The organism is Streptomyces sp. NPDC050625, assembly GCF_040654755.1.
GTDB lineage: Bacteria > Actinomycetota > Actinomycetes > Streptomycetales > Streptomycetaceae > Streptomyces.
This window is the reverse complement of the sequence record NZ_JBFAIQ010000041.1, coordinates 1-53,411: the sequence shown is the minus strand read 5'-3', so window position 1 is coordinate 53,411 and position 53,411 is coordinate 1. Positions and strand designations below refer to the sequence as shown.

The window sequence follows — 53,411 nt, the reverse complement described above, 5'->3', positions numbered from 1 at the left end:
GGTCTGCAGATCGCCGTCTACTACGGTCTCGCGGGTCTCGCGGTGGTCGTCGCCTACCGCAAGATGCTGCTGAAGTCCGTGGGCAACTTCTTCCTAGGCGGGCTGTGGCCGCTGTTCGGCGCCCTGTTCATGTTCTGGATCTTCGTCGAGTCCCTGGGTGAGCTGAGCGGCGCGGCGATCGCGATCGGTCTCGGCGGTCTGGCGGTGGGGCTGATCCCGATGCTCTGGTACTGGAAGCGGGGCAGCGACTACTACCGGCCCGCCAAGCTCGACGCGTCCCGCGCCATCATGACCGACTACGTGGCCGATGGCGGGTCGGCCCCGGTTACGGAGCGGTCCTACGCGTACGAAGGCCTCCCCACCGACTTCTGAGAGAGGCCGCCCCTCATGGCCGTGCGCCACCGCTTCACCCCCGAGTTCGACCCGGACTGCGGGGACACGCTTCTCACCTCCGCTCGCCAGGACATCGTCATCGGTCGCTGGCAAGGTGTCCGGGACCTCCTGCGCGCCACCGGCACCGCCTGGATCCCACGCGGCCACCGGATGCGGCAGCTCGCGCAGTCCTGCGCGAGCACCTCCACGGCAGAGTCCTGGCTGGCCGCCGAGCCCCGCAACGCCGACGCCCTGGTGCTGAGGGCGGCGACCGAGACGGCGAGAGCCTTCCACCTCGCCATCGCGGCGGGCCGGGGCGCCCCGATCGACAGGAACAGGATCGACGCCGCCGTGGCGGCCTGCTACCAAGCCGCCAACGCCTACCTCGAGGACCCCACGCCCTGGATCTCACTGATCTCCGTCGCCCGGCTCTATCCCTCGGGTGTGCGCCGGAAGGAAATGGGTCAGTGGTGGGACGAGCTGTACCAGCGCGACCCGTACAGTCTCGAAGGCCACCTCCAGGTGCTGCACTACTACTCCGCACGCTGGCACGGCACCCACGGATTCATGTACGACTTCGCCCGCGACGCGGCCGGAGTGGCCCCTCCAGGTTCCCCTTTGCCGGTCCTGATGCAGTACGCCCGCGTCGAGGAGTACCGCTGCCTCCTGGATGAAGCCAGGGGACAGCAGTCCGCCCTCGTCGCCATCTCCCGGCACTGGAACCACGAAGGTGCCGTCAGCGACGTACGCCGCACCTGGGAACGCTGGATCACTTCACGCGTGGACGGCACTGTCGTTCCCGGGGAAGTGCAGGCCGTCAACTGCCTGACCCACGCCGCCTGTCACGCGGGACTCCCCGACATGGCCTCCGGACTGTTCTCGCTGCTCGGCAACCGCGCGACAAGAATGCCCTGGTCGAGCACGGGGGATCCGGGGGATGAGTTCATCAGGTGGCGTAAGAAGTCGTTGCGGGGTGAGTGAGGTGCCGTCGGCGTCGGCGCGTACTACTCGCGGGAGCGGTCCTCCCGGGGTGGGCGCGTCATGTCGAGAATGCCTTCCCCCGGTGCGCATGTGCGCACGTAAGGCTCAGTCCGCCGTTGGAATCCGCGCCCGGTTCCCGGCACATGCCGTGACCAGGTGAGCGTCGAGCACGGCCTGCAGGGCTCGGGGCTCCTCGATCGCGAGGTGCCCAGCAGCGATGATCTCCAGGGCGGCGCGAGGAATGCCCTCCGCCAGCTCCCGGGCGTGCTCCTCCACCGGCGTGGCCGCGTCGTGGGAACCCCCGACGACGACGGTGGGGGCGGAGATCCGGCTCAGGTCCGCGCGCAGGTCGTACGCGGCCAGGGCATCGCAGCACGCCGCGTACCCGGCCGGGTCGGCGTCGGCGAGGTTGCCGAGCAGCCTGCGGCCGAAGGGCGTGTCCGCCGTGGCGGCGGTGGCGAACCAGCGGCCCGCACTGGTCGCGAGCAGTGGCCCGGTTCCCTCGGAGCGCACCAGCGCGGCGCGCTCGTACCAGGGCTCCGCGGCACCGAAGTGCGCGGAGGAACAGACCAGGGCCAGCGAGGCGACGCGGGTGGGGCTGTGGACCGCGAGGTGCGCGCCGATGGCTCCGCCCAGGGAGATGCCCGCGTAGTGGAAGCGGTCCCAGCCGTGGTGCTCGACGACGGAGAGCACCAGCGAGGCAAGGTCCTCGACCGTTGTACGGCCGGGTCCGGAGTCGCACAGGAGTTCGGTCGCGGAGCCGCCGTGTCCGGGCAGGTCGAAGCGCAGTACCCGGAAACGGCGGGTCAGGGAAGGCAGCTGGGGTTCCCAGACCGCCTTGGAGGTGCCCAGGGAAGGGCCCAGGATCAGTGGCGGCGCGTCGTCCGGGCCGATCACGTGGTGGTGCAGCAAGGGTGATGACGTCATCGCGGCTCCTCCGGGCTCAGCGTTCGAGGACGAGGGCGAGGCCCTGGCCCACGCCGATGCACAGGGTGGCCACACCGGTGCCGGCGCCCTTGCGGGCGAGCTGATGGGCGACGGTGCCGGCGAGGCGGGCGCCGGATGCGCCCAGGGGATGGCCCAGGGCGAGGGCGCCGCCGAGGGGGTTGAGGATCGCGGGGTCCAACTCGGGCCACTCGGCCACACAGCCCAGGACCTGGGCGGCGAAGGCCTCGTTGAGTTCCAGGACGTCCAGGTCGCCGAAGGTCCTGCCCGCCTTGGCGAGGGCGCGGCCCACCGCTTCGACGGGGCCGAGTCCGAAGTAGTGCGGGTCGATCGCGGAGACGCCCGACGCGCCGATACGGGCGAGGGGTTCGCGGCCGAGGGCCTTCAGGCCCTGGTCGTCGACCAGCAGCAGGGCTGCCGCGCCGTCGTTCAGCGGCGAGGCGTTGCCTGCCGTCACCGTGCCGGTTCCAGCGGGGCGGAAGGAGGGCTTGAGCCCGGCCATCGCCTCCAGCGACGCGTCCGCCCGTACGCACTCGTCTGCGGTGAAGACGACCGGGTCGCCCTTGCGTCGCGGGGCGGTCACGGGTGCGAGCTCGGCGTCGAACAGTCCGTCCGCCTGCGCCCGAGCGGCCTTGCGGTGGCTGTGGAGCGCGTACTCGTCCTGCTGCTCCCGGCCGATCTTGTGCTTCTCGGCGATGAGCTCGGCCGACTCGCCGAGCGGTACGGTCCACTCGGGGTTCATCCTCGGGTTGATCATGCGCCAGCCCAGGGTGGTCGAGTACAGCTCGGCATGTCCGGCCGGGAACGGCCGGTCCGACTTGGGCACCACGTACGGGGCGCGGGTCATCGACTCGACTCCACCCGCTACGGCAATGGAGGCATCGCCGACGGCGATCGCGCGGGCGGCCTGGATGACCGCCTCAAGCCCGGAGGCGCACAGTCGGTTGACGGTCACGCCCGGGACGGACGTCGGCAGACCGGCCAGCAGAGCGGCCATGCGGGCGACGTTGCGGTTCTCCTCGCCGGCGCCGTTGGCGTTGCCGAAGTAGACGTCCTCGACGCGTGCCGGGTCCAGGTCGGGGGTGCGGGCGAGGAGTTCACGGATGGCGTGGGCGGCGAGGTCGTCCGGGCGGACGGCAGCCAGCGAGCCGTTGTACCTGCCGATCGGCGTACGGACGGCATCGACGATGTAGACGCCCTTGGGGCTCATGACGGAATCTCCTCGGCGATACGGATCCTGGTGGCCGTCTTCTCGGTGATTTCCTCGGTCGTGACGCCCGGTGCGGTCTCGACGAGTACCAGGCCGTCGTCCGTCACGTCCAGGACGCCAAGGTCGGTGATGATCCGGTCGACGCACGCCTTGCCGGTCAGCGGCAGCGTGCACTCGGTGAGGATCTTCGGTGAGCCGTCCTTGGCGGTGTGGGTCATCACGACGATGACGGTGCGGGCGCCGTGCACGAGGTCCATCGCACCGCCGATGCCGGTGATCAGCTTCCCCGGCACCGCCCAGTTGGCCAGGTCGCCCTTCTCGGAGACCTGCATGGCGCCGAGCACGGCGACGTCGATGTGTCCGCCGCGGATCATCGAGAACGACAGCGCCGAGTCGAAGAAGGAGGCTCCCGGCAGCACCGTCACGGTCTCCTTGCCGCCGTTGATCAGATCCGGGTCGACGGCGTCCTCCGTCGAATACGGGCCGGTGCCCAGGATCCCGTTCTCGGATTCCAGGACTACCTCGACGCTCGGCGGAAGATGGTTGGGAATCAGCGTGGGCAGGCCGATGCCGAGATTGACGTACTGGCCGTCCTTCAGCTCGCGCGCGGCGCGGGCGGCCATCTCCTCGCGTGTCCAGGGCATCAGGTGCTCACCGCCCGTTGTTCGATCTTCTTGTCCGCCGCCTGCTCGGGGGCCAGCGCTACGACCCGCTGCACGAAGATGCCGGGCAGATGCACCGCGTCCGGGTCGATCCCGCCGGGCTCGACCAGCTCCTCCACCTCGGCGATCGTGACCCGCCCCGCCATGGCCGCGAGGGGGTTGAAGTTCCGGGCCGACTTGTTGAAGACGAGGTTGCCGTGCCGGTCACCCTTCGCGGCCCGGACAAGCGCGTAGTCGGTGCGGATGCCGTGTTCCAGCACGTACTCGGTGTCGTCGAACTTCCGCACCTCCTTCGGCGGTGAGGCCAGCGCGACCCCGCCCGAGCCGTCGTAGCGCCAGGGCAGGCCGCCCTCGGCGACCTGCGTACCGACGCCCGCGGGGGTGTAGAAGGCCGGGGTGCCTGCCCCGCCGGCCCGTAGCCTTTCGGCCAGAGTGCCCTGCGGGATCAGTTCCACCTCGAGCTCCCCGGCCAGGTACTGGCGGGCGAACTCCTTGTTCGCTCCGATGTAGGAGCCGGTCACCCGGGCGATGCGGCCTGCGGTCAGCAGCACCGCCAGGCCCGAGTCCATCGCCCCGCAGTTGTTCGACACCACCGATAGGCCTGACACCCCCAGCTCGTACAGGGCCTGGATGAGCACGTTCGGCACGCCGCTCAGCCCGAACCCGCCCACCGAGAGGGACGCACAGTCGGCCACGTCGGCCACCGCCTCGGCGGCGGTGGCGACCACCTTGTCCATCACGCCACGCCCTCTCCCGTCGCGAGGTCGGACGGGTGCTGAGCCAGTGGTGTGACCTCGATCGTCATGTACGGGAAGAGCGGAAGGTCCCACAGGATGCGGTGCAGCGCCTCGTTGTCGGGGACGTCGAAGACGCTGATGTTGGCGTACTGCCCGACGCACCGCCAGATATGGACCCATTCCCCGGACCTCTGCAATTCCTCGCAGTACGCCTTCTCACGGGCCACCAGGTCCGCGCGGACCTCGGGGTCGAGGTCGCGCGGCATCGCAACGTTCATCCGTACCGCGAACAGCACCGCTCATCACGCCTTGTCGAGCACGAAGTCGTACGTGACCTCGTTCCCGGTGCCGTCCGCGGCCGGAGCCGGGTCCAGGACGAGTTCGGGCTTGACGGCCGAGGCGATGTCGTCCTCGACGTGCTCACCGCCCCGGAAGTACAGCTGGGTGGTGATGAGCTGGTGGCCGGGCGCGGAAACCTTCAGGTGCAGGTGTGCCGGGCGCCAGGCGTGCCAGCCGGCCGCGGCGATGAGCCTGCCGCAGGAGCCGTCGGTCGGGATCTGGTAGGGGGCGGGCTCCACCGTGCGGATCCTGAAGTTGCCCTGGCCGTCGGCGATGACGGTGCCGCGCAGGTTCCACTCGGGCAGGTTCGGAGCGAACCGGGAGTACAGGCCGTCGGCGTCGGCATGCCATATCTCGACCTTGGCACCGGCCAGCGGGGTGCCGTCCACCGACGTGACCTGGCCCTGGAACAGCAGCGGCGTGCCCTCTTCGGCGTCGCGCATGGGCAAGGTGGCCTCGGGGGACAGGAGCGGAGAGTCAGGGACGTAGTACGGCCCTTCGATGGTGCCCTTGCTGCCCTCGCGGTTCTCGTTCGAGACCTCCTCGACCACGTGCTCGATCCACACGTCGAGGAAGAGCGGCCACTCACCGTCCTGACCGACCTGGATCAGCCACGACTTGAGAGCGTCGTACTCGGCGTACGTCACCTTGCGTCGGCGGATGATGTCGTGTGCGGCGGCGAGGAGTTCGGACACCAGAGTGTCGACGCGCTTGGTGTCGGCCTCGGCGGTGCCGGTGCGCTGCTTGGTGCGGAACTGCTCGGTGGCGGCGGCTCCGGAGGCGGCCGCGGTGGCCTGCTCGGTGATGATGTCGGTCATGGTTGTGCCTTCCCTTGAATGTGTTCCGTGAAGGTGTGTCAGCGGTCCTGGCGGTAGCGCGCCAGCTTGTCGGGGTCGATGTCGATGCCGAGTCCGGTACCTTCGCGGATGCGCAGGGTGCCGGACTCGATGGTCAGCGGCTCGGTGAGGAGGTCGTCGGTCATGTCGAGGAAATTGGACAGCTCGCCGGCGTGGCGGGAGGCGGAGCGGTGGGCGGCGCCGAAGGCAACGGTGCACAACGTGCCGATCTGACCGTCGATCTGATTGCCCATCACCACCTCCACCCCCAGTCCCTCGCACTGGTGCAGCACGCGCTGGGACTGCGTGAAGCCGGTGCGGGCGGTCTTGATGCTGATGGCAGTCGCGGACCCGCCGAGGAGCTCGCGGGTCACTTCGCCCGGTCTGGTTGCGCTCTCGTCGGCGATGAAGGGCACCGGGCTCTGGGCGACCAGCCAGCGTCTGCCCAACACGTCGTCCGCGGGGCAGAGTTCCTCGGCGAAGGTCAGTCCGAGGTCGGCCATGTCGCGCAGGGCGCGCGCCGACTCGGATGCCGTCCAGCCTCGGTTGCCGTCGATGTACAGGTCGGTGTCCGGGCCGAGGGCCTCGCGCAGCGCCCGGCAGGCGGCGACGTCGTCGCTGTACGGCTGTCGGCCGACCTTCACCTTGAAGGTGGTGATGCCGTACATGTCGCGGATCCGCTCGGCCTCGGCGACCATCGCGTCGGCGGGTGCAAAGCCGACCATGTGGCTGACCCGCATGCGGTCCGTGTAGCCGCCGAGCAGGCCGGAGACCGGCATGCCGGCGGCCTGGCCGAGGATGTCCCACAGGGCCATGTCCACGGCGGCCTTGGCGGTCGGGTTGCCGACGGTCCGTTCGAGCGTCGCGTGGACGGCTTCGCGCTCCAGCGGTGTCAGGCCCAGGATCTGGGGCGCGAAGATCTTTTCGATCACCGCGACGATGGATTCCTGTGTCTCGCCATAGGTGTACGGGCGGGGCGGGGCCTCCGCGGTCCCCGTCAGACCCTCGTCGGTGTGCACGCGTACGAGGACGTGGTCCGCGGTGTGGACTTCCCCGCTCGCGAATTTCAGCGGCTTTCGGTACGGGATCGCGAAGGGAATCGCATCCACTCCGGTGATTTTCACTGCGCCCCCCTTGTGGGTTCTTGAATTTCTGGTCCGGCACCAGCCAGGAACATTGCGTTCTTTTCGAGAACCTCCAGCAGATGTTTCAGCAGGGGCGAGTCGTCGTCCGCACGCCAGGCCAGGACCAGGGGCACGGACAGGGCACCCTCGAGCTGTTTGCACAGCACGCCCTCGCGGGGCGCGGAGCGGATGGAGTCCGGTAGGACAGCGATGCCGAGTCCGGCGGCGACCAGGGCGAGCGCCGCGGAGGTCTCGGTGACCTCGTAGGCGCAGTGGGGGTAGAAGCCGGAGGCGAGGCAGCTGCGGACGACGGCGTCGTTGACGACGGAGCCGAGCGTGGCGCCGTACATGATGAAGTCCTCGTGCCGCAGTTGCTCGACTCGGACCGAATCGGGCTCGGCGAGCCAGTGCTCCTCGGGTACGGCGACGACGAGCGGTTCGTCCGCGAGGGCGCGGTGAGCGATGCCCTCCTGGCGGATCGGCGGGCGCAGGACACCGACGTCGAGACGGCGCTCGATCAGCCCCGACTCCTGGGCGGGTGTGAGCATCTCGGTGTGCACCTCCATCATCACGTGCGGCAGTTCCCGTTTGAGTAGGCGGGCCAGGGCCGGCAGTTGGCGGTACGAGGCGGAGCCCGTCAGGCCGACTCGCAGCACCCCCTCCACGCCGGACGCGAAACGCCCCACCCGGGCCACGGCCTCGTCGACCGCCTGGAGGATGCGCTCCACGTCGGTGCGGAACACCTCGCCTGCTCCGGTCAGGGCCACCTGCCGGGTGGTGCGGGTGAACAGCTCCACGCCCAGTTCCGTCTCGAGTCGGCGGATCGCCTGGGAGAGGGGCGGCTGGGCCATGTGCAGGCTTTCCGCGGCCTTTCCGAAATGGTGTGTTTCGGCGACGGCCGCGAAATACCGAAGGTGCCTGATTTCCATCGGCCTGGCCCTTTCGTTTTCGGGGGCCCTCGAATGCGCCCCAGCGTAGGGAGCCGATCCCATACGACGCAAATACCTGGTTCGATGTTATTGAGACGCCCGTGATATCAATACCCCCCTGGGTCAACCCTGGGGAAATGTCCGGGGCCGACTCGTCACCTCGCTGTCATGGTGCTGAAAAGCAATGGCAACGGGCCGGTCGACCAGACCGGCCGATCGAGGCGAAAGGGACGGGATCATGGCCGAGGACTTCAGCCGTGCGCGGACCATCCTCGAAGACGCCCTCGTGGAGGACCCGGACAGCGGTGTCTACCGGGTCCGGCGGAGCGTCTTCACCGACGAGGAGCTCTTCGAGCTGGAGATGAAACACATCTTCGAGGGGAACTGGGTCTACCTCGCACACGAGAGCCAGATCCCCGAGGTCGGGGACTACTTCACGACGTACATCGGCCGCCAGCCCGTCGTCATCTCCCGCGACAAGCAGGGTGAGCTGCACTGCCTGGTCAACGCGTGCAGCCACCGCGGCGCGATGCTGTGCCGCCGCAAGACCGACAACCGCACCACCTTCACCTGCCCGTTCCACGGCTGGACGTTCAGCAACAGCGGTCGGCTGCTGAAGGTGAAGGACCCCCGCGAGGCCGGCTACCCGGAGCAGTTCAACACCGACGGCTCGCACGACCTGAAGAAGGTCGCCCGCTTCGAGAGCTACCGCGGGTTCCTCTTCGGCAGCCTCGACCCGGACGTCAAGCCGCTGAAGGAGCACCTGGGCGACGCCGCGGTCGTCATCGACATGATCGTCGACCAGTCCCCGGAGGGCTTGGAAGTGCTGCGCGGCTCGTCGACGTACCACTACGACGGCAACTGGAAGCTCCAGGCGGAGAACGGCGCCGACGGCTACCACGTTTCCGCCACCCACTGGAACTACGCCGCCACCCAGGCCCGCCGCACCTCGGGGGAGTCGAAGAACGACACCAAGACGATGGACGCGGGCGGCTGGTCCAAGCAGAGGGGCGGCTTCTACTCCTTCGAGCACGGCCACCTGCTGCTGTGGACCAAGTGGCTGGATCCCGCCAACCGTCCGCTGTACGGGAGGCGTGACGAACTGGCGGCCGAGTTCGGCGCGGAGAAGGCCGACTGGATGATCGGTGTGTCCCGCAATTTGTGCCTGTACCCGAACGTGTACCTGATGGACCAGTTCAGCTCTCAGATCCGGCACTTCCGGCCCATCTCCGTCGACAGGACCGAGGTCACCATCTACTGCATCGCCCCCAAGGGCGAGCCCGCCGAGGACCGTGCCCGCCGTATCCGGCAGTACGAGGACTTCTTCAATGCCACCGGCATGGCCACCCCCGACGACCTGGAGGAGTTCCGCTCCTGCCAGAAGACATACCTGGCCGAGTCGATGCCCTGGAACGACCTGAGCCGCGGCGCCGTGCACCAGATCGACGGACCGGACGAGGACGCCAAGAAGATCGGCATCAACCCGATCGTCAGCGGCGTGCGCACCGAGGACGAGGGACTGTACCCGATCCAGCACGGCTACTGGCTGCAGACCATGCGCAAGGCCCTGGAGGCCTCCGAGCCCCTGGAGGCGGCCAAGTGACCACGTCGACCGCGACCACGACCAGCGTCGCCCCGGCAACCCTGGAAGCCGTCCGGCAGTTCCTCTACCGCGAGGCCCGCCACCTCGACGACCGCGCGTTCGAGAAGTGGCTGGAGTGCTACCACCCGGACGCCGAGTTCTGGATGCCGGCCTGGGCCGACGACGACGAACTGACGACCGACCCGCAGCGCGAGATCTCCCTGATCTACTACCCGAGCCGGGCGGGCTTGGAGGACCGCGTCTTCCGCATCCGCACCGACCGCTCCAGCGCCACGAGCCTGCCCGAGCCGCGCACCGGCCACAACATCACCAACGTCGAAATCACCGGCAGCGACGGCGACGTGCTGGACGTGCGCTTCAACTGGTTCACGCTCTACTACCGCTACCAGGCCGTCGACACGTACTTCGGTACGTCTTTCTACCGCATCGATGTCTCTGGACCCGACCCGCTGATCACGAGCAAGAAGGTCGTCCTGAAGAACGACTACGTGCATCACGTGGTCGACATCTACCACGTCTGAAATGAGCACCCGCATGTCCTTCCAGGTCGCCCTGAACTTCGAGGACGGCATCACCCGGTTCATCGAGTGCCGTCCGGACGAGACCGTCGCCGAGGCTTCGTACAAGGCCCGCATCAACATCCCGCTCGATTGCCGTGATGGCGCCTGCGGAACCTGCAAGTCACTGTGTGAGTCAGGAAGTTACGACGGCGGCGACTACATCGACGAGGCCCTCAGCGACGACGAGGCCGCGCTCGGCTACTGCCTGCCCTGCCAGATGACCCCGCAGAGCGACCTCGTGCTGCGCATCCCCTCCTCCGCAGCCGCCGCGAAAACCGCCGCGGCCACCCACACCGCAACCGTCACCGCCATCAAGCGGCACTCCGCGAGCACCGTCGAGTTCGCCCTCGACGTCGACGAGCGGCAGCAACTCGACTTCCTGCCGGGCCAGTACGTCAACGTCACCGTCCCCGGCACCGACCAGACCCGCTCGTACTCGTTCAGCTCCGGCCCCACCCAGCGGCAGGTCTCCTTCCTGGTCCGCATCGTGGAGGGCGGCGCGATGTCCGGCTACCTCACCACACGCGCCCGGGTCGGCGACAGTCTCGAGTTCTCCGGCCCGATGGGCAGCTTCTACCTGCGCGAACTCACCAGGCCCGCCCTGCTGTTGGCGGGTGGAACCGGCCTCGCGCCTCTGCTGTCGATGCTGGAAACCATGACCCAGCAGCCGACCGCTCACCCGGTCCACCTGCTCTACGGCGTGACGGGCGACCAAGACCTCGTCCACCTGGACACCCTGGAGGACTACGCCGAGACCATCCCCGGATTTACCTTCGACCACTGCGTGGCCGATCCGTCCAGCAGCGCCAGCAACAAGGGCTTCGTTACGAACCTGATCGACACCTCGACCCTGCACGACGGCGACGTGGATATCTATCTCTGTGGCCCGCCCCCCATGGTCGAGGCAGTCCGCACCCACATCACCGCCCTCGGCATCACCCCGGCGAGCTTCCACTACGAGAAGTTCACCCCGGCCGCGGTACGAGAGACCGCGGAGGCGGCGTGAGCGTCCACCCAGGCCGGTTCGCCGGGAAGACGACCGTGGTCACCGGCGCGGCGCAGGGCATCGGCCTCGCGGTCGCCCGGCGTCTCGCGGCCGAGTCCGCCAAGGTGGTCCTGGTCGACCGTGCCGAGACCGTCCGTGAAGCAGCCGACGAGCTCAAGGCACACGCCGTCATCGCGGACCTGGAGACCTACGAGGGAGCCGAGGCCGCGGTCGCCCAGGCCCACGAACACCACGGCCGGATCGACGTCCTCGTCAACAACGTGGGCGGCACCATCTGGGCCAAGCCCTACGAGCACTACACCCCCGACGAGATCAGGGCCGAGATCCAGCGCTCCCTCTTTCCCACCCTGTGGACCTGCCGTGCCGCGCTGCCCCACCTCATCGAGCAGCGCTCCGGCACCATCGTCAACGTCTCCTCCGTCGCCACCCGTGGCATCAACCGCATCCCCTACGCCGCGGCCAAGGGCGGCATCAACGCCATCACCGCCTCACTCGCCCTGGAAATGGCGCAGTACGGCATCCGGGTGGTGGCCACGGCCCCGGGCGGCACCGACTCCCCTCCCAGACGTGTCTCCCGGGGACCCGTGGCCAGCACCACGCAGGAGAAGACCTGGTACCAGCAGATCGTCGACCAGACCACCGATTCCTCCTTGATGAAGCGCTATGGCTCCCTGGACGAGCAGGCTGCCGCGATCTGCTTCCTCGCCTCCGACGAGGCGTCCTACATCACCGGCACGGTGCTGCCCGTCGCCGGCGGCGACCTCGGCTGAATCCGCGGCCTCGCCATCATCCCCACCCGACACTCATCCCCCCCCGGTTCCGCACGCCGCTGCCCGGTTTCCCCTGCCGGGGCAGCGGAGGCAGACCCATCCGCTCACATGAAACATGGGGCCACCACGATGAAAACCGAGCAACACAGAACCACCGACCCACGGCACCGCTCCACCCTGCGCTGGGTCGTCGCCATTGCCACCGCCGCCCTCCTCTTCGACGGCTACGATCTGGTCGTCTACGGCGCCGTCGTGCCCGTCCTCCTGCGCGACCCGAGCCAGATCGGCGCGCTCACCGCAGGGCAAGCCGGAGCCCTCGGTTCGTACGCACTCATGGGCGTCATGGTGGGCGCCCTGATCGCCGGCGCCGTCGGAGACCACATAGGACGGCGGCGCGTCACGGTGGCGGGCATCGTCTGGTTCTCCCTCGCCATGGGGCTGAGCGCGTTCGCCACCGACATCACGGTCTTCGGTATCCTGCGCTTCCTCACCGGCATCGGGGTGGGCGCCCTGGTGGTCACCGCCGGCGCCCTGATCGCCGAGTTCGCGCCGCCCCACCGTCGCAACGTCTACAACGCGATGGTCTTCAGCGGTATCCCCGCCGGGGGTGTCCTCGCCGCCCTCCTGGCGCTGCTCACATCCGGCAACGACGGCTGGCGCGCGCTGTTCCTCTTCGGCACCGCACCCCTCGTAGTCCTTCTGCCGGTCGCCCTGCTGCGCCTGCCCGAGTCACCGAAGTGGCTGCTCGCCCGCGGGAAGGCCGCACGGGCCCGCCGGCTCTCCGAGCGCACCGGGGTTCCCCTGCCCGACGCGGCGGCGGACAAGGCAGAAGAGAACGCCAAGGTCGGCTTCGCGGCGCTTGCCACCCGGCGCTACGCGCCCGCCACTCTGCTGCTCGGTCTGATGAGCTGCTCGGGCCTGCTGCTCACCTACGCACTGAACACCTGGTTGCCCGAGATCATGGGGCAGAGTGGCTTCGGGAAGTCGTACGCCCTCCTCTTCCTGCTCACCCTGAACGGCGGTGCCATCGTCGGCGCACAGATCGCCTCACGGTCCGCCGACCGGCTCGGCCCGCAGTGGGTGATCATCACGACGTTCGTCCTGGCCGCCGTCTCCCTGATCCTGCTCACTGTCGGCCTGCCGCTCGCCGTCCTGCTGGCCCTGGTCGCGATCGCGGGCATCGGCACCATCGGCACCCAGGTCCTCATCTACGGCTTCGTCTCCAACTACTACGACACCGTGGCCCGGGCAGCCGGCGTCGCCTGGTGCGCCGGATTCGGGCGGCTCGGCGGCATAGGCGGCCCCATCATCGGCGGAGCGCTCGTGAGCGCCGGATTCTCCCCGCGCCACGCCTTCTACATCTTCGCCGGGGTCGCCGTCTTCGGCGCGCTCGTCACCTGCTTCGTCCCGCGCCGGGCCGCCGCGGTGACTCCCGCCCCGGCCCTCTCGGTGCCCGGGCCCGTCACCGGGGACGGTGCTAGCGTCATGGCACATGAATGACCGCGGTGAGCTGCAGCGCGAGCTGATCGGGCGGGTCGGCGAGGTCTCTGCGCTGACCCGCCCCCTCGACGACGCCTGTGCCGGCCGCCCGTCGATGGTGCTGGTCGAGGGTCCGGCGGGCATCGGCAAGACGGCCCTCGTCGAGGATGTTCTTCAAAAGCACCGGGCACGTGCCGGCCAGACCCCACCCCGTGTCCTGCGCGTCGCCGGGGTGTCCTGGGAGTCGGGACTGCCGCTGGGCATCGCGGGACAGCTCGTACGAGCCTGCGGAGACGAAGCGGACCTGCCCGACCCGGCGTCGCCGCAGGCGGTGCTGGACACCGCCCGCCTCCTCCGCCTCCAGTGGGCGGCCCGACAGGAGCCGGAGCCCCTCGTGGTGATCGTCGACGACGCCCACTGGGCCGATGCGGAGAGCCTGCGCGCCATCCGGTCCGCGATCCGCAGGATGGCGAACGAGAAAGTGCTCGTCGTCCTGATCGCACGCGACGAACCCTACGAGCTGTACGAGGTACGAGGAGCGGACGAGGATCTGCCCCCCTCGGTCCTGCGCACCCTGGAGGTTCTGGACGGCTGCCGCGACGACGCCGTACGGCTCGCACCGCTGACCCCCGAGGACGTCAGGACACTGGCCCGAGAAGGCCACGGCATCACCCTCGAACTGCCCGCGGCCCGGCATCTGTGCCACCACACCCTGGGCAACCCCCGCCATCTCACCCAGTTGCTGCGCGAGCTGCCCCGCGAGACCTGGCAGGACTGGCGACCCGAACTGCCTGCCCCTGCCCGCTATGCCTCGGCTGTACGGCATCGGCTCGCCCAGTGTGGCCCGGCCGCGCGGAAACTGGCGGAGGCGTGCTCCGTCCTGGGCGACGACGCCTTCCTCACCGAGGCCGCCGCCCTCGCGGGTGTCGACGATCCGCTGCCGGCGGTGGACGAGGCACGCACGGCGGGCCTGCTGACCGCCACCATCGACCCCGGGCGGGCGCTGCTGTCCTTCACACACCCGCTGGTCCGGGCCGCCGTCCTCACAGGCATCGAACTCACGAACCGCGCCGAGCTGCACCGCGCCGCGGCGGCGATCACCGTGGACCGCGGCAGGCGGTTGATCCACCGGGTGGCCGCCACCACCACGGCGAACGGAGAGCTCGCCGACGAGCTGGACCGGTACGCGGGCGAGCACGCGACCGCGGGGGAGTGGTCCGCGGTCGCCGACACCCTGGTCAGAGCCAGCCGGCTGAGCACCTCGCGCTCCGCCCGCGAGGACCGGCTGCTGCGCGCCGTCGACGCGATGATCGGCGCCGGGGACGTCCCGCAGGCCGCGGCGTTCGCCGCGGAGCTGGAGAGTTTCCCGCCCGGTACCCTGCGCGACGTGGTCCTCGGTTACCTGGCCATCATGCGCGGCCGACGTGCCGAGGCGGACGCCTTCCTCACCCAGGCCTGGGAGCGCTGCGACCCGAAACGCCAGCGCGACCTGATGGCGCGGATCTGCCAGCGCCGGGTACTGCATGCGTTGGGCAGCTGGGACGCGCGGGACCTGGTCGCCTGGGCCCGCCGGGCCGTCGACCTGGCGGACTCCGGCGATCCATCGGCCATCGAGTCGGAGGCCGTGCTCGGGCTCGGACTGGCCGCGATGGGCCGAGCCGAGGAAGCCATCAGCACGTACGAGGCAGCCGTCGCACACCTGCCCGGCGGCGCTCAGCCCCAGCGCTTCCAGCTCGGCCGCGGCTGGGTCGACCTCGCCCTGGACGCCCCGGAAGCCGCCCGCCGCAGACTCGAAGCCGCCGTCCCCACCGGCTACCGCATGGGCTCCACCCGCATCTCCCTGTGGGCCCAGGGCTTGCTGGCCCGCACCCAGTTCGCGCTCGGAGCCTGGCCGGAAGCAGTCGAAACCGTGCACCGCGCCGCTACCCGGCTCGCCGAGGTCCGCATCGAACTGGTCCGCCCGCTGGTTCACTGGACCGGCGCCCAGATCCACGCCCTGCGCGGCGAATGGGAAACAGCCGAACGGCACCTGGGCGAGGCCGCCGCTTCCGCCCATCACTACGAAATCATGCTGGTCCCGTCCTGCCTGGCCCGCGCCCAGGTCGCCGAGGCCCGCGGCGACTACACACGCGCCCTCGAAGCCCTGTCCCCCGTCCTGCGGCTGCCCTGCCGGGAGTCGGTCGACGAGCCGGGTTTCTGGCCGTGGCAGGACATCTATGCCAACGCCCTGGTGATGACCGGCCGCCTCGACGAGGCCGAAGCCTTCCTCACCCCGCACGAGGATCTCGCCGCACGCCGCGGCCACCGCTCCACCATGGCCCGCCTCGGCCTGGCCCGCGGACGCCTCACCGGCGCGCGCGGCGACATCGACACCGCGCGCACGGAGTTCGACCAGGCCCTGGCCCACCTCGAGCCCCTACCGCTCCCTTACGACCGTGCCCGGATCAACTTCGCCTACGGCCAGACCCTGCGCCGCGCCGGCAAGCGCCGCGAGGCGGACACCGTCCTGACCAACGCGCGCGACGCCTACCTCGCTCTCGGCGCCCAGACGTACGTGACGCGATGCGACCGAGAGCTGCAGGCCGGAGGTCTGCAGACCAGCCGCACAACCCCCGGCCTGTCCCGGCTCACGCCCCAGGAACAGGCCGTGGCCCGCCTGGTCGCCTCCGGGGCGACCAACAAACAGACGGCACTGGAGCTGTACATCTCCGTCAAGACGGTGCAATACCACCTTACGCACATCTACTCCAAGCTGGGCATCCGCTCCCGTAGCGAACTAGCCGCAGTTTTCCGGGAGTTGCCACAGGACGGTGAGCCAGAACGCGGGTGAACGACGCCTGGAAGGCACCGTCAACCGCATGGCTGGCGCCTCCCAGAGCGGTCACCGACCGCAGGGCGGCTCTTGTCACGCCACGGCAACTACACCGCGGTGCGACGGGCAGCCGATGGGTTCACGCCGTACTTGGCGCGGAAGGCGCGAGTGAAGTGCGCCTGGCTGGCGAAACACCAGTGGGCGGCGATCGCCGCGATGCTGCGATCGGCGAGGAGAGGGTCGGCCAGATCACGCATCGCCGCTTCCAGGCGGCGAGATCGGATGTAGTCGGTGACCGTACATGACTCGCGCTCGAACAGTCGGTGCAGTGTGCGCGGACTCATGTGGTGCACGGCGGCGATTCGCCCTTGTGTCAGATCGGGTTCGGCGAGGTGCGCTCTGATGTAGTGCAGGATCCGCAGCCGCAATGCGTCCGCTGCGCCATCGCTTCCCGAGGGGGCGGCGTCGCTCAATGCGGCTGCCACCAGATGCAGTCCAGCTTCGCCGAGCCGGTTGGCGGATGTACCGGAAATCGGTTCTCGCCGCAACACCGCGGATGAGACGAAGCCGGCCAGCACCGCGCCTGGTCCGTCCGCGAGTGGATGGGCACGGTTCATCGACGCGACGACCATACGCTCGGGCAGGCTCAACGCGTTACGGGGAAATGCCATGACCGCGCACGACCACTGCTGCTCCAGACACAGATGGTACGGCCTGGCGGTGTCGTAGATCGCCATCTGCCCGGGCGCGATCGGGATCTCGCGATCGTCCTGACACACCGTGGCGTGCCCGCTCAACTGTACGCAGACCTTGAGCAGGTCGATCGGTGTCTGCCGTACGGCCCTGGGAGTGCGCCGTACGACCTGGGGCGTGCCGCTCACCCGGTACGCCGCGATCGCCCCGAGCTGACTGACGGCCATCTGCCCATGGGCGGGCGGCTCTCCGACGGCCTCTGGGGCGAGCCGGCCGAAAGCACTGCCTAGCTCTTCTCGCCAGACTTCGGCCGGGCTCGACTGTTGCGTCCATGAGGTTGACATCGCTGTGTGTGCCCTTCCACCAGACTTGTCCTCGCGCGACAAAGGCAGAGGCGAGATTAGTCAAGAGCTCTGCAACCTGGCTGACAAGAATCGGTAGCAGGTCCTGACCGCACCACCCTCGGGAGTTGCCCGAATGGGCACCGGGCCGGAGGCCGTCGTGAGCCCCGACCTGCGGGTCGCACGGCTTGCGTGCGGCGCACGCTTCCGTCAGGCCGAGGAGCTCCACGTCAACACCGATGCCGCCATCAGCATGACCGGGAAGGCCGCGGACCTCATCCGCCGGCCCTTCGCCTGACGACCGTGCATGCGAAAGTTAAGGAGATCTCCGCGATGATCGAACTTCTCGACGACGTCGCCTGGCAGGGCAAAATCTACAGCAACGGCTGGACTACCGCACACGGCGGTGTGCTGGACAGCATCGAGCCGGCGACGGGTGCCGTCCTGACCCAGGTCGGATTGGCCGATGCCGACGACGTGGCGGTCGCGGCGACCCGAGCCGCCCAGGCCGCTCCGGACTGGGCCGCGGCGACCGGCGCATCCCGTGCCGCCGTGATCCGTAGGGCAGCTGCCGTCCTCGCCGACAACCGTGGGGTGTTCGAGCGCTGGCTCGTCCGCGAGGGCGGCTCGGTGCCGGGCAAGGCGGCGTTCGAGGTCGACCTGGTGCTGGGGGAGTTGTGGGAGGCGGCGGCACTGCCCACCCAGCCCTTCGGGCACCTGCTGCCGACCAGCGAGCCCGGCCGGGAGAGCGTGGCACGCCGGGTGCCTCTCGGCGTAGTCGGCGTAATCAGTCCGTGGAACTTCCCACTGATCCTTTCCGTCCGGGCCATCGCGCCGGCGCTGGCGCTGGGCAACGCGGTCGTCCTGAAACCGGACGTGCAGACGGCGGTGTCAGGAGGCGTGATGGTCGCGCGACTGTTCGAGGCGGCGGGCCTGCCCGAAGGGTTGCTGCACGTGCTGCCGGGGGACGCCGGGCCCGGAGCGGCACTGGTCGAGGACCCGAATGTCGCCATGATCGCCTTCACCGGGTCGACGGCGGTCGGCCGTGAAGTCGGCGCCACCGCCGGACGAATGCTGAAGCGGGTCTCTCTCGAACTCGGCGGCAACAATGCACTCATCGTGCTGGACGACGCCGACCTGGAGATCGCCAGCTCGGCGGGCGCCTGGGGCACGTTTCTGCACCAGGGCCAGGTATGCATGACGGCGGGCCGGCACATCGTGCTCGAATCCGTCGCCGACGAGTACCTCGACCGGCTGGCCAAGCGGGCGCAGGCACTTTCGGTGGGCGATCCGTTCACCGGTCCGGTGGCCCTCGGGCCGCTGATCAACCAGCGGCAACGGGACAATGTGCACCGGATCGTAGAAGAGACCGTCAGGGCGGGGGCCGAGGTCCGGACCGGCGGCACGTACGACAAGCTCTTCTACCAGCCCACTGTGCTGGCCGATGTCACCCCGTCAATGCCCGCATTCCGCGAGGAGATCTTCGGACCCGTCGCACCGGTCGTCGTCGTACGCGACGAGGACGAGGCGGTCGCGGTCGCGAACGACAGCGAGTACGGGCTCGTCGCCGCGCTGCAGACGGGATCCCCGGAGCGTGGCCGCGATCTGGCGCGACGGCTGCGGACCGGCATCGTGCACATCAACGACCAGACCCTGAACAACGACGCGTACGCGCCCTTCGGCGGTACAGGCGCCTCCGGCAACGGAAGCCGGTTCGGTTCCCAGAGCAGCTGGGACGCATTCACGCAATGGCAGTGGGTCACCTTCCGCGAGCAGGCGCACGCCTTCCCCTTCTAGCCATCCGGGGAACAGCCGCGCGGGCCGCCACGGGCAGCGGCCTCGGTTGCTCGGTATGCAGCCGACCTTGTTGACATCCACGACACCGCAGCTCTGTGGTTGCAGAGGCCCCTATGGCCTGGCCTTTCGTTTAAAGACGACTGGACAGTTATGGTTCCGGAGCTGTCTGCGTCGCCGAACTTGCAGTTCAGGAGCCCACCCAGCCTGACCTCCATGCGGAACCCTGCGCCCCCGCGCCGCCGGGCAGCGGCTTATGTCTCGACCTGGCGCGCACGGCTCTCGTCGGCACCGACCGCACCCTTGTCCAGGAGCCTGAACCATGCTCAGCGAACTCGGTTACGGGTCCTGGACGGCATCCGATTCGAATAGCTGGTGTTCTGGGATGTTCCTGTGATTTTCGGAGTCGGTGGTCGTTGCCGCGGCTGCGGGGCCGTGAACGCTGCGGCTCAGGAACGGTAGTGAGCGATGGTTGGAGAACGTAGTCCCAGCCATAGGCCGGGGCGACCACTCGATGTGCAGTCCTCGGTCGACCTGCTGGCCGATGTTGTCGCGTCGTTGAATGTCAGGGCGGGGTCGCCGTCGAGCCTTGAGGGGTGGGGGAGTTGGGCGCTGCGTTTCGATGTCCATGAGCACATCAAGATCGGGGCTGTGCTGGAGGGGTCCTGCTGGCTTGACGCCGACGGTGCCGAGCCGGTGCCCCTCGAGGCCGGTGACTGCTTCCTGCTGGCGGCGCGTGAATCGTACACGGTCCGCGGGGAGTTGGATGCGGTCTGCCGCAGTGGGGAAGAGGTCCACCGAGCCTCTTCCTGCCACATTGTGCGGGCCGACGGGACAGACCGCACACCCGGTCAGGAGCGCACGCATGTCGTCGGTGGCAGCGTGGACTTCCTGGACGCCACCGCGGCCTTGCTGCTCAATGGTCTGCCTCCCGTGCTGGCAATCCGTGCCGAGACTCCGCAGGCGAAGGCGATCCAGCCGCTGCTCAGGGTGTTCCTCGACGAGGTGGCTGCCGTGCGCCCGGACAGCTCGGTGTTGTCGGGGCGGCTGGCCGAGATCCTGTTCATTCAGGCGTTGCGGGCGGTGGTGGGCGGAGCGGACACACCGCAGGGGGCGGCTGTGCCGGGCTGGCTCGGCGCGCTGAGCGATCCGCTCATCGGGCGCGTGCTGGTGCTGATGCACCAGGAGGCTGGCCGTCCGTGGACGGTGGCCGAGCTCGGCGCACAGGTGGGCATGTCCCGGGCGAATTTCGCCGCCCGGTTCAAGGACCTGGTCGGGTTGCCACCGCTGGTCTACCTCCAGCGGTGGCGGATTCTGGCGGCCGGCAGGGAACTGCGCTGCGCTGGGGGGACCGTGGCCTCGGTAGCGGGTCGCTGGGGCTATGCCTCAGAGAGCGCGTTCAGCGCCGCGTTCAAACGGGTCACCGGTGTCTCCCCGGCCCAGTACCGCAACGCCCCGCCCGCAGCGCCGGCCGCCGGGCCGGACGGCTGGCCCGCAGTTCGGTTCCGTGTCCCGACCGCCATGGACGAACGCGCAGCTTTTCCGGACGCCTGATCATGGCCCGTTTCCGTTGAGCCTCCTAGCGTCGGAGGTAGCCGTGCCGACGGCCGCGGCAGCATCGTCCACGGCACGAGCACGGTATCGGTGAAAGGTGGGACATGCAGTACGAGCAGCTCGGCGCCACAGGAGTCTTCGTCTCCCGGATCGCGTTGGGGGCGATGACGTTCGGCGGGGCGGGGACACCGCCGTGGAGCGTCATCGGTGGGCTGGACGAGAAGGCCGCGGACGAGCTTGTGGGCCTGGCTCTCGACGCAGGTGTCAACCTCATCGACACCGCCGACATGTACGCGGCGGGCGAGTCCGAGGAGATCCTTGGCCGGGTACTGGGCTCCAGGCGCCAGGACGTGGTGCTCGCCACCAAGCTCCTCGCCCGCATGGGCACCGGCCCCAACGAGATCGGTCTGTCACGGCTGTGGGTCACCCGGGCGCTGGAGGACAGCCTGCGCCGACTGGGTACGGACCACATCGACCTCTACCAGATCCACAACTTCGATCCGCTGACCCCGGTGGAGGAGACGCTGGCCGCACTGGACGACGCCGTCCGGCAGGGCAAGATCCGCTACATCGGTGCATCCAACCTGGCAGCGTGGCAGATGATGAAGTTCCTCGGCGCCTCGCAGCTGCATGGATGGGACCGCTTCGTGTCCCAGCAGGTGTACTACTCGCTGGCCGGACGGGACATCGAGCGGGAGATCCTGCCGATGGCCGCGGACCGGAAGCTCGCCACGCTGGCGTGGAGCCCGCTTGCCGGTGGGTTCCTGTCCGGCAAGTTCGACCGCTCCGGCACCAGTGACGACACCGCGCGCCGGGCCTTCGCCGACTTCCCGCCCGTGGACCGGCGCCGCACCTTTGACATCGTGGATGTGCTGCGCGTCGTGGCCGCGCGCCACGGCGTGGCCGTAGCCCGTGTCGCCCTCGCCTGGGCCCTCGCCCGGCCGGGGATCACCAGTGTGATCGTCGGCGCCAAGCGCCCCGACCAGCTGACCGAGAACCTGGCCGCCGTCGACCTGGAGCTCACCGAGGAGGACCTGGCGGCGCTGGATGCGGCCAGCGCACTCCCGGCCCCGTATCCCGACTGGATCCAGGTCGCCCCCGCCGACCGCCTGCCGCTGCAGTCCTGACCCCATGCCGGGCGCGACGGGGGCAAGCGGCGGGTCGGCCGTGCCCCGGTCGCGCTTCGGCCGCGCTCACGTCGGCCGGGCCGGTCTGCACGGGCCTGGAAGAAGTCCGCAGTGAACGTCCCGGATCAGCGCCTATGGCCCTGACCGTGGCTGCAGAGCCGTCCCCCGTTCGCCGCGCCGACGCATTCAACCGTTTCCCACCGTCCGAGGACCCTTGATGAAGTTGGAACCGGAGGCGCTGCTCGTGGTGGTCGTGACCATGAGCCTAGTGATCGCTGGTCTTCTCGCGGCCCGGTTTCTGCTCCGCAACCGCCGTCTGCTGACCGCACTGCGGACGGAGCGCGACGCGGCCGTGCAGGAGGCCACTCGAGTGAACGCCCGTCATGAGGCGCTCCACGAGGAGACCCGGCACCTGGTCTTCAACCGGCTTCCGGCGATGGCAGCCCACCTCTCCCATCAGCATGTTCCGGTTCCGGAGCTGGCGCAGCTCGTGTTCGCGGGGACAGAGGTCGAGGAGGCCCACACGGCGGCCCTGAAGCAGGTGGCACAGGCCGTTGTGGCCGAGCGTCATCGCGTGGACGAGGCCGCTCAGGCGGTGATGCGGGGGGCGACGACCGTCATCCAGGCGCTGAGCTACCAGATGCAGTCCAAGATCGATGCGATGCAGCATCGCTACGAGGACCCGGAGATGGCCAGGGATCTCTTCGAGCTGGATCAGCTCAACGAGCAGAACCTTCGGCGCATCCAGGCCACGGGCGTGCTGTGCGGGGCGTGGCCGGGCCTGACCCGCAGCGACTCTCACCTCGGCGATGTCGTCGTCGGCGCCCAGTCCCGGGTCCGCGGCTACCAGCGCGTCCAGGTCACCAGCCGGCTGACGTCACCGGTGGCGGTGGTGGCGCGGGCTGTCGAGCCGATCGCCATCACCGTCGCCGAGTTGCTCGCGAACGCGGTGCACCACTCGCACGGCACACTGTTCGTCGATGTCAGCCTCCACCACGCCGAGTCCGGTGCCTGCGTCGTCATCGATGACGCGGGCGTGGGGATGCACCAGGACGAGGTGGAGTTCGCCGCCCGGCTGCTGTCCGGCGGGTACTCGCTCCTGTTGACAGAGCTCGGCGACCCTCCACGTGCCGGCTTCGCCACGATCGGCCGCCTGGTGCGGCAGTACGGCTTCACCGTGTCCATCGACAAGCCCGCGCCGTATGGGGGTGTTCGGGCGGTTGTCTTCATCCCGGACGATTTGCTCACGCTCCTTGACGAACAGACCCAGCCCATGTCCGCCATGGCGCCGGTCTCCCGTCAGACGCCACCCCCCTCCGCGGTCGAGAGCGGCGCCCCCCTGCCGGACGCCTTGCCGCAGCGCCGTCGCCGCAGCCCCCAGCCCGCTCACAAGGCCCAGTCCCCGGTCCGGGCCGACCAGGCGCCGACACCTGAGGAGGCGCAGGCGACCTGGAGTGCCTTTCAGGCCGGCACAGCGTCCGGACGCGTCGCGGCATGCACCGATCATCACGAAGGGAACGCTCGATGACCTCCCCGAAGCAATCCGCGATCAAGGACGTGTCCTGGGTGCTGGAGCCGCTCCTGGGCCTTCCCGGTGTGGTACACGCTCTGGTGCTCTCCTCGGACGGCATGGTCCAAGGCGCCTCCCCGGACTTGAGCCGCGAGGCCGGCGAGGGTGCGGCCGCCATGATGTCCGCGCTCCAGGGCGCCGCCCGCGCGGTGGCTGTCTCGTTCTCCGGTGACGAAGACACGCGGCTCCAGCAGCTCGTCGTGGACACCGATACCGGATTCGTCTTCGCGATCCCGGCCGGCATGAACACCGTGATGGCGGTCTATGCCACGCGGAACATCGACATGGGGGTCATCGCACATCACATGCAGATCCAGGTGGCGACGCTCGGCAGAAAGGTCATGAACTCTCCCGCCCGGGACACCGGTACTCCGGCATGACTCCTCGCCGCGACGACAGGCGGCTGGTGCCGCCTTACCTGGCAACTGCGGGACGCACGCAGCCCACTCGCAACACCCTGGACCGGCTGACGCTGCTCACCGCGACCACGGCCCGGGTACCGGACGGGCTGGAGTCGGCACAGTTACGCCTGGCCACGCTCGTCCACGGCGGTGCGCTGTCACTGGCCGAGGCCGCGGCCCACCTCCGGTTGCCGGTGAGCGTTCTCCGGGTGCTGGTGGCCGACCTCGTCGACGCCGGGCATCTGGGCGCCCGCGCCCCCATCCCCGCCGCTGAACAACTCGATCACCAGTTCCTAGAGAGGGTTCTCAGTGGACTCCGCTCCATCCGCTAATGCCATGTACCTGCCCAGTGGTGACCAGTCGCTGGTGAAGATCCTGGTGGCGGGCCCCTTCGGGGTGGGCAAGACCACAATGATCGACGCGCTGTCGGAAACCGTCCCGCTGCACACCGAGGAGACCATGACCCAGGCGGGGGCGATGGTCGACGACGTCGCCGGAATACGGAGCAAGCACACCACCACCGTGGCCATCGACTTCGGCCGCCGGACGCTGCCGGGCGATCTCGTCCTCTACCTCTTCGGCACGCCGGGACAGCGACGGTTCAAACCGCTGTGGGAGGACATCGCCCACGGCGCCCTGGGCGCCCTGGTCCTGGTCGACACCCGGCGCCTGGGCGACTCGTTCGAGGTGATCGACATGATCGAGGAGCGCGGCCTGCAGTACGCGGTCGCCGTCAACGCCTTCCCCGATGCGCCCGACTACCCCCCGACGGTGCTGCGCGAACGTCTCGATCTCGCCGGGCACACGCCCCTGGTCACCTGTGACGCCCGCGACACCACCTCGTCCATCGACGCACTGATCGCCCTCGTCTCCCATCTGATCGCCCACTTCGCCATGGACTCCACATGACCTCCTACACCCCTGGACGGGTGGCTCTGTACGGGACGGACTTCACCGCCGACCCCAACACCGTCTATGCACGGCTGCGCCAGTACGGGCCGGTCGCACCCGTCGAGATCGCCCCTGGCGTCGCCGCACACCTCGTGACCGACTACCGGGCGGCCCTCGACCTCCTCAAGGACACCGAGACCTGGTCCAAGGACCCCCGCGTCTGGCAGGAGACATTGCCACCGGACTGCCCCATCCTGCCGATGATGAAGTGGCGCCCCAACGCGATGTTCAACGACGGTGAGACGCACCGCCGCTACCGGTCCGTGATCACCGACAGCTTCTCCCGCATCGAACCGCACCACCTACGCCGGCAAGTGGCCAAAGCCGCGGACCAGCTCATCAGCGAGTTCGCCGCCGCCGGCGAGGCCGACCTGGTCGGCCAGTACGCACGCCCGCTTCCCCTCATCCTGTTCAACGCCCTGCTCGGCATGCCCGACCACTACGGCCCTCGCCTCGTCGAAGCACTCACGAGCCTGTTCGAAAGTGCCGACACAGAGGAGGCCCACAAAGGAGACACGGACTTCGAGCGGTACATGATCGAGCTCATCACGCTCAAAACACAGCAACGAGGAAACGACCTCAGCTCGTGGATCATGGACCATCCCGCCGCGCTGACCCCCGAAGAGCTCGTCCACCAGATCGGGATCGCCATGGCCGGCGGAAACGAACCCACCACGAACCTGATCTCCAACGCACTGTCCCGGATGCTCTCCAACCCGGACTACTACAGCACCCTGACCAACGGGGCCCTGACGGCACACGACGCCATCAACGACGTGCTGCACAACGAGCCGCCCATGGCCAACTTCTCCGCCCACTTCCCCCGCCGCAGCGTCCGCTTCCACGGCACATGGATACACGCACACCAGCCCGTCCTCGTCTCCTATCACGCTGCGAACACAGCCCACGACGGCCTGCCCACCGGATCCGTCCGCTCGGGCGGCGGAGCCCACCTGGCATGGGCCGCCGGCCCGCACGCCTGCCCGGTCAAACAGCCCGCCATGCTGATCGCGACCGCAGCCATCGAACGTCTCACCAGCCGCCTGTGCGACCTCGAACTCGCTGTGCCCCGCAGCGAGCTGACCTGGCGACCCGGCTTCTTCCACCGCGCCCTCGCCGAACTCCCGGCCCGCTTCACCCCCCTCTCCTCCGACGGAGCAGGAGCCACCCCGTTGACCAGCCCCTCCTCGTCGACCTCACGGAAAATGACATCCGCTCTGCAGCCGGCCGCCTTCGAATCCCGGGGCGACTGGGAAAAGTAACGGTTGCAGACTCCGGGACGACGGCCCCGGACAGGCGTCATCGGTACCTGTCGTGCACGGTTAGAGCTGGTCGCGCAGCGGGGCGTAGCCGCGCTCGTACAGGGCTTCGGCGCCGTAGCGGAACGCAATGTCGGCATGGGCCGACCTTGGACACACAGCAGGAGCTCGCCAACGCGATGTCGTGCACGTTCCCGGCAGTGATGAGCAAGACTTTGCCCCGGAGGCAATCGGGCTGGAGCTCCCACGGCGGTTCACGTAGTCTCCCGCAAGGATCCGGTGAGCTCGTCAGGGTTCGGAGATGAACGGTGCGCCACAAGTGCCGTGAACCTGCACAAGTTCGACATTGGCCACGTCATGCCGCGACACCCGCGCGAAAGCACTCGGGTGCGGTCGGAGTCGTAACGGAAAATGATGTTCAAGAGCCACCGTTGTACGAGGGCAGGGTTTCACTGGCAGCCTCCATGGGACTTCACTCGCCGTAGCGTTTACGCTCCTGATCCTGCACCTGGCGCACGGACACGAGCCAAAGGCGTCAGCAGCGTGCAATTGCATGCGGCTGAGATCGGATTTCTCGATACTGCGGACCCTCGCTTTGTGGAGATCTCCCGCAAACTGAGACGGGACGGGCGGCAGGCGGTTGATCACCTCGATGTCCACCTGAGTCTGGACCTCCTCTCACCGCCGCCCGCACTGACGGTCGCTCTCCCCACGGGTGAACTCTTGATGAGCGCCGAGCCCGGCTGGGCCGCGCCCCAACTGCACGGGTGCTCCGTGTTCTACGGGAGCCTTTCGATTGAAGGCGCCGCCGGCGACTCCCGAATTGCGTGGAAGCCGGGAACTCGCATCCTGGTCGAAGACGTACCCACCACCTCGCTCGACTCTCTGCCGCCGCACTCCTACACGATCCTTCGTTCCAGAACCAGCGACCCAGGGGACAGCATCCGCCGCGAGGCGTTCACTCTTCTCGGCACCAGGTATCGAAGTGACATTCCCCCGGTCCCTGACGATGCCTTGCCTGCCGACCCGCAACGGGAAGCATCACGCGTGCTGTCCCATGTGCCGACGGAGTACCCCGGGTTGACGGGCGCGGCCGAGGTCTTTATTGACCATGAAGGTGGTGTTCTCGCCATTCGACGCTACGGCTGCAATGGCCGCGGGACACAGTACGACCTGCCTGTGACCACGGAGCGCGCTGAGTTGGTGAACAGAATGCATCAGGAATTCGCCGCCTCCACGACTGCCTATGCCAGCGTCGGTGCGGGTCCAGAAGCCGCGTCGCAGCTGAACCTCACTTCATGGACCCCTCTTGCGTTGAGGAGCTTGCTGCCCCTCATGCGTGTTGTTGATGCGGAAGATGCCACCGTCCTGACACTGCGCTCACCTGAATCGTGGCGCCGCGAGGGCTGGGAAGTGGACCCGTCGCCGAACACACACGTTGCCCTCCGGGACGCGAATCCAGAACGGGTGTGGCGCGCCTCGGAAGCTGCTGCACTTGCGGTAGCCGGCATCTCGGCCAGTCGGGCATACGAGCTGAGAGACTCGGGCTTCTCCACGGTTCAGGCGGCAATCTCTGAGCATTCCCTTCGCCCCACCGAGGCCGCCAGGACAGCACATGAGCTGATCCGGGCATCGGAAATTCCTGTGCCGAAGGAGGTCAGTGCCGCACTGGCTGCGGCCCAGCGGCATGTGCCCGAAGTGGCTGATGCATGGCAGCACGAGTACCGGCGCAGCTGCGGCCCCGACGGATGGGGACTGTGGGCGAAGCTTACGTGCCACACGTTCACCCTCGGAGATGGGCAGACCAGCACCCTCTGGGACGTGACCAATGCTTGGTGGGCGATCAGCGATGAGGGCGAGGAGGCGCAGAGCTGCTGCGTCGTCGTGGGCGAAGACGAGGCGAGGAAGCTCTGGCGGTCAACGTGTAGGGAACTGCAGGAACTTGCGGATGGACTTCAGCAGGTCGATACATGCAGCTGACGGACGCAGACTTCCGTGGCGGCAAACTACCGCAATTCCATAGCTGTTATCCAGCTCGCGGGAGTAGGTGCTGTTACTGATCTCAGCTCGTCAGGGTGGTGTGGGGGTGTCCAGGGGCAGGCCGGTGCCTGCTATGGACCCGTCGAGTGTGTCGGGCCGGTGCTGCAGGCTTTCGAGCCGGTTGCGGACGAGGGTCTCGAGGCGGTCGAGGGCGACGACGGCGAGGTTGGCCAGGCTGCCTCGGCCGGTTCGACCTGCTGAGCGAAGGGCTCTGCCGCCCGTATCCGCGCCGCTTCCCGGCGCTGCCGTGCTGCGGGCGTCAGCCCGCCCCCATCCGCATATCTCACACATCGTCTACCGGCAACACCACACCCACAGCGGGGGTTCAGCAAACGTCACCCTAACGAGCCGAGATCAGTAACGCCGTGCTGGGCGTGCGCTCGCAGGTCGGCAGGAAGGGGGAGTATCTGTCCAGCCATCGCCGCCAGTGAGTGGGGTGTCATGCTGTGGCAACGGCGCTGAGGGCCGTGCTCCATACGGCTACCGTCGAGCGCACGGAAGAGAAGTGGCACGGGAGGGACTCGTCAACAGGACCTCGACGGGTCGGCCGTTCATGCAGTGGTGCACCCGTCCGTTCCACGGACTGGAACAAGCTTGGCCGCAGGGGCCGAGGGCCTGCTGTACTTCGGGCGTCCTGCGGGACACCTGATTCATCCCCAAACCCCAGTTTCCGAACCCGGGAGCGTTCTCATGCGTGCACGTCTTCGTCACCGGTTCCTGACCACGGCAGGCGCCGTGGCGCTCACCACCGTCGCCCTCGGCTCCACCGGCCTTGTCACGTCCGCCTCGGCCGCTGCCCCGGCCAAGACGAGCGTGACCAAGTCCGTCGGCCATGTCTCGCCGAACGGGTGCAGGCTCGGCTGCTTCTGATAGGCATCGGGCACCCCCGAGTCTGCGGGGCGGCCGGGCCGGCCGCCCCGCATGCACCCGCCACATGCTGTGGCGAGGGCGCCCAGGTGTTTGAGATTTCCTTGAGATCACACTGAGACGGCTCGTGAACGCTGAGGCGCATGAGCACCTCCGTGACCATCAGCCGCAGCCGAGCGGACAACGACCACTCCGGTGTCCGAGCGATCGACAAGATACTCGCGCTCTACGCCTTGCTGCGTACCGCCGACGGCCCAATGCGGCTCTCCGACCTGAGCCGCCAGGCCGGGCTCGCCAAGTCCACCACCCATCGGCTGCTTGGCGCCCTGGTGGCCGCCGGGATGGTGGTCCGGTTCGGGACCGGGTATCTCGTAGCCCTGACCGGCGGCCGAGAGACCGTCCCCGCCCGCTCTGGGCACCTGTTCCAGCGGCTCGCCCCGTTCGTCACCGACCTTTTTATGCACACCCGGCTGACGTCCAGCTTGGCCACCCTCGATGGCGCCGATGTGGTCTTCGTGCACCGGGTTTACGGGCACGACCACGTGTGGACGCCCAGCGATGACACGGGGCGCAGTTGCGCCTTCCACGCCGCGGCAGGGCGACTGCTCCTCGCCCACGACCTGCTCAGCACCTGCGACGTCGCCGAGGCGTGGGAGCTGGCGGCGGATGAGGCGGCCTCACTCAATCGCGACCTCATGCGTATCAGGCGCCAGGGGTTCGCCGTAGCCGAGGGCGACGGAATCACGTACCTCGCCGTTCCGGTGCCGACCCGCACTGATCAGCTGCCGGTGGCGCTCGCCGTCCAAGGCCGGACGGATGCGGTCGATCCGACCCACGCCCTGTGCCGTCTCCGCCTGATCGCGCAGGCCGCTGGCCGCGCGGTGTCCCCGCGGCCCGCCTGAGCACCGTCCTGCGGCAAGGGCACCGTCCCAGCCATCCGCCATCAGGTCACAGCACTGCTCAAGGACAGCCGTTACTGTGCTGGCGATCTGGATGGTCCGGCAAGGACGGTGATGGGTGGACAGTCGGGGCTTTTGCGGAGACATTCGTCTGCTGGATCGCATCCATGTCGTCGACCGGGGACGAGAGATCCCGCTCGGGTCTCCGGCTGCGCGAACCGTGTTTGCCCTCCTGGCGCTGCGGGCAGGCACGGCGGTCGGCGTGTCCGACATCATCCAAGCACTCTGGGGCGAGGCCTGCCCCAATCGCGCCGCAGGCAGCGTCTACACGTATGTCTCGACGCTCCGCAAGGCACTGGCACCCCGGGCATCAGGAACGTCGCCCTGCCTGAGCCGCGGTCAGGCCGGCTACCGGCTGCATGTGCCGCCCGAGGCGGTCGATGCGAACCGTTTCGAGCAGCGGGCCAAGCAGGCACGGCAGTTGTACCAAGTCGGTGACGTCGCGGGCGTGCTGGCCCACTGCGACCGTGCGCTCTCCCTTTGGACAGGGCCGGCACTGGGCGGTTCGGTGGGCCCCTTCGCGGTGGCCGAACGGGCCCGCCTGGACCTGCTCCGGCTCGACGTGGTGGAGCTGCGTTGCGAAGCGCTGATCGAGACGGGCTCGGCAGCCGATGCCGCCTGGGACCTGTCTCCGCTGGCGACCGCCCACCCACTGCGCGAACGCCTGCAAGAACTTCTGATGCTCGCGCTCTGGCGGGACGGACGGCAGGCCGAGGCGCTCCAGGTCTACCGGCAGACACGGGCTCGGCTCGCTGAGGAGCTGGGGGTCGAGCCAGGCGCCGCACTCCAGGAAGTGCATCGGCGCCTGTTGGCCGGGCCGGAGCGGTCAGTCGTCGCCACCGTGTCCCGGAGGACGAACGCACCCCAGGTGATCCCGGCTCAGCTCCCGTACGGGGCCCCGGGCTTCACCGGTCGAGCAGATGCAGTACGCCGACTGGAGCAGCTGGCTGAGGCGGCAAGCCGCGACATGCCGGGCGCCTGCGCGACCGTATCGGCTGTGGTCGGTCCTGCCGGAGTCGGCAAGACCGCGTTGCTCGTGCATGCGGCCCACCGGCTGGCGGACGCATTCCCGGACGGGCAGCTGTTCCTGGATCTGCGCGGGTTCCACCCCACCATGGCGCCAGTCACCCAGCAGGATGCGCTGAGACAGCTGCTGCGCAGCTTGGGCGCCGACCCCGAACTGGCCCAAGCAGACCTGGGCGAGATGACCGCAATGTACCGCTCGCTGCTGGCGGGCCGACGGATGCTGGTCGTGCTCGACAACGCGATCGGCTCCGAGCAGGTGCGGCCGCTGCTCCCCGGAGCCAAGGGGTGCCTGGCACTCGTCAGCAGCCGCAACAAGCTGACCGGACTCGTCGCGCGGGACGGTGCGAACCGGATCCGTCTAGAGGTGCTGCGGCCGGGGGAGTCGCTGGACCTCCTGCGCTACATACTCGGCAGCCGACGGGTTGACGCCGACCTCGGCGCCGCGAGCGCATTGGCCTCCTACTGTGGGCACCTGCCGCTCGCGCTGAGAATCGCCGCCGAGCGAATAGTGGATGGTGATCACAACACCATGGCCGAAGCCGTCAGTGAACTGAGGCAGGAACAAGACCGGCTCGATGTTCTGGCTGCCTCCGAGGACGAGTCTACGGCCGTGCGGTCGTTATTCTCCTGGTCCTACCGCGTCCTGAAGCCGGCAGACGCGCGGGCATTTCGGTTGCTCGGTCTGCACCCGGGTGTCGAGATCTCCGTCGAGGAGGCCGCCGCTCTGCTGGGCGCCGGGCCGACTGCCACCCGTCGGCAGCTGGAGAGCCTGGTGCGCCAGCATCTGCTGGACCACGTGGTGCAGCAGCGGTACCGCTTCCACGACCTGGTCCGCCTCTATGCGGCAGAGCGGGCGCGTCGTGAGGAGAGCGAGGCTGAGTTGAAGGCGGCCATCCGACGGATCCTCGGCTGGTACCTGGAGTCGGTGCTGGCTGTGCGCGAGCTCCTGACTCCGGGGTTGGGCGCCGTGCAGACCGTGACGTCCGGCCTGACGCCAGAAGTCTCGCTCTATCAGCCGCGCACCTACGATGAGGCGCTGAACTGGGCGGGACGAGAGTTGTCCACGCTGCTGGGGGCGCTGCGCTCGGCCGTGGAGAACGGTCTCGACGATCTCGCCACCGGACTGGCCTGCGCTCTGAGCGCGCTGTGCCACAGCAGCAGCCGGTGGTACGAGTGGCTGCAGGTGACTGAGATCGGTCAGGCGGCTGCCCGGCGCCTTGGCGACCGGCACAGCCTGGGCCGCCTCTGCAACGATGCAGGCGTGGTCCACCACTTCCTCGGCCATACAGAAGAGGCATTGTCCTGCCACGAGACGGCGGTGGACATCCTCACAGGCTTGGATGACGGGAACCTCGAAGACAAAGAGACGATCGAGGCGAATCTTGCGATCGCCTACTCGCTGCTGGGACGCCACCGGTCCTCCATACCGTTGCTCGAAAAGGGCCTGGAGATCTCCCGGCGACGGGACAATCCACTGCTCGAGGCGTCGGTCCTGGACAGTTACGGCGCGGTACTCTCCGCGTTGGGACGCCATCCGGAGGCCATCGACCACGGCCGCCGCTGCGTCGAGTTGACGCGGAAAGCCGGCTTCGAGTACATGCTGGGCCATGCGCTCAGCCAGGTCGGCACATCCTGCCTGAACGCCGGACGGGGCGAGGAGGCGGTCGGCTACCTGACCGAGGCCCATCAGCAGTGGAACCGACTCGGCGACCGATGGGGCGAGATCCAGGCCGTCCGTGCTTTGGCAGAGGCACAGTTACAGGTGGGCAGGTTGAGTGCGGCGCGCGACCTGCTCCACAACTTCTTGGACCGTTTGGAGACGTCCGGTCAGAGGGTGTTCCACGAACGCGAGGCGAGCGTGCTCAGCGCCCTGCTCCAGCGCGTCGGCTAAGCCTGTGTCAGGCACGGCGGCCCGCGGTCAGAGGATCTCGTTTGGCCGCAGGGTCGATGGCCGCAGCCGACACGGAGACCGTGAGGTGCTGGCTGCGATCAACTTCGTGACGACAACGGGCTGTACGTGGGGCGCAGCTCCCGTTGGTGTTCGGCCCGCCGGGCGCCGTGGCCGTGGCCGCCCCGGCCGGTTCTCCTTCGCCGGGTCCGACGGCCGAGGCGTCCGCGGCGTCGGCGGAGCGGTCGGCCACCGTCCGGTCCACAGAGAACGTCATCGGTACCTGTCCTGTGCGGTCAAGGCAGGACGCGCAGCGGGGCGTAGCCGCGCTCGTACAAGGCCTTGGCGCCGTAGCGGAACGCGATGTTGCGAGCGGCGGACGGCATGGACCGGGTCCTGTCGCGCCGGTGGGTCTGCCGCTGCACCCACCGAGTGCGGGGGAGCCTGCGCTGGACGTACTGCTGGAGGAGGCGTTCGGTATCGCCCCCTGCGCCCAGCACTTCGGCGAGGACCAGAGCGTCCTCGACGGCCATGGCGACGCCCTGAGCCATGTTGGGCGAGCTGGCGTGCGCGGCGTCCCCTACGAGCACGAGGCGTCCGCGTGCCCACGCCCTGCTGCTGACCTCTTCCACCGGTGAGGAGTACGCGTCAAGGGCGGCGGGTGTGCCCAGCAGGTCCCGTACCCGCTGGTCATAGTCAGAGAACAGTCCGAGAAGACCGGTGGTGGTGGTCGGGTCCTCGGGTGAGGCGGTCGCCACGTCGGCGTAGCAGCACACCCGGCCCCCGCCGACCGGGTAGGCCAGGAAGGCCGTCCCCGGGCCCAGCCACACCGTCCACCGGTCGATGTCGGGGGCGTCGGTCAAAAAGCGCCAGCAGAACTGGCCGAGGCGGCGGGTACCGGCCGCCGGATCGACCGACTCCCGCAGGTTCGAGCGTATGCCGTCGGCTCCCACGACCACGTCGTAGTGGCCGCTCCCGCCATCGCTGAACTCCACGTGTACACCATGGTCGTACATACCGTCGTCGGCGTGCCTGAGCGAGACCACGGTGACCCCGTGGCCGACGGGCACCGGCATGATGTCCTGCAGGGCGGCATGGAGGTCGCTTCGGGTGATGCCGACGCAGTCGGCGGTGCCTTTCCACAGTTCGGCCATGTCGATGTCGGCCAGCACCCTGCCCCGGTGGTCCAGCAGCCGCTGGCCGGGCACGGGCACTCCCAGCTCGCCGAGGTGCTTGCCCAGCCCCAGTGCGGTCAGTGCGCGGACGCTGTTCCCGGGCAGGAAGAGCCCGGCTCCCCCGGCTCGGCTCTTCGGGGATCGCTCAATGACGTCGACGGACATTCCCTCGCGGTGAAGCGCGATGGCGGTCGCCAGGCCGGCGATGCCGGCTCCGACGACGAGGACTTCAAGGCGACTGGACATGTGGATCTCCTGTACGACTTCGGAGGTACGTTCCGCACTACGACCTGACCGGCGGCTAGGTTCACGACCGCGAGCCGCCCAGGTGCGACCCCCTGCCCTCCGGGCTTGACGGTAGTGACCAGTACCGCGGAACCGACGAGCACGGCCTACCGGTCCTGGCATTCGAACTGCACCCCGTCGCCGCAACCGGGGTCGCCCGGAATCCTGTGAATATTGCTGATGTGAATGCAACCGCGATAGGGGCGGCGGGCGGGCCTAGCCATGCCTGGCCGGTCCGGGAGCGCAGCTGACGGGTCCTCAACCCGTTGCGAAGCAACGGTTGTACGCGTGGCGCAGCCATCCGACAGCGCTCCCGCTCCGCGGGAGCGCCCCGCGGAGCGAGGGCGGAGTGCCGTCCAAGGCCGGGTTCGGGCGCATTGCCTCCGGCGTCTGCGTCCCCTCCTGGGAGACCGTCGAGACCTTCATCAAGGTGACGGTCGCCAAGGAGGAGGAGTTCGCCGCCATCCTCGGCGTAGCCGTGGACCCAGAGCTGATGCAAAGTCCTCTGTTCCTGTGTCCGTGCAGGTCAGGGCACGATGGTCTGCGAGCGTGCCGTACGCAACGAGACTCCGTTGGAGCGAGTGACCTTCCCAAGTCGCGTGCTTCCCACTGCTTCGATGTGCCGTCGGTCTGTGTGTGCCCTCCCACCGGGCTTGTCCTCGCAGGACAAAGCAAAGGCAGGATTAGTCAACGGCTCTGCAAGCTGGCTGACAAGAATCGGTGGCAGGTTTTGACGCGCCACTCGGTCGGGAGTTGCGCGATGGACATTGAGCTGGAGGCCGTCGTGAGCCCCGATCTACGGAGGCATCCTTCGCAGGAGACGAACGATTACACCGTGTTCCTGCGGCAGTGGGTGCGCGCACCGGCCCGTATGGGGGCCATCGCCCCCAGCTCGCGGCACTTGGCCGAGGCGGTCTGCGCCCCGGTGCCCGAGCGCGGGGAGCCCGTCGTGGTGGAACTGGGTGCCGGCACCGGGCCGTTCACCGCCGAGATCCAGCGCCGGCTCGGCGGCCGCGGCCGCCACCTGGCCGTCGAGATCGATCCACTCCTCGCCCAGCGTCTGCGCCACCGCCACCCGGGGGCGGAGGTGATCCAGCGCGACGCCGTGCACCTGCGCCACCTGCTGGACGAGCGCGGCATCGAGAGTGCCGACGTGGTCATCAGCGGCCTGCCCTGGGCACTCTTTCCCCCCGCCACCCAACACCGGCTCATGGACGCGACAGCCGCGGTGCTCGCCCCGGCGGGTGCCTTCACCGCGTTCACCTACCTCCATGCCATTCCCCTCACCCCCGCCCGACGGTTCCGCGGCCTACTGGCCGACCGCTTCGAAGAAGTCGTACCCGGCCGCACCATATGGCGCAACACACCCCCGGCCTTCGTCCTCCACGCCCGCCGACCCCGCCCATGACCCCTTTCCGTAGCGGTCGGCGCTCCCAGGGGAAACGGGGTGGTTCAGCCGAGTCGAGGGAGTGCCCGGCCTCGCTGCCCTTCCACGGCGTGCCTCCGGCGAGGCTGAGGCTGAGGCGATCAAGGGTGGGCGCGACGCCACTTGGGTCGCGATGGTGATGTGCCGATCCCGCCGGAACCGGGGCAAGCGCGCCATCGCGGCGTTCAGCGCCCGGAGACAAAGCCCGGCCGCGGTCGTGAACGATTGAGTTCACGTAAAGCTCGGGTGAGGGCCGGCCGGGCTGTCGCTGGCGTCCGGCAGCCGCACTTTCTCGATGCCCGCAGGCGATGGCAGGGTCCGGTCGATGACCGGCTGCAGCACCACCAAAACCCAGGGCAGTGGAACCCAGCGTCCCCACCCCGACGAGGCAATCGGTCCACCTTTTTGCCCTCCAGCCCGCGCAGTGACGAGCTGGGCAGCGCAGGAACCGCAGTCGGCTGGTCTCCCAGGCCGTGTCAGTTGTGGCAGACATAAAGCATGGTCTGGTACCGGCCGCTGAACTCCGGCATTGGCCGCTGCGTAGTGATAGACGTAGATACGAGTTCCTGAGGTTGCTTCTGGAAGCCCATAGTGCGACGATCGCCTGGCACTGTGAGGCCTCCATCTCGAAGCGGATACGGGAAGCCATCCCGTCCGAGGTGGAAAAGGCCGGCAACTCCAGCCGCTCTTTCGCGGGCGGCCTTGCCGTCCACGGCCACCGTGTCCGCCCCGGCCGGATCACATCCCAGCAGGTCGGCCAGACCCCCGGGACACACTTCGCAGATCATCCGGCGGACCGTCGCGGCACTGGGTGCAACCCGCACCATCAGTGCCGTCGCTGTCCGGGTGCCGAGCCGGGCGAGGATGTCCTGCGGGGCCTCGGAACAGGCGACTTGACCGCGTGACGGACTGCCGGCACATCGAAGCTCCATGGGATGCAAGCGACTTGGGAAGGTCAGCTCGCTCCAACGGAGCTTCGTTGCATACGGCACGCTCCCCGAGCCACCGCCCTCTGATCCGCACCATCACAAGATCACAGGACTGTGCATTGGTCCTGGGCTGCGCCGAGATCGTGATTCCGGCCCTGTCCGCTGCGGTCGCCGAGTGTGAAAGACCAGGTGCCGGTCAGCACATCCTGAGGCGTCGCCTTACCACGGCCGCCGACTTCACCCGAGCCCACGCCCTGGTGGCCGGCGCATGGCGACAGGCGGACTGGCGGGTGCTGCATCGCGCATCCGCAATGGTCGTTGCCCGGCAGGCGGGGGAGGACGCCACCCTGCTTTCCTTGGACCTCGACCTGTACGCGGGCACCGGTGTCAGCCCGCTGATCCCGTGAGCCCTTGATGGCGCACGAAGCCCCCCACGGCACCGGAGACTGAAGGGGGCATCGGCCAGGTCGTCTGCGTCGATGTCCGCCGCCACCTTGGGACGTGGCCACGGCGACGCCGATGGTGATCATCGGGGCATCAGCGGTGAAGTCGCGGCGCACGAAGTCCGGGGCCGCCGCCCGCCTCCAGGGCCCGGTGGTACCACCCCCCAGGTCGTCGGTCGACAGGGGGGACCAGTCATGCCGGGCCAGGCCAGCGGCCCTCTTGCAGGACCGCGAAGAACATAGCTGTGAGAGTTCTTCTGCGGCCCGGGATGGGTTGCGGCCAGGCTCGGCGCTCGTGATCCGGCTTGACTCGCACCATAACTGGCGCCCCGTCAGGGGCTGCCGTTCCCCCCGAGATGTCTGCCGACTCGGGCGCCGGCCTGGCCCAGGCGTTGGCTCGATCAGCAGCTTGTCCGCCTTCCGGCGTGACTCATCACAGTTCCGCCACGTGGTGACTCCGCCCAGGCCGACGCCGACCACGGCCCGTCCGCCCGGAGGAGAACAACCGCGTGACCATGCTTGCGGAACACGACGGCGTCATCGGGGTCGACACCCACCGCGACACCCTCGCCGCAGCCGCCGTCAGCCCCATCGGTGCCGTCCTGGAGACCACCGACGCACCCTCTCACACCCGCGGCTACCGGCGCCTGCTGGAGTTCGCCCAACAGCAGGTGCCCGGCCGCCGCTGCTGGGCACTCGAAGGAACCGGCAGCTATGGTGCCAGCCTTGCTGCCTTCCTCGACGACGCCGGCGAACGCGTCGTCGAGGTCTGCCGCCCCAAGCGCCCAGCAGTCCGCGGAGGCCGCAAGACCGACATGCTCGACGCCATCCGCGCGGCCCGCGAGGCCCTGGCCACCGAGCACGTCATCCAGCCCCGAAGCCGCAGGGAACGCGAGGCCGTGCGCGTGCTGCTGGCCACCCGGCAGGGCGCCGTGCACGCCTCCACCGCACCCATCAACCAACTCAAGGCACTGATCGTCTGTGGGCCGGACGACCTCCGTGCCGAATTGCGACGCCTCAGCCGACCGCAGCAGGGAACGCGCTGTGCCGGCTTCCGCGACCGGCCCGCGCTGGCCGTCGAGCACCGCATGAACATCCCTGCCCTGCGGTCTACTGCCCAGCGCATCCGGCACCTCCAGGCCGAGGCCCGCGAGCTGGAGAACGAGCTCCTCCAGCTCGTCCGGCAACAGGCTCCCGAACTCCTGGAGTTGCTCGGCGTCGGACCGATCACCGCAGCTCAGATCCTGGTCAGCTGGTCGCATCCGGGCCGGTTCCGTTCCGAGGCCGCCTTCGTCTCCTCCGCCGGCGTCGCACCGGCCTCATCGGGCCTGACCAACAAGCACCGGCTCAACCGGGGCGGCGACCGCCAGCCGAACCGAGCGATGCACACGATCACCCTGATCAGGAGGCGGCTCGATCCCGCCACGAAGACGTACGTCGCCCGCCGCACCAGCGAGGGCAAGAGCCCCGCGACGCGCAGCGGCGCCTCAAGCACCACATCTGCCGCCAGATCTTCAAGATCCTCGAACGTATGCCTCATTCGGACGTGGAAGAGCTTCCTCAAGCGGCTTGACACGACATAGCAGCCTCGGGGGGAGCCCCATCCCGCCCTTCTGCTGGATGAACCGGATGAACACCCTGTGCGTTGCCGGGGATGACAGGACCCGTTTCGGTATCGCTGCCACGGAGTGCTCGACTTGATAACCAGCAATCAGGAAAGACGTGTCGGCCGGACGATCGGCGCTATTCTGGCCGGGGCCGGTCTGGTCCCCCTCGCCGCCTGCTCCAGTTTGTCCACGCCCGAGGCCAAAGGGCCCGCCAATACACCGGCGGAGAAGAGCAACAGCGACTACGTGCAGTTGGATGTGTCCGCGGCCCTCCCATCCGCCCCTTCCGCGCAGACAGCGACCGCGTCACCGTCTCAGCCCGCGATCGCTCCCCAGGCCCAGACTACGACCGGCGCCATCACCGGGCTCGCAGGCAAATGCCTGGACACGGCCCGGGCAAGCTCTGCCGACGGCACCCCCGTCCAGCTCTACGACTGCAACGGCACCACGGCCCAGCAGTGGACCATTGGTAGCGATGGAACCATCCGAGCCCTGGGCAAGTGTCTTGATGTGACCGACGATTCCACCGGTGACGGTGCCAAGGTGCAGTTGTGGACATGCACCGGTGGTGCCAACCAGAAGTGGACGGTCAACGCCGCACAAGACATCGTCAATCCTCGGGCCGACAAGTGCCTGGACGTCACCGACTACCAAAGCGCCGACGGCGCTCCCGCTCAGATTTGGACATGCACCGGCGGCGCCAACCAGAAGTGGACGGTCAACGCCGCACAAGACATCGTCAATCCTCAGGCCGACAAGTGCCTGGACGTCACCGACTACCAAAGCGCCGACGGCGCTCCCGCTCAGAGGTGGAGCTGTTCCGGCGGCACCGACCAGAACTGGAACGCCGTCCATGCCGAGCAGAAGACCAACACGTGCTGGGCGACGCACTACGGACCGGAACCTTCGGGCGCGCTGACGGCCAACGGAGAGCTCTTCGACAACGACGCCGACACTGCGGCGACCTCGCTGAGCCGTCAGCCGCAATTGCCGTTCGGCGCCCGCGTACGGGTGACCAATGTCGCCAACGGACAGTCCCTGGTGGTCCGGATCAACGACCGGGGTACGTATGCGTGGAGTCCTCAGGAACCCAAGTGCCTTGACCTCACGGACAGTGCGTTCAGCCGACTCGCAGGACGCCTGGACCCGGATGACGGTCACATCGTCGTCGTCGAGGAGGTTCTGGACTGAGAGGGCGTTTGATGTAAGCGAATTGCCGTTTATTTCCTAGTAGGTTCCTCGCCAGGTGGGTGTGGTCTCGTCCGTTATGCGTTTGGTGAGGTTGTCGATCGAGGCGATGTGGATCATGGTTTCGGAGCTGGCGGGAAGGGTCTCGTAGTCGCGGGCGAGACGGCGATGCATCGTGATCCACCCGATACTCCGCTCCACTACCCAGCGCCTTTTGACGACATGAAAGCCGCGGATTTCAGGGTTTCTGTTGACGACCTCGACGTCGATTCCAAGCTGCGCCCCGTGCTCGATGACGGCGTTCTTGAAGCCGGTGTCGACCCAGCTCTTGGAGATGGTCGGGTAGGTCTTCTTGGCCTGGTCGAGCAGTCGTATTCCTACGGCGTTTTCCGACAGGCTTGCGGCGGTGACGGTCACGGCCAGGAGCAGGCCCGGCGTGTCGGTGATGATGCCTCGCTTCCTGCCGACGATTTTCTTCCCGGCGTCCGTTCCCTAGCTGGTCAGGGGCACGTTGGTGGAGGTCTTCACGCTCTGGGTGTCGATCACGGAGGCGGTCGGTTCGGACTTGCGCCCCTCCTTCACGCGGGCCAGGCCGGTCCGGTCGTAGTTGAGCTGGGCGAGGATTCCTTCGTCACGCCAGGCGGCGTAATAGGCGTATACAGTGCCATGGTTGGGGAGTCGTGCGGGAGGTATTTCCACGGGATCCCCGTGCGGTTGACGTACAGGATTGTGTTGAAGACATCGCGCAGTTCGACCTGGGCTGACTGGCCGGTGGGTCTGCGATCGAGTCGGGCTTTCCTCCAGGCGGATAAGGTCGGTTCGATCAACGCCCATCGGGCGTCGGACAGGTCGCTGGGTACGGCTTCCGCTGGCTCACGAAAGGGCTCCTGCACGAACAGCGCCACCGACAGCGTTACTTGAGCAGTTGGGCGTTTCTGTGGCGTCCACAGACCAGACGGAATCTGGGTTCGAGACACGGAGCAAATGGGCACCGAGGTCGGAGCCTGGAAGGCCGTGAAACTGCATGTAGGGCGCAAATCATCTCAAAGGGATCAGGCCGCAAGAGCGACCATGTCCGGGAAGTGGTGGCCGTCCGGAGGTGCCCAAGATCGAGATCAACTACCCCCGGCTTGGGTGAGGGCCCCGATTCCGGAAACCGAGTAAGTGACCGCACGGGTGTGGGTGTGAACCTGAAGCCATGCTTTTGCGTTGATGGTTGGTGCGACCAGCCAATTCCGCGCGCCGCCCAGCAAAACACCGCAGCGGATGGGTTGGCCCTTGGATGGCAGTCAAAGGGGACACCATGCTACGGATTACACGTCGTTCAGCTCCGGCCCCAACATGTTTCTCCTCGTCTTCCGTGCAAGGGCCGACGCGGTCGCGGAGCTGGCGGGCCAGTTCCGGTACCCCACCGACATCGCGGTCGGCCGTCGGGGATATAGGGACCGGGACATCCAGCCCCCCCGGCAGCGGATCGTACGCAAGGGGCATGGCCAGAGAGCTGACGAAGCGGTCGGCAGACTGGTACGTGGGCCTCGCAGGCGGCAGCGCCCCGTGTCGCCGTCCGGCTCCTGCGACCATGGGGGAACCGTCGATTCCGGTGGCTGTCCCACCCGTTGGGGGCGACGGCCACCCCGGCCCAGAGACCGGGGGCCTTTCGGCCTCGCACGCTGAGCGCAATTCCATGACGGCTTTCGGGCCTCTGGCCGATGAATCGGCTGAGTTCTCCGAGACGTACGGCAACGAGGGGTCACGCCGCGGCGCCGCGCACGCAATCTGCACGAGCCGGAAGCCGGTGAACGGCAAGACCCCGCGGCCGGTTTCCGGTGTGGTCGCCGAGAGCGCTCCGCAGAACGGTCGGCACGGCGGCGTGCTGTACTGCCTGCTTTCGCTGGGGCGGCACCGGGGTGGCGAAGCCTGATGTCGGTGGACCGTCCGAGAGGCAAGAGTCGCGCGGTGGACGGGACCGGGAACGAAGCCGCCGTCGGGGACGCCGGGCAGCGAGCAAGTGAGGCCTCCCCGCCCGTTGCGATCGCCGTACCTGTCCTGGGAGATCCACTGGACCTGGACCCCATGGTCCGCTCCTGCGGCGTACCCCGAGGCGGGCTCGCCGACGTGTCGAAACTCATCGAAGAGCTGAGACAACACGTGGCGCAGGCAGGCCACCAGCTGTCCGACGACGTCTGGGAGGCGCTGCCGGAGAAGCTCCTCCTCAAATACCGCTATCTGCTGGGCGACCAGGAGACGACGCAGGGCGATCACGAGACGACGCAGGGCGGGCTGGTGGTCTCGCTGGGACCGGTCGAGGCCCTGATCACCCTGGACCCGCGGCAGCCCCATGAGGTGACCACCCCTGCGGTATCGGCGGATTCGGCCTCGGGGGGCTGGGCCGCGGGCGAAACCCTTAACGCTACCTTCCAGACGGGTGCGCACGTACAATCCCACTCCGGCACAACTGGGACGACCCGGGTCACGATGGGGGGGTCGTTCCCCCTTGTCGTGGTGCCTGTCCGGATCGGCGCAGGCCTGTCCATGGTCACCAACGAGTCCCAACGCTCTACCCATCACCTGGTCGACGCCGAGGCTGGGCATGTTGAGGACAGCCGGGGAGATTCGACGCCTGTGGCGTACGTGCCCCACTGGTCGTTCAAGACACGTGCCAACACGGGCCAGGAGTGGGCTTCGCTCGACCCAAACCGGGTTGCGCCCTCACCGAACGCCAGGCTGGTGCTGTGGCTGCCCAACCACTACCTGGGGCGGGCACCGGCCGATCAGATTGTGTGGAGTGAGGCCGACAGCAAGCGGATGCCGCCGGTCTTCTACGCCTCCGGGCTCACCCATCTGCCCGCCCTGTACGACGAGATACTGAAAGCGCTGCGAGCACAGGGCCTGAAGCTGGACATCGGGAGCATGCTCACCGACGAGCTGCGGCAGAAACTGTGGAATCATGACACTCATCTCGACCAGGCCGTCAACGATAAGCACGGCTACCGTTTCACCCTGCACGACTGCGGACGGCCCGTGGCCGAGATCGAAGTGCACACGCGCCGGCAGCGGCTGAACGACAGCACCGAGACGGCGCGGGTCGGCGAGACCAGTAACAAAGCGCATATCGAAAATGTGCGGACGGCCATCGACGGCAACGGCGGCACCCACGCCTTGAACCACTCGAGCACGCTGAGCGGAAGCGTTGCTGTGGACCTCGTTCCCCACGGAGTACCTGCACTGACACTGGGCGTCACCGCCGGCCCGAGCTTCACCTGGTCCAACTCCGACAGCCTCAGCGCGGGTCGCACGGGATTGTCGGTGGCGGTGACCCGCTACACGGGCTACACCGCCGCACACCTGGTTGCATTCACGCACTACGGCCTCGTCGCTGTCCGGGGCAGTGATACCAAGAAACGAACCGGTGAGGTGACGGGCCAAGCCCTGGTGCGCCTGCCCGAACCCGCAGCCTTCGCCCACGGATTCCCGGTGGACCGGGCTGCGCTCGGGAACGGCCTCGACAACTCCCAACCCCCGGAGGCGCCTGCCGTATCCGCTGAGGGCAAGAGCGAGGGGTTGGCCGTAAAGGGCGACAGCGTCGAAGACCTTCGGCGGCCCACGACCGTGCGCGCCCGTCCGGAAGAGCTGCGTAATGCGGGCCGTCGCCCCGAGGACCCTGACACGAAACCGCTGCCGGATCTCATCGCGAACGGCAAGGGCATCGGGTTGGGCATGCCCGAGATCGAACAGCGGACCGTCGATGCCGTCTACGCCGCGATCCGGCGCGAGGTCGAGAAGTACGGCTTCCTGCCCCCGGAGGACAACCCGTTCAAAGGACACGGCTCACTGGCCCATGGGCCCGACCTCGACAGTCGGATGACAAACGAGGTACTGCTCCGGAAGATGGTCTCCCGGAGCGGCTTCGAGGTGCATTGGGAGCAGATGCACCAGGACGGGATGACCTTCACCCTCCGCCGCCGCCGGGGCTTCGCGAAGACCGATTTCGACATCGACTCCGCCAGAATCACGATAAAGGCGCGACCAAACTCCAAGAAATCTCCGAGGTTCAAGCACAGCACCAACGAGTACCACTCGGTGAACCTGGCCATGGGCATGGACACCGCCCAGCAGTCGGTCGGCGGCAGCAGCAAGATCGCGTTCGGAGCAAAGTTCCGGGCGGCACTCAGCAAACACTTGTTCGTAACTCCGTTGAGTGTGGAGATGCAACGCACCATCGGCGCCACCAATGCTGTCGGTTCCCTCAACAGCCGGCCCGAACTACTTGAATACGCCGGCCCTCTTGACGAGTTCGAAACGCCCAGCGACATCATCGCAACCATCGAGTACCAACACAGCGGCCTGCAGGGACGGCTGCGGCGCGGCATACGCAACCCTCCTCCGATCACCCTCCCCGACCAGAACGTGCTCGCCCGTGTCGTGCCACTGAACGGCGGCGTATCGCAGCCTTCGGCGATTGCCCCACCGCCACACATCCTCGACAACGCTGTCGTATACCACCTGGACACCACAGGCGTCCGCGCGGCATCGACCGCCGCGCTGTGTGACCTCGCCGGCCCGTCCGCCGAGGCGGACGCCGCGCTGAACTCCTTCGCCAGCAACATCGTCATGCGCGGGCACGCCAAGGAGATCTTCTCCAAGGAATACACAACGGACCAGCCCTTCGCCTCGGGGATGGTCCGCGACACCCACGGCGCAGTGGACATCTCCGGAACGATGGGGAAAGCGACCTTCATCGGCGCCACCGACGGTAAGTTCGTGCTCGGCAACATCAAGCTGTGGCTGGCGCAGACTGCCCACAAAGACACCTCGTCGTGGGGCATCAACTGGGGCCAGCTCGACATCAGTGCGGGGGACACGGGAGGGCCGACCGCTGAGACCGGCGGGGTGGACCTCAGCCATAACTTGCAGTGGAACACCTCGGCCGACCACGGGCGGACCGGTGGCAAGGAACTGATCCAACTCGACTTCCATCACGCCTACGCGTATACCATGCCTGCGTCGTTCACCATCAGTAGTCGGCAGGAGAAGCACGCCAAGCTGCTGCCCAGCAGCCATCGGGACAGCCGGCTGACACTGGACAACAAGACGATGCACTTTTTGCTGTCCGAGCCAGAGGCACTGAGGCACTACGCCGACGGCACGCTCCCGGTCACAGACGTCCAGCTGGCCAAGGCGCTCAGCCGCTGGGAGCAGGGAGAGCTGAGGCTCAGCGGCAATGTGGCAGCCGGCGTGCTCACCCGATGGACGACAGAGCGTCCTGACCTGCCGGGCACCGACCGTCCGGCGCTGGCGCGGCTCCTGTCCCGACTGCACGCCAGCGGCGCCTCACCGGTAATGGACCCCGCGGTGCGCGACAAGTTCAACGCCGCCTTCCCGGACGATGCAAGGGTGGATCCGTCAGCGGGCCGGGAAGAGGGGTTCCGGCTGCCGGAGTACCTGACTCGTGAGGACCCCGGAGGCAAGGGCCTGGGCCACAGCGGCTTCACATCCCTGACCTATGATAACGGCAAGTCCACTTACCAGATCGTCAAAGAGGCCGTCGACAAGGCGGCGCCGGGCCTGCTCGCCGCCGGAGCGGAGCTGTGGACTGCCGACGGCCGGGTCGTCGGCCGGATGCAGGGCGGCATCGACGCCCTGCAGGGACTGCTGGCGCGTGGCCGGGACCAAGCCATGTGGCAAGACCTGCTCCCCACGAACGGCCGATCGTTCTACCTCGTCAACCCGATCGGCTGGCTGCTCTCCGACATCGTGGAGATCAACCTCTCCGACGTCATGCGCTTTCAACGGTTCGACGACTTCAAGCCGGAGACCGGCCTGGAGAACTACGGCCACGGCTACGTCAGTACGTCCGTCGGCCGTTCCAAGGACAACGTGCAGTCGGTCACGGTGGGAAAGCAGAACGCGGGAAAGACACACGGCTCGGAAACCGCTGCACTGAAACTGTCCACGGGCCGGCACCGGGGCACCGACCGGGCGGAGACTGCGGTCAGCGAGCAGACCGTCTACGACTGGGGCGGCCACTACACCGCAAAATTCCGCCATCGTCTGACGGTGAAGGTCCGACGCATCGGTATGGGCGGACGCCCACTCAATGACGTCCTGGCGAACTCCTACCGTGGCCTGACGGGCCGAACCGAACAACTGACGGTCACCGAGCACGGCTCAATGGACCTCCAGGTGCCCAAAGCAATCGCCGAGTCGGCGCCCTTCGCCGGACCGTCCCCGCTGAGCTCCCCAATCCCCCTGCCCCCGTGGCGCAAAGAAGAAGGATCCACCATCGTCGAGGTGATGATGGACGGCCTTCTGCCGGAGGCCCGACGGCTGCTGTTGAGGGCCTTCGGGCGTAAGGCTGGCGGCATCAACAAACGGGTAAACGCCTCGCTGGACGTGCTCCTGTCGCGGTCCCACCTGACGAACCATCTGCAGGAGTCCACAGGCGCCGCGGGCTGCAAGCTCGCCCAGGACCTGTTCATGCCGGGACATTCCTCGAAACGCGCCACACTATGGCTGAAGGGCGAGTTGTACGACCTCGACGTGATCGCCCCGATCGACGGCAGCGGCGCCGGCCGTGTCACCAAGCACGAGAGCGGCACCACGGCGTTCAACTCCACTGACCTGTGGCATAGGGAATTCAGCGTGTCGGGGTCCGGCACTGGAGGGCCCCACTGGCACACGGTGCCCTCGGCCGGCGCAAACAGGGCCGACCCGTCGGGTCAGTCGAGCGGAAACACCGACAAACACCGCGGTGAGCAGTTCGTCAAGCCGCAGGGCCGTATGTACCTGGTGCGCTTGCGCGCCAGGTGCACTTTGACCGCCGAATTGGAAAAGCGCCACTGGTTCCGTAAGCCGACCCCGCTCGGGAAGTACGACAGTGCCCCAGTGACAGGCGACGTATATGCCGAACTCTCAGAGGGGGCCGTCGACGACCTGCGTGCCCGGCTCAACGGGACCGAGAAGAGGACCGTCAAAGGACAACAACACTGGAACCCTCTCACCCGAACCGCCGCGTTCGACCTCGGTGCCCTGCTGGACGCCGAGGCACAGGTGGCCGGCGTGGACGTCTCCCGCGCTCACCTCTCCTTGGCGCGCACGATCCGCGCCCAGGCCGGCCGGGACGTTGACGGGCTGGCTCTGTCCTTCGACCCAGAAGACGCCACCCGACGTATCCGCCGCTCCGTGCTGCAATGGGCCAACACCCTGCGGGTCCAGGGGCGGTTCGCCCAAGTCCCGCTTCTCCCGGAAAGCGTCGATGACCCCCGCTGTGACGACGTGATCCGGTCGCTCAACAACATGCCTTTGCAGGGGTCGGCGCCGCATGGGCCCCTGCGGCTCCCGCCGCAGGCGTCCCTGCTCGACATGGACCCGGTGTACCTGGCACGGAAGCTCGCACTCGAGATGAAGGTGTGCGTCACCTTGGACATCGCCCGTCCGGACGCGCCGTCACGGTGGTGGATAAGCCCGGACGGTCGTGTCCACGCCTTCGACCCCGCATCCTTCGACGACGCGACACTCACGGCCGACGTCGCGCAGCAGAGAGGACTCCTCCCGTCGGCATTGCGGCCGAAGGTGGACGCCCTCCAGCTCAGCGCCGCCGACTTGGGTACGGTGTACCGCACCTCCTGGTCATGGGCCCGGACATTCGAACAGGCGCTCTCCGCCGAGATCGATCAGCGTCTGGCCTCACTGAGCCCGGAACTGCCGGAGCTCTTTGACCGGGCTTGCCAGGCCGACGGCCGCCATCGCCAGGAGCTGGAACGCTTGACGGAGGAGCATGCCACTGCTCAGCAGGCAGCCCAACGATCCCGCAAGGACATCGAAAATGTCCGTCAGCGGCTGTACGAAGTGAATCAGAGCCGCAGAGCGATCGCTGAGGGGACGAAGGCCGACGCCGTGCAGCTCCTGAAACTCGAGGGAGAGGCGTGCGCGCTGGAGGCCGGCCAGAAGAAGCTGGAGGAAGGCCTGCTGATCCTCCATGAACGCGAGGACGTGCTGGCCAGTCAAGTCCAGACGAAGAAAGCGGAGCTCCGTGACATCGTGGCGTGGTTCGACGATGTGCGTGACCTCACTCGTGCCAACGTCGTCGGCCTGCGGGCCGAACGTGTGAACAACGCCATGGTCACCGGCAACGAGATGTTCGGTTCACGCCAACCTACCCTCGCCAACGTCGCACGGATCACTCCGGTACCGGGTCGAGCTGGGCAGACGTCGATCCTGAACGAGCGGGGTGAGCTGCTGGCATCCCGGGCAGGGGCAGCTGACCGGGCGAGGCCGCAGGACTCACGGAGTCCGGTGGCCGGGGCAGTTTCATCGGCGAGCGGCCCGATGGGGCAGGCCTGCGAGCCCGCGAGTCAGCGAAGCAGATAGCGGTGGGTCTCCGTCCAGTCACCGCCCTACCCGGCCGGGACACGGCAGGGAAGCGCCCCTGGGTCCGCCTCAGCAACGTGCAGCGCTCGCGGCCCTTCTGCTGCGCGGCCGGCCCGTTGGCGTCGCTGAGCTGGTCGACGCGCTGTGGGGCGAGGAACAGCCTCGGATCCGGTCGCGATTGTGCGTACGTACGCGTCGCGGTTGCGCAGCGTACGCGCGTGGCCGAAAGACATAGAGGCACTCCCCGTTGAACCCTCTACGTGTGCGATGCGTAGTAGCGGACAGTCCATCATTCGAACGCTGGAACGAGTGCGATCATCTTCCAGCCGTCCGTAGGGACTTGCAGTGCACGCGATAAAGGTTATTGCCCTCCCGGCAATGCAATTATGTCGACCACGTCCTTAACCTCTTGGCGGTAAGGGACGTCGGCCGCCGCCATGACACACGAGCCAATTAAAGCGGCATAATCAGAGAGGACTTCATCGTGGCTGGAATTAAGCAACCCGTCGGACATTCGGTAACGACTCAACGGGAGAAGGCTCGACTGGCGGCGGCTCAACAGAAGGCAGCAGCGGCGGCGGCTCAACAGAAAGCAGATGAGAGGGCTCGACAGAAAGCAGAGAAGGAGGAGGCTCGACGGAAATCAGAGGAGGAAAAGGCTCGACGGAAATTGGAGAAGGCTCGACGGAAAGCTGCTGCGTTGCGGTCTCCAGGTTCTGAAATGGAACCGCTGTTAGAAGAATATCGAGCACAACAGTGCAGTGGAATAAAGACCAACAGTGCTCACCAAAATTCCGGCCATACTAAGGCTTTAAGGCGGTAACCTAAGGACTTGCAGGGAATCAAGGTGTTGCTTCCCGTTCGGGAGATCGTTGGTGTGGTATGCGCATCCCGGACGAGGCACGTGACCAACTCGCTGTGAAGTTCGCAGTGTTGCTCCCGCATCTGGACGAGCGGCAGCGGCGGCTGTTGATGGCCGCGGAGGCGCGTGCCCTGGGACATGGCGGCGTTCGGGCCGTCGCGCGGGCGGCCGCGGTCAGCGAGACCACGGTCCGCAAGGGTGTGTTCGAGCTGGAGGCCGGTGAGGAGCCGTTGGGCCGGGTGCGGCGTCCGGGCGGAGGCCGCAAGCGGGTCGCGGATCTGGATCCGGGGCTGCGGCCGGCGCTGTTGGCGCTGGTCGAGCCGGATGTGCGGGGTGATCCGATGTCGCCGCTGCGGTGGACGGTGAAGTCGACCCGCACGCTCGCGCGGGAGCTGACCCGGGCAGGACATCGAGTCAGCGCGGACACCGTCGCCGGCCTACTGCGGGAGGAGGGCTTCAGTCTGCAGGCCAACGCCAAGACCATCGAGGGCAGCCAGCATCCGGACCGGGATGCCCAGTTCCGCTATCTCAACGAGCAGGCCCGCGAGCACCGGGACTCCGGCCAGCCAGTGATCAGCGTGGACACCAAGAAGAAGGAGCTCGTCGGCGCGTTCAAGAACAGCGGACGGCAGTGGCGGCCCGCGGCCGATCCGGTGCTGGTGAACGTCCACGACTTCGCCGACCCGCGGCTGGGCAAGGCTGTCCCCTACGGGATCTACGATCTCGCGGCGAACACTGGCTGGGTCAACGTCGGCACCGACCACGACACCGCCGCATTCGCAGTGGAATCGATCCGCCGCTGGTGGCATGACCAGGGCCACAGTGCCTACCCCCAGGCCACACGTCTACTGATCACCGCTGACGCGGGAGGCTCCAACGGCTACCGCACCCGGGCCTGGAAGCTGGAACTGGCCGCCCTCGCCGCGGAAACAGGGCTGACCATCACGGTGTGCCACCTGCCGCCGGGAACTTCGAAATGGAACAAGATCGAGCACCGGCTCTTCTCGCACATCACCATGAACTGGCGCGGCCGTCCGCTCACCAGCCATGAAGTCATCGTCAAGTCCATCGCCGCGACCACGACCCGCACCGGACTGCGCGTGACTGCGAAGCTCGACACCAACAACTACCCGACCGGCGTCCAGATCGGTGACGCGGAAATGGCAGCCTTGCCGCTGACCCGGCACACCTTCCACGGCGACTGGAACTATGCGCTGCATCCCCAACTGCACCCAGTCATCCCTGCGGCCCGGGTCCCGCAGACGACGACCGCGGACTGGGACCAGGCCCTGCTGTCCGACCCAACACTGACCGGAATGTCCCAACAGCAGCTGAACGACCTCACGGAGACGTTGGCCGCAGACGGCGACATCAGGCGCGGCCGCCCGCCCCGGCTCGCCTTTCCCGAACAGGTCCTGGCGGCCGTGCTCCACCTACGGGTCTCCCTGGCCGCGGAACCCCTCGCCGTGCTGTTCGACAGCAGTCGGACCGCGATGCACCGAACCCTGCTGAAGATCAGGAGACTGCTCAAGGCGCACGACATCGTCATTCCGTCGGCAGCCACCCCACCCGCTGCCCTCGCAGTCCTCCAAGCTCGGGTTCGAGCCCAAAGCAGTAACCCCAACAGCAAGATCAAGACGACGTGTTAATGATCTGCAAGCCCTTAGCCCTTCCCAGCTTTTGGGATCCCGGCCTAATGTTTCGTGATCCGGTTCGTGCCAGTTCGAGTTGTTATTGACGAGCTTCTTCACACTGGTGGCGACGAGCCGGACCTTTGCGAGGATCTCGCCGGTGGTCGCGGTCCAGTTCAAGGGTCTCTGGTTCTGGTTCCAGGAGTCGATGTAGTCACGGATCTGTTTGACCAGGACGTGGACGCTGGAGAACGTGCCGCGACGGATCGACTGCCGGGTGGTGAACCCGCACCACATCCAGGGCTGATTCAAAATGCTGGTGATCTTGTAGCGTCGCTGGTCCCGGCGGAATTGGACGGGGCCGCCGCACTCCCGGCTCCGTATTCCGACTGGATCCAGGTCGCTCCCACCGACCGCCTGCCCCTGCAGTCCTAATGGGAGCTGCCGGGTCGGAGAGACTCGGTGCCGTAGCCGCCAACAGGTGAGCACTCACCAGCCCGGAAGCATCCGACTCCCGTGGTCAGACCGTGCCCCGCTGGCCGGCTGGAAGGCCAGACCGCTGATGGGGTGGGGTGCCCGCCGAGCAGAGCGTGAGCACTGGATCCATGAGGGAGCGTGCCGCGTCTTCCGCAGGCTGCACGACAAGTGAACTACCTGATTCGGGAGGAAAGTTGCTGCTGATCGGCGATGACTGGGCCGAGGACCACCACGATGTCGAGGTCCAGGACGCAACCGGCCGTGAACTGGCGGTAGCGAGACTGCCGAGGGCGTGGAGGGCATCGCCGAGCTCCACGAACTCGTCGCGAAGCACGGCGGCGACGAGCTCGGTCCCGACGAGGTGATCGTCGGCATCGAGATCGACCGCGGCCCGTGGGTGCAGGCCCTGCTCGCTTCCGGCTACCAGCTGTACGCGATCAACCCGCGGCAGGCCGCACGGTTCAAGGAACGGTACGTCATCTCCGGCGCCAAGAGCGGCCAGGGCGACGCCACGCGCTCGCTGGCATGGTCCGCATCGACCGCGACCGGCTGCCGGCCCGTCGCCGGGACAGTGAACAGGCCCAGGCCGTCAAGGTCGTCGCCCGCGCCCACCAGACTCTCATCCGGGAACGCACCCGCACCCTCCAGCGGCTGCGCAACACGCTGCGCGAGTACTTTCCCGGCGCCCTGAACGCCTACGCAGGCCTGGAACTGACCAGCACGGACGCGCTGGAACTGCTGATCAGGGCGCCCACCCCCGCCGCGGCGGCGAGCCTGACCCGTACGCAGATCACCGCTGTCCTGGCCCGGCACCGCCGGCACAACCGGAACGCGAAGGCCGCCACGATCCAGACCGCGCTGCGCGAGCAGCACCTTGGCTTGCCCGAGCCGGTCACCGCCGCCTACGCGGCCACTATCACCACCACCGCATAGCTGCTGATCGCTCTGAACGAGCAGATAGCCGACTTGGAAGCACAGGTGAAGGCGCGTTTTCTTCTGCACCGCACCCGGACGCTGAGATCCACCTCTCAATGCCCGGCATCAGAGTGATCACAGGCGCCCGGGTGCTCGCCGAGTTCGGAGACGACCCCACCCGCTACACGTCCGCCAAGGCTTGCAAGAACGATGCCGGTGCCAGCCCCATCACTCGGGCACCGGGCCTCCGGCAAGAGCCACACCGTCCAGGCCCGCTACGTCCGCAACAACCGACTCGCCCACGCCCTGCAAGGCCAGCCGTTCTCCGCCCTGAACGCCTCACCCGGCGCCCGCCGCTCCTACGACGAACAACGTGCCCGCGAGGCGGGCTATAAGCCCGCCCTCCGACATGTCGGCAACCGCCTCATCGGCATCCTCCACGGCTGCCTCAAGTCCCGCACCCTCTACGACGAAGCGACCGCCCGGTCACACCACGCCCACCGCCACGCCGCCTGACACCAAACGACATGGGGTGTCAGACCAGACGCCGAACCGTGACCGGGGCAAGCGCCACTTGGCCCTACCCCAGTCGCGGTTCGGCTGCTTTCGTCTGAACCATCGCAACCTCGGTCACGTTGACCAGAAAAAGAGCGCCACTCCATCCAACCAGCCGGAGAACTCCATGCCACCCAACACACAGGCGACACAACAGGCCAACCACTCAGAGGGCAACAAGCAACAAGAGGCGACGATACCGCCACGGCTTAGGCGTTCAGCTGTGGCGCTGCCCCCAAATGCGGGTCCTTCAGTTCCACAGCCTGATGCTGAAGCCCCCTCGGCCGTGGGGGCGAATCCTTCGGATAGGATACCGCCACGGCTTAGGCGTTCAGCTGTGGCGCTGCCCCCAAATGCGGGTCCTTCAGTTGCACAGCCTGATGCTGAAGCCAATTACCGTCTGCGTCCGGCGGCATGGCATGCACGACAAGACACCGTTGCCCAAACAGCCGCCCAGATGCCGGTGGAATCGCCCACCGGGCTGCCAGGAATCAACGAGGCTTTCCCTGAAATAGGCGCCTGGGAATGGAACCTCCATAAGGGAGATGTCCCCCTCTCCGCCACTGCAGCGGGGAAATGGTATACCGATCAAAAGCGGAACAATCCGTCGCTCAGGCGCTAGTGTCCTGCGCCAGAGATCCGTCGGCAGAAGCGGGCGAGGGAGTCGAGGATCTCTTCGGCGGTCTTGGTCCAGATGAACGGCTTGGGGTCTT

The 53,411-nt window shown here is 67.8% G+C and carries 37 protein-coding genes and 4 pseudogenes; 30 read left to right on the top strand and 11 right to left on the bottom strand.

What is annotated here, in order from left to right; all coding sequences use genetic code 11:
- Both AB0I54_RS42910 and AB0I54_RS42905 read left to right on the top strand, forming a co-directional pair.
- A pseudogene (locus AB0I54_RS42910) lies at positions 1-372 on the top strand (APC family permease); the annotation flags it as partial.
- A gap of 15 nt (positions 373-387) precedes the next feature.
- On the top strand, positions 388-1,353 hold the full coding sequence (locus AB0I54_RS42905) for a hypothetical protein (protein ID WP_363301805.1): 966 nt from the start codon (positions 388-390) through the stop codon (positions 1,351-1,353).
- A 105-nt stretch (positions 1,354-1,458) separates the two neighbouring features.
- Here the strand turns inward: AB0I54_RS42905 and AB0I54_RS42900 are convergent, their stop codons facing one another.
- The 8 genes from AB0I54_RS42900 to AB0I54_RS42865 are packed head-to-tail and all read right to left on the bottom strand — an operon-like array spanning position 1,459 to position 8,135.
- Positions 1,459-2,280: an alpha/beta fold hydrolase gene (locus AB0I54_RS42900; RefSeq protein ID WP_363301804.1), complete on the bottom strand. Its 822-nt coding sequence runs from the start codon at positions 2,278-2,280 to the stop codon at positions 1,459-1,461.
- A 16-nt stretch (positions 2,281-2,296) separates the two neighbouring features.
- On the bottom strand, positions 2,297-3,508 hold the full coding sequence (locus tag AB0I54_RS42895) for a thiolase family protein (RefSeq protein WP_363301803.1): 1,212 nt from the start codon (positions 3,506-3,508) through the stop codon (positions 2,297-2,299).
- Positions 3,505-4,152: a CoA transferase subunit B gene (locus AB0I54_RS42890; RefSeq protein ID WP_363301802.1), complete on the bottom strand. Its 648-nt coding sequence runs from the start codon at positions 4,150-4,152 to the stop codon at positions 3,505-3,507. Before AB0I54_RS42890 ends, AB0I54_RS42895 begins: the two co-directional genes overlap by 4 nt.
- Positions 4,152-4,907 carry a CoA transferase subunit A gene (locus tag AB0I54_RS42885; protein WP_363301807.1) on the bottom strand — a complete coding sequence of 252 codons (756 nt, stop codon included), beginning with the start codon at positions 4,905-4,907 and terminating at the stop codon, positions 4,152-4,154. The genes AB0I54_RS42890 and AB0I54_RS42885 overlap by 1 nt, the downstream gene beginning before the upstream one ends.
- The gene (catC, locus tag AB0I54_RS42880) at positions 4,907-5,203 is read right to left on the bottom strand and encodes a muconolactone Delta-isomerase (protein WP_363301801.1); all 297 of its coding nucleotides are present in this window, start codon (positions 5,201-5,203) and stop codon (positions 4,907-4,909) included. The genes AB0I54_RS42885 and catC overlap by 1 nt, the downstream gene beginning before the upstream one ends.
- 6 nt (positions 5,204-5,209) lie before the next feature.
- Positions 5,210-6,064 (bottom strand): catechol 1,2-dioxygenase, encoded by an 855-nt coding sequence (gene catA, locus AB0I54_RS42875; protein ID WP_363301800.1) that lies wholly within the window; start codon positions 6,062-6,064, stop codon positions 5,210-5,212.
- Positions 6,065-6,102: 38 nt separating this feature from the next.
- Positions 6,103-7,206 carry an enolase C-terminal domain-like protein gene (locus tag AB0I54_RS42870; RefSeq protein ID WP_363301799.1) on the bottom strand — a complete coding sequence of 368 codons (1,104 nt, stop codon included), beginning with the start codon at positions 7,204-7,206 and terminating at the stop codon, positions 6,103-6,105.
- Positions 7,203-8,135: a LysR substrate-binding domain-containing protein gene (locus tag AB0I54_RS42865; protein ID WP_363301798.1), complete on the bottom strand. Its 933-nt coding sequence runs from the start codon at positions 8,133-8,135 to the stop codon at positions 7,203-7,205. Before AB0I54_RS42865 ends, AB0I54_RS42870 begins: the two co-directional genes overlap by 4 nt.
- A 238-nt stretch (positions 8,136-8,373) precedes the next feature.
- On the opposite strand from AB0I54_RS42865, the gene benA reads away from it, so the two are divergent.
- The 6 genes from benA to AB0I54_RS42835 all read left to right on the top strand — a co-directional run bounded on the left by benA (position 8,374) and on the right by AB0I54_RS42835 (position 16,383).
- Positions 8,374-9,738 (top strand): benzoate 1,2-dioxygenase large subunit, encoded by a 1,365-nt coding sequence (gene benA, locus AB0I54_RS42860; RefSeq protein WP_363301797.1) that lies wholly within the window; start codon positions 8,374-8,376, stop codon positions 9,736-9,738.
- Complete coding sequence (benB, locus tag AB0I54_RS42855) at positions 9,735-10,259, top strand: benzoate 1,2-dioxygenase small subunit (protein ID WP_363301796.1); 525 nt, start codon at positions 9,735-9,737, stop codon at positions 10,257-10,259. Before benA ends, benB begins: the two co-directional genes overlap by 4 nt.
- 1 nt (position 10,260) lies before the next feature.
- Positions 10,261-11,304, top strand: a complete 1,044-nt coding sequence (benC, locus tag AB0I54_RS42850) for a benzoate 1,2-dioxygenase electron transfer component BenC (protein ID WP_363301795.1) — start codon at positions 10,261-10,263, stop codon at positions 11,302-11,304.
- The gene (locus tag AB0I54_RS42845; protein ID WP_363301794.1) at positions 11,301-12,074 is read left to right on the top strand and encodes a 1,6-dihydroxycyclohexa-2,4-diene-1-carboxylate dehydrogenase; all 774 of its coding nucleotides are present in this window, start codon (positions 11,301-11,303) and stop codon (positions 12,072-12,074) included. Before benC ends, AB0I54_RS42845 begins: the two co-directional genes overlap by 4 nt.
- 129 nt (positions 12,075-12,203) lie before the next feature.
- Complete coding sequence (locus AB0I54_RS42840) at positions 12,204-13,574, top strand: MFS transporter (RefSeq protein WP_363301793.1); 1,371 nt, start codon at positions 12,204-12,206, stop codon at positions 13,572-13,574.
- Entirely contained in the window at positions 13,567-16,383 is a 2,817-nt protein-coding gene (locus tag AB0I54_RS42835) for an AAA family ATPase (protein WP_363301791.1), read from the top strand. The genes AB0I54_RS42840 and AB0I54_RS42835 overlap by 8 nt, the downstream gene beginning before the upstream one ends.
- An 89-nt stretch (positions 16,384-16,472) precedes the next feature.
- On the opposite strand, the gene AB0I54_RS42830 is transcribed toward AB0I54_RS42835, so the two are convergent.
- Positions 16,473-17,402, bottom strand: a complete 930-nt coding sequence (locus AB0I54_RS42830) for a helix-turn-helix domain-containing protein (RefSeq protein ID WP_363301790.1) — start codon at positions 17,400-17,402, stop codon at positions 16,473-16,475.
- 133 nt (positions 17,403-17,535) lie between these two features.
- Here AB0I54_RS42830 and AB0I54_RS42825 point away from each other — a divergent pair, with 133 nt between their 5' ends.
- The 13 genes from AB0I54_RS42825 (at position 17,536) to AB0I54_RS42765 (ending at position 32,838) form a co-directional block, all read left to right on the top strand.
- The gene (locus AB0I54_RS42825) at positions 17,536-17,697 is read left to right on the top strand and encodes a hypothetical protein (protein ID WP_363301789.1); all 162 of its coding nucleotides are present in this window, start codon (positions 17,536-17,538) and stop codon (positions 17,695-17,697) included.
- A 35-nt stretch (positions 17,698-17,732) separates the two neighbouring features.
- Entirely contained in the window at positions 17,733-19,196 is a 1,464-nt protein-coding gene (locus AB0I54_RS42820; RefSeq protein ID WP_363301788.1) for a benzaldehyde dehydrogenase, read from the top strand.
- 513 nt (positions 19,197-19,709) lie between these two features.
- Positions 19,710-20,747: an AraC family transcriptional regulator gene (locus tag AB0I54_RS42815; RefSeq protein ID WP_363301786.1), complete on the top strand. Its 1,038-nt coding sequence runs from the start codon at positions 19,710-19,712 to the stop codon at positions 20,745-20,747.
- A gap of 104 nt (positions 20,748-20,851) precedes the next feature.
- Entirely contained in the window at positions 20,852-21,874 is a 1,023-nt protein-coding gene (locus AB0I54_RS42810) for an aldo/keto reductase (RefSeq protein ID WP_363301785.1), read from the top strand.
- Positions 21,875-22,091: 217 nt separating this feature from the next.
- On the top strand, positions 22,092-23,402 hold the full coding sequence (locus tag AB0I54_RS42805; RefSeq protein WP_363301784.1) for a sensor histidine kinase: 1,311 nt from the start codon (positions 22,092-22,094) through the stop codon (positions 23,400-23,402).
- Positions 23,399-23,824, top strand: a complete 426-nt coding sequence (locus AB0I54_RS42800; RefSeq protein WP_363301783.1) for a roadblock/LC7 domain-containing protein — start codon at positions 23,399-23,401, stop codon at positions 23,822-23,824. The genes AB0I54_RS42805 and AB0I54_RS42800 overlap by 4 nt, the downstream gene beginning before the upstream one ends.
- Positions 23,821-24,177, top strand: coding sequence for a DUF742 domain-containing protein (locus AB0I54_RS42795; RefSeq protein ID WP_363301782.1), 357 nt, complete (start codon positions 23,821-23,823; stop codon positions 24,175-24,177). Before AB0I54_RS42800 ends, AB0I54_RS42795 begins: the two co-directional genes overlap by 4 nt.
- 4 nt (positions 24,178-24,181) lie before the next feature.
- Positions 24,182-24,754, top strand: a complete 573-nt coding sequence (locus AB0I54_RS42790) for an ATP/GTP-binding protein (protein ID WP_363301781.1) — start codon at positions 24,182-24,184, stop codon at positions 24,752-24,754.
- On the top strand, positions 24,751-26,058 hold the full coding sequence (locus AB0I54_RS42785; RefSeq protein WP_363301780.1) for a cytochrome P450: 1,308 nt from the start codon (positions 24,751-24,753) through the stop codon (positions 26,056-26,058). The genes AB0I54_RS42790 and AB0I54_RS42785 overlap by 4 nt, the downstream gene beginning before the upstream one ends.
- A gap of 594 nt (positions 26,059-26,652) precedes the next feature.
- Positions 26,653-28,035, top strand: a complete 1,383-nt coding sequence (locus tag AB0I54_RS42780; protein ID WP_363301779.1) for a hypothetical protein — start codon at positions 26,653-26,655, stop codon at positions 28,033-28,035.
- A 750-nt stretch (positions 28,036-28,785) separates the two neighbouring features.
- Entirely contained in the window at positions 28,786-28,965 is a 180-nt protein-coding gene (locus AB0I54_RS42775) for a hypothetical protein (protein ID WP_363301778.1), read from the top strand.
- A 140-nt stretch (positions 28,966-29,105) separates the two neighbouring features.
- Positions 29,106-29,864 carry a helix-turn-helix domain-containing protein gene (locus AB0I54_RS42770; protein WP_363301777.1) on the top strand — a complete coding sequence of 253 codons (759 nt, stop codon included), beginning with the start codon at positions 29,106-29,108 and terminating at the stop codon, positions 29,862-29,864.
- A 115-nt stretch (positions 29,865-29,979) separates the two neighbouring features.
- Positions 29,980-32,838: a BTAD domain-containing putative transcriptional regulator gene (locus AB0I54_RS42765; protein ID WP_363301776.1), complete on the top strand. Its 2,859-nt coding sequence runs from the start codon at positions 29,980-29,982 to the stop codon at positions 32,836-32,838.
- 293 nt (positions 32,839-33,131) lie between these two features.
- Here AB0I54_RS42765 and AB0I54_RS42760 read toward each other — a convergent pair whose 3' ends face one another.
- Complete coding sequence (locus AB0I54_RS42760) at positions 33,132-34,256, bottom strand: FAD-dependent oxidoreductase (protein WP_363301775.1); 1,125 nt, start codon at positions 34,254-34,256, stop codon at positions 33,132-33,134.
- A 799-nt stretch (positions 34,257-35,055) separates the two neighbouring features.
- On the opposite strand from AB0I54_RS42760, the gene AB0I54_RS42755 reads away from it, so the two are divergent.
- The 4 genes from AB0I54_RS42755 to AB0I54_RS42740 all read left to right on the top strand — a co-directional run bounded on the left by AB0I54_RS42755 (position 35,056) and on the right by AB0I54_RS42740 (position 39,891).
- A complete protein-coding gene (locus tag AB0I54_RS42755) occupies positions 35,056-35,703 on the top strand; it encodes a methyltransferase domain-containing protein (protein WP_363301774.1) in 648 nt (215 codons plus the stop codon).
- 1,066 nt (positions 35,704-36,769) lie between these two features.
- Positions 36,770-37,057: a hypothetical protein gene (locus AB0I54_RS42750; protein WP_363301773.1), complete on the top strand. Its 288-nt coding sequence runs from the start codon at positions 36,770-36,772 to the stop codon at positions 37,055-37,057.
- 551 nt (positions 37,058-37,608) lie between these two features.
- Positions 37,609-38,676: a transposase gene (locus AB0I54_RS42745; protein WP_363301806.1), complete on the top strand. Its 1,068-nt coding sequence runs from the start codon at positions 37,609-37,611 to the stop codon at positions 38,674-38,676.
- Between the two features lie 105 nt (positions 38,677-38,781).
- Entirely contained in the window at positions 38,782-39,891 is a 1,110-nt protein-coding gene (locus AB0I54_RS42740) for a lectin (RefSeq protein WP_363301772.1), read from the top strand.
- 36 nt (positions 39,892-39,927) lie between these two features.
- On the opposite strand, the pseudogene AB0I54_RS42735 reads toward AB0I54_RS42740, so the two are convergent.
- Positions 39,928-40,765, bottom strand: a pseudogene (locus AB0I54_RS42735) (IS5 family transposase).
- Positions 40,766-41,572: 807 nt separating this feature from the next.
- Here AB0I54_RS42735 and AB0I54_RS42730 point away from each other — a divergent pair.
- The 5 genes and pseudogenes from AB0I54_RS42730 to AB0I54_RS42710 all read left to right on the top strand — a co-directional run bounded on the left by AB0I54_RS42730 (position 41,573) and on the right by AB0I54_RS42710 (position 52,659).
- Positions 41,573-41,809: a hypothetical protein gene (locus AB0I54_RS42730; RefSeq protein WP_363301771.1), complete on the top strand. Its 237-nt coding sequence runs from the start codon at positions 41,573-41,575 to the stop codon at positions 41,807-41,809.
- A gap of 194 nt (positions 41,810-42,003) precedes the next feature.
- Entirely contained in the window at positions 42,004-48,258 is a 6,255-nt protein-coding gene (locus AB0I54_RS42725; RefSeq protein ID WP_363301770.1) for a hypothetical protein, read from the top strand.
- Between the two features lie 61 nt (positions 48,259-48,319).
- Positions 48,320-48,471, top strand: a pseudogene (locus AB0I54_RS42720) (regulator); the annotation flags it as partial.
- 669 nt (positions 48,472-49,140) lie between these two features.
- Positions 49,141-50,769, top strand: a complete 1,629-nt coding sequence (locus AB0I54_RS42715) for an ISAzo13 family transposase (protein WP_363301769.1) — start codon at positions 49,141-49,143, stop codon at positions 50,767-50,769.
- 653 nt (positions 50,770-51,422) lie between these two features.
- Positions 51,423-52,659, top strand: a pseudogene (locus AB0I54_RS42710) (IS110 family transposase).
- Positions 52,660-53,411 lie beyond the last annotated feature (752 nt).

Bases quoted from the DNA above. Each gene is read 5' to 3' on its own strand.
- AB0I54_RS42905 (WP_363301805.1), top strand. From the start codon at position 388: ATGGCCGTGCGCCACCGCTTCACCCCCGAGTTCGACCCGGACTGCGGG.
- AB0I54_RS42900 (WP_363301804.1), bottom strand. From the start codon at position 2,280: ATGACGTCATCACCCTTGCTGCACCACCACGTGATCGGCCCGGACGAC.
- AB0I54_RS42895 (WP_363301803.1), bottom strand. From the start codon at position 3,508: ATGAGCCCCAAGGGCGTCTACATCGTCGATGCCGTCCGTACGCCGATC.
- AB0I54_RS42890 (WP_363301802.1), bottom strand. From the start codon at position 4,152: ATGCCCTGGACACGCGAGGAGATGGCCGCCCGCGCCGCGCGCGAGCTG.
- AB0I54_RS42885 (WP_363301807.1), bottom strand. From the start codon at position 4,907: ATGGACAAGGTGGTCGCCACCGCCGCCGAGGCGGTGGCCGACGTGGCC.
- catA (WP_363301800.1), bottom strand. From the start codon at position 6,064: ATGACCGACATCATCACCGAGCAGGCCACCGCGGCCGCCTCCGGAGCC.
- AB0I54_RS42865 (WP_363301798.1), bottom strand. From the start codon at position 8,135: ATGGAAATCAGGCACCTTCGGTATTTCGCGGCCGTCGCCGAAACACAC.
- benA (WP_363301797.1), top strand. From the start codon at position 8,374: ATGGCCGAGGACTTCAGCCGTGCGCGGACCATCCTCGAAGACGCCCTC.
- benC (WP_363301795.1), top strand. From the start codon at position 10,261: ATGAGCACCCGCATGTCCTTCCAGGTCGCCCTGAACTTCGAGGACGGC.
- AB0I54_RS42840 (WP_363301793.1), top strand. From the start codon at position 12,204: ATGAAAACCGAGCAACACAGAACCACCGACCCACGGCACCGCTCCACC.
- AB0I54_RS42835 (WP_363301791.1), top strand. From the start codon at position 13,567: ATGAATGACCGCGGTGAGCTGCAGCGCGAGCTGATCGGGCGGGTCGGC.
- AB0I54_RS42830 (WP_363301790.1), bottom strand. From the start codon at position 17,402: ATGTCAACCTCATGGACGCAACAGTCGAGCCCGGCCGAAGTCTGGCGA.
- AB0I54_RS42825 (WP_363301789.1), top strand. From the start codon at position 17,536: ATGGGCACCGGGCCGGAGGCCGTCGTGAGCCCCGACCTGCGGGTCGCA.
- AB0I54_RS42820 (WP_363301788.1), top strand. From the start codon at position 17,733: ATGATCGAACTTCTCGACGACGTCGCCTGGCAGGGCAAAATCTACAGC.
- AB0I54_RS42810 (WP_363301785.1), top strand. From the start codon at position 20,852: ATGCAGTACGAGCAGCTCGGCGCCACAGGAGTCTTCGTCTCCCGGATC.
- AB0I54_RS42805 (WP_363301784.1), top strand. From the start codon at position 22,092: ATGAAGTTGGAACCGGAGGCGCTGCTCGTGGTGGTCGTGACCATGAGC.
- AB0I54_RS42800 (WP_363301783.1), top strand. From the start codon at position 23,399: ATGACCTCCCCGAAGCAATCCGCGATCAAGGACGTGTCCTGGGTGCTG.
- AB0I54_RS42795 (WP_363301782.1), top strand. From the start codon at position 23,821: ATGACTCCTCGCCGCGACGACAGGCGGCTGGTGCCGCCTTACCTGGCA.
- AB0I54_RS42790 (WP_363301781.1), top strand. From the start codon at position 24,182: ATGTACCTGCCCAGTGGTGACCAGTCGCTGGTGAAGATCCTGGTGGCG.
- AB0I54_RS42785 (WP_363301780.1), top strand. From the start codon at position 24,751: ATGACCTCCTACACCCCTGGACGGGTGGCTCTGTACGGGACGGACTTC.
- AB0I54_RS42775 (WP_363301778.1), top strand. From the start codon at position 28,786: ATGCGTGCACGTCTTCGTCACCGGTTCCTGACCACGGCAGGCGCCGTG.
- AB0I54_RS42770 (WP_363301777.1), top strand. From the start codon at position 29,106: ATGAGCACCTCCGTGACCATCAGCCGCAGCCGAGCGGACAACGACCAC.
- AB0I54_RS42760 (WP_363301775.1), bottom strand. From the start codon at position 34,256: ATGTCCAGTCGCCTTGAAGTCCTCGTCGTCGGAGCCGGCATCGCCGGC.
- AB0I54_RS42755 (WP_363301774.1), top strand. From the start codon at position 35,056: ATGGACATTGAGCTGGAGGCCGTCGTGAGCCCCGATCTACGGAGGCAT.
- AB0I54_RS42745 (WP_363301806.1), top strand. From the start codon at position 37,609: ATGCTTGCGGAACACGACGGCGTCATCGGGGTCGACACCCACCGCGAC.
- AB0I54_RS42730 (WP_363301771.1), top strand. From the start codon at position 41,573: ATGACGGCTTTCGGGCCTCTGGCCGATGAATCGGCTGAGTTCTCCGAG.
- AB0I54_RS42715 (WP_363301769.1), top strand. From the start codon at position 49,141: ATGCGCATCCCGGACGAGGCACGTGACCAACTCGCTGTGAAGTTCGCA.